Here is a 57,671-nt window from a genome sequence, read left to right as displayed (position 1 = left end):
CCTTAAAAGTACAGGTAAGTTTTACGGAAAACGAGGTGGAAGCGGTCTATTTACCGCCACCGATTTTAGTGAATTTACGATTGAGACAGAATGAAACCATTTATCTAAACGAAGAACAAATCCTACAAATAAAAGATGATGGAGGTTGCGCAACCTTATTTATTCACGGTTATAGTGTACCACTCGGTCATATGGGGCGCTTTGCCAGTGATGAAGAGTTAGGCGAGCAAATATCATATCCATATTCTTTGAACCCCGAGAATATTCAACGTCCTTTCTTACACCAGCACGAAAAATTGATAAACCAACTTTCGGCTGTGATTTCACAAAGCAGAGGGGAAGAAATAGAGATTAAAGACGGCAGACCTTATGCAAAATATCCCAAAAAAGTTTGGTAATCGGTCTATTTATGCCAAACAGGAATTAGCTAAACGTTATGACAAACTGGAAGACACCTACAATGGTTTCAAAGCTCTGGCTTGGCTACCCAATGTGGAATATTACTTAAATCTTGCGGCAGCGGGTAAAGATGAATTAAGTGACTTTGACTTATGGGACAAGTACAGTCGTATTGTGGGAGTAACGTGGTCGGGCAGTGTTGATCCGGATATAAATTTCTTCCGTGCGGAAATGTACGCCAATGAATCGGGCAGAAAGTTAGCCGGCGTATTGAAACAGTTGATAGATGAAAATATACGAATCAACATTATTACCCATTCTTTAGGGGCGAGGGTTGCGCTTTCGGCAATGAATATCTTGGGGGATTTTGACGGAAAATACGATGATAAAATCGATAATCTGATTATGTGGGAAGCAGCGGTGGCAGATAATGCGATAACAAATCTGGATAATTACGAAGCCAAAAAGGCCTATAATCCGGTAGCAATGGAAATTTTTCCTTATGCCCATAAAGTGCCGAAACATATCACCGTGTTATATTCACAAGAAGATGGGGTGCTTGATGGTGATGATAGCTGGCGAGATGATGAGTTCTTAGGATTGCTAGGTGGTGCTTATCCCAAAAAATATTGGGCGATAGGTGGAGCTAAATGGGCATTTAGAGATTATTACCAAGGAACAGAGATTGAAGAATTTAGAGAGAGTTTTCATCCCATTAGCCCACCTTACTCGACAGATTATGGATTTAGAAAAACCGAGCGTAAATCGGTGATGTCACGAGCTTATTATCGACAAGCGATTCGGAAATTACTAGAGCAAGAAGCCAAGCAGGTTGCTGTGCAAGGTGGTATTGCCGAACTGAACTATCTTAAGCCTTGGAGCCATTTCAGACGATTTCCGGAAGAAGTGTTAGAACATATTATTGAGGTACTGACGGACAATATGCTGTCGAATTGGAACGGCAAGGGCTCGGAAGTGAGAGGCGCTTTAGGGCATTGTGGGAACAGACGAACGACTGAGGGGCAGGATAAATGGGGGAACCCCGTCTCTGAAAAAGAAGCGAAACGTTGGCATGATAAATTTATCGCTGATCTTCCGATAGAAAAACTCGAATTCTTCGGGCAGTTTGAAATTCGAAGAGGTGAAAATTTTTACTACTTTATTTCCCACTCGGCTATGCGCGAATGGGAATATCAACCAATTGATATTCATCAGGTTTTCCCGTTGATTTATAAATATAGCTATAAGCGGGAAATTATGGATAAAAAAATAAAACTATATTCAAAATTTGGGCGGTATTAACCATGAAGAAGAAACTCTTTATTACGGGCGTATTTGCATTAATTTGCTATGCAATATTTTATGTGTTTACTAACTGGCAAGATTTAATTTCAGAGACTGGAGAAGTTCAAACATTAGGCATCTCCAGTGATGGGAAATATGTCATTAGCGCTCATCGTTGGAAAAATGATAAAAAGAAAGATAAGACTAAGCTGGTTTTATGGAATATCGACAAAAAGGAAAAAAAAGTTATCGCTGAGGATGTGAATACAGATAGTGCTTATTTTATTCCCGACAGTCATGATTTTATGTGGCAGGGATTGGATAATGTCGTGCATATTCAAAATGTGAACGGAAAAGAGCTGGAAAGTTTTAAACATTTTGATTTAACAAGGCACATTATGAGTGCCGACAGAACTTTTTATGCCAGTGCCAACCAAACCGGCAAAATTTTTAAAGGGCACAGCGAGAATATGGTGCCGATTTACACCAATATACCGATTTGATTCATTATAATTTCGACTTGTCTGATAAATATTTTTTAACGGCTTCAAATGGTGGCACACCAGAAAATGCCGGAGTGGTTCAATTAAATCCAACAGCTGATCCCGTACAGCCCAGTGTTTATAAAAAAAGTAGCTATGATGGTGTAACTTTATGGGACAGAAAAACCTTAAAACCGGTAGCACGTCTTTGGGGATTTGGCGGACGCTCTGATGCTTTATTCAGCCCTGATGGAAAATGGATTGTCAGTGGCGGAGAAAATATACGTCACTATATGTGGGAAACCACAAATTTAACAAATCGATTAAGACTGGCTGACCCTGATCGAGGAATTGGAAATCCTGAAGGATATGATGATAGTCAACTTCTACGAGTCCCTGGCGTAGAGATCGACTTAAATAATCCGGTGACTTATGCCTTTGTGACAGATACGGAATTTATTGAATTAAGAATGGCGCCACCAAGAGATGGTAAAGGGGAAAAACATAGCCCGCTTTTTACCGTGGGTGATCCCTGGATAAAAGCCTTTGTGGAAATTGGTGACACTCCCGCAATTTCAACAGACGCTTATGAAAAATCAAATAGCATAGCCTCTGCCCCCAAAGCCCATATCCTCGTTACCGGGCAGGCTCATCACGGCGGCATTAATGTTTACCGCTATCACCCCGATAAAATGGAGTTAGAAAAAATCTGGGTGGCGTATTAGTCTAAAAAGTGCGGTTGATTTTTTACTGATTTTTTATTCAGAATATCATTTTAATTTAATACACAAATATTTTCCTAAATTTTAGGAAAAGCTATATTTTATTTATAACAGGTAAAAACATGAGAACTAACTTTATTACCATATTTATTATTTTACTTATTTACTTTTTTATCTCCTTACATTCAGGCTCTACAGATATGATTGTTTCATCATATCTTATCCTATATTATTTCATTATTTTATTCATTTATTCTGTTTTACATTTTATTACATTAAGATTATCTAAACATAAAATAAAAGGACCAATAAAATTTCTTCTATTTATAGCTTCTTTTGCTATTTTTTTTGGTTATTTTGCCTTGAGAAATTATATCGATGAAACAATCTATCGGAAAAGGATAAAAGAATCCACAAGTATATTTCTTGAGGTATTACAAAATGTGCCAAACAATACAGAGATCTGGGCTGATTATGATAGATTTTATGCTTCAACCGATAATTTAAAAGATGAAAAAGGAAAACAACCTACTTTTAAATGGGGAAATTTCGAGTTGACTTCATTAGATTCCCGTTACAGCACTGAAGAAGTTAAAGCAGTCAGTCTGACTCAACCAAAAGAACTTCCAAAGGGAATGCAATGTGGTATGGAATTATATTTTTCCTCGAAAAAATCAAAAAAAGACGAAGAAGGCGAAGAATATTATTTTAAGCCTGAATCCTTCCAATTTTCTCATTGCAATGTAAGGGAATTAGCCCTAAGTTTACATAAACAGAAAATCCAACTGAACAATGCAATATTGTATTATAGCGATGGCATAGAAAAAAGCTATGGGGCTTGGCGAGAATCAGTCAAACAGGCAGCCTCACAATTAGGCCTAAATGAATATTGGTTTGTGCGTTTGGAAGGACAGGTCAGAATTGAAAAAGAGTGGGTCGCTAACGATGATGATATTGGCGTGCTATTTGACATATCTGCGAACCCAATCGCTTTGGTTGTTAGTGCTGAGCATCAGACCGGTTTGGATAATATGAAGCTGAAACAATGTTTCATTAAATCTAACTCATCTACAATGATTTTAACAAACCTACAAGATGAAAAACCTACTTTGCTTACTAATGACTTAGTGGACAATAGCCAATCTCCTAATTGTCCAACGCTAATCAAAGTTACATTAGATTACCATCCAAATATATTTGAAGAGTTGTCTAATAAAAAAGAATTATTACTAAAAAATTTTTCTCATTTAGATAATAATATAAATGTAAACTGGAACGATAAATATCCTCGTTTGTATTCCTTGTGGACAGATTCTAATGAACATTCATTCTTTTGGGATAAATTAAATATCAAAGGATTTAATATTGAATCAATGTATGGAAGGAAAGAAGTAAGGGTTGAGCTTACAAATGATTCTTCAATAAAACTGGGAAATTTCATCTGTCGTCAAAAAGCTACTTTTTGGCATCATGATAAACCATTGGATAACTCTTTAGCATATGAGAATTTTACATTAATACGATGTAATATTGATGACGGGATATTACTAATTAAAAATCATCCCGTAAAAATTAATAAAGGTAAGTTAGCTTATTTTTATCCTAATGAACAATATTCTGAGATAGTAGATTTTGATGAAATAAAAAGCGTAAAAAAATCGCAGTTCAAATCAGAATATCTAGAACTTGACTTGATAGAACCTTATCCGATTTTGAATATAGCTAACAGTCAGTTTTATTTAGAGCAAGCTGTGGTTAATACAAAAAATGAAATAATTGCTTTACTAGGAGAAATTAAAGAAATAGCACCGATGGAGGGAGTAACTTTAGGGAAATGCAAATATGAAAATCCCTCACTTACATTGATTTTAAAAAATTTCACAGATAATGATGTGGAAGTTTCACTATCTACTCGTAAGCACTATCCACTAATTTTAAAAAATACTGAAAACGCATATTCATGCCGTGATATTCAGAAACAGCCATATTATATTTTGTCTGTAAATTCAAGGGATGGATATCGTAATAACTTTATAAAGAATTAAATAGTGTTGGTTCTGCCCTGAAATTTCATATTTTTGTTACCGAATAAACTCATCACGGAGATATTAATGTTTATTACTATTACCCAGATAAAATGAAGCAGGAAAAATCTGGGTGGAATATTCGTGATAAAGTGCGGTTAAAATTCTTGATATTTTCAACTGCACTTTTTTAAATTTAAATTCCAACCAATTTCCCCTTCTTCATTTCTAATTGGTATATTTTTGAGAACAATTCTCATTATATCACTTTGATTTTAATCATCTTTTGACTTGGTTTTATCTCCCTCTTTTTTATTATGTGATCCAGCTCAAACTTTCCTTTTCCCAAAAATGTTTTAATCAAACCTCTTTAATGATTACTCAGCAGCACAGTGGGGGAAGGATATTATGAGTAATGCCAATCAAATTAGCCGCCGAAATTTTATTAAGGCATCATCGGTAGGGGCTGCAGTTGCCGTATCCAATCTCAGTTTGCCGTTTAGTGCCGTGGCGGCAGAAACATCAACAACGCCCAAAGATGGCGAAGAAAAAATCGTATGGAGTGCCTGTACGGTAAACTGCGGCAGTCGTTGCCCTTTGCGTATGCACGTGAAAGATAACCGCATTACCTATGTTGAAACGGATAATACCGGCACAGAAACCTATAATCTCGATCATCAAGTGCGTGCCTGTTTACGTGGGCGTTCAATGCGCCGCCGTGTGTATAATCCCGACCGCTTAAAATACCCAATGAAACGGGTAGGAAAACGTGGTGAAGGAAAATTTAAACGGATTAGTTGGGATGAAGCCTTAACGGAAATTGCGAGAGCCTTAAAACGAAATATCGAAAAATATGGCAATGAATCGATTTATTTAAACTATGGCACCGGCACGCTTGGCGGCACAATGACCAAATCTTGGCCGCCTGCCTCCACAATGGTTGCCCGTTTTATGAATTGCATTGGCGGCTATTTGAATCACTACGGGGATTACAGTACCGCACAAATTGCCGTTGGGTTGGACTACACCTATGGTGGTGGTTGGGCGATGGGGAATGGTATGGCAGATATTGAAAACACCAAACTCATCGTACTGTTCGGCAATAATCCGGCAGAAACCCGTATGAGTGGTGGCGGTTTAACCTATTGTATTGAGCAAGCCAAAGCACGTTCTAATGCGAAAATGATCATTATCGACCCTCGTTATAACGATACGGCGGCAGGGCGTGAAGATGAATGGATTCCGATTCGTCCCGGTACGGACGCGGCGTTGGTTTCCGCATTAGCTTATGTGATGATTAGCGAGAATCTGGTGGATCAACCTTTCCTTGATAAATATTGTGTCGGCTATGATGAAAAAACCTTGCCAAAAGATGCCCCCAAAAATGGTCATTACAAAGCCTATATTTTAGGAATGGGAGAAGACGGCATTGCCAAAACGCCGGAATGGGCGGCAAAAATTACCGGTATTCCGGCTGATCGTATTATTAAACTCGCACGAGAAATCGGCAGCACAAAACCGGCATTTATTGCGCAGGGTTGGGGGCCGCAACGCCGAAGTAATGGCGAACTCATTTCCCGCGCGATTGCAATGTTGCCAATTTTGACCGGTAACGTAGGTATTCACGGCGGTAATACCGGCGCGCGTGAAAGTGCATACAGCATTCCTTTTGTGCGTATGCCAACCCTAGAAAATCCGGTGCAAGCCAGTATTCCGATGTTTATGTGGACAGATGCCATTATTCGCGGCTCGGAAATGACCGCACTGACCGATGGTATCCGTGGTGTGGATAAACTTTCCTCCCCGATTAAAGTGATCTGGAACTATGCGAGCAATTGCTTGATTAATCAACACGCACAAATCAATCGCACCCACGAAATTTTGCAAGACGAAAGCCAATGCGAAATGATCATCACCATTGATAATCATATGACCTCCACCGCAAAATATAGTGATATTCTGCTGCCCGATTGCACCGCTTCCGAGCAAATGGACTTCGCCCTTGATGCCTATGTGGCAAATATGAACTACGTGATTTTCGCCGACCAAGTGATTAAGCCGTCTTTTGAATGTCGCAATATCTATGATATGTTGAGCGATTTAGCCGAAAAAATGGGCGTGAAAGAGAAATTCACCGAAGGCCGTACGCAAGAACAATGGCTACGCCATATTTATGAACAATCTCGTGAACAACTGCCGGAATTGCCGACCTTTGATGAATTTAGACAACAAGGCATTTTCAAAAAAGTCGATCCGAACGGTTTTTATGTGGCGTACAAAGATTTTCGTGAAGATCCTGAAAAAAATCCTCTTCAAACCCCATCAGGCAAAATTGAAATTTATTCTTCCCGTTTGGCGGAAATCGCCAAAACGTGGAAATTGGCGGAAGATGAAGTTATTCATCCACTGCCGATTCACGCCCAAAGTTTCGAGCATTATGGCGATCCATTAATGGAAAAATATCCGCTCCAACTAAGCGGTTTCCACTACAAAGCCCGTACCCACTCCACCTATGGCAATGTGGATGTGTTAAAAGCGGCAAATCCGCAAGAAGTGTGGATGAACCCGATTGATGCCCAACCGCGTGGCATTAAAAATGGCGAGATGATTCGTATCTTTAACGATCGAGGGGAAGTGCGTATTAATGTGAAGGTTACCCCTCGTATTATGCCGGGCGTAGTGGCATTAAGCGAAGGGGCGTGGTATGCACCGGATAAAGATCGCATTGATCATTCCGGTTGTATCAACGTATTAACGACCCAACGCCCTTCACCGTTGGCAAAAGGGAATCCGCAACATTCTAATTTAGTTCAAGTGGAACGCTTGTAAGGAAAGCATTATGGAACAGTATGGTTTTTATTTTGATTCTGAACGCTGTACAGGCTGCAAAACTTGTGAATTAGCCTGTAAAGATTATAAAGATTTAGGCACAGAGGTGAATTTCCGCCGCATTTATGAATATACAGGCGGCAACTGGACACAACAACCGGACGGCTGTTGGCACCAAGATGTATTCGCCTATTATATGTCGATTTCCTGCAATCATTGTGCCGATCCTGCTTGTACTAAGGTTTGCCCAACCGGTGCAATGCACAAAAACGAAGACGGTTTTGTCATCGTCAATGAAGAAATTTGTATCGGTTGCCGCTATTGCCATATGGCTTGCCCTTATGACGCACCGCAATATGATGCACAAAAAGGGCATATGACAAAATGTGATGGCTGTTATTCCCGTGTGAAAGCAGGGCAAAAACCGATTTGTGTGGAGGCTTGTCCGTTGCGTGCGTTAGATTTTGCTCCGATTGATGAACTCCGTGCCAAATATGGCGAACAGGCTTCCATTGCACCACTCCCCCCAGCGGAGATTACACAACCGAATTTAGTCGTAAAACCCAACAAAAATGCCCGTCCAAGCGGTGATATAGACGGCTTTTTAGGCAATCCAAGAGAGGTATAAAATGAACGCAGGATTACACGAACTTCCATTAGTCTTTTTTACCGTATTGGCACAAAGTGCGGTTGGCTCGTGGCTTGTTTTTTCACTGGTATTAGCCGGTACGACAAATGAAAAAAGCCGAAATTATATCCATAAAGCAATGTTTGTGATTTTAGCATTTTTGGGCTTGGGCTTTATCGCCTCGGCAATGCACTTAGGTTCGCCAATGCGTGCATTTAACGCCCTTAATCGGATTGGTGAATCAATGATCAGTAACGAGATTGCCACCGGTGCAATTTTCTTCGCCCTTGCAGGCTTCTATTGGCTCATCGCCATAATGGGAAAAATGCCTGCCACACTTGGCAATTTGTGGCGAATATTGACCGCACTTTTCGGCATTGTATTTATGTATGTGATGGATCAGGTTTATCACCTTGAAAGCGTTCCCACTTGGAATACCGCTTTCACCTCTTGGTCGTTTTATCTCACCGTTGTATTGGGGGGATTATCCTTAGCCTATGCCTTGCTAATCCCAAACAAACAACGTGAATATTCACTCTCTTTCGTGCCGACTTTATTCACCCTCGCATTGCTGTGTGTCGCAATCCTTGCGGTGTATCAGGCATTCGGCTTGCACAATATTCATAGTGCTATTCAAAACGCCGCCGCACTCGTACCGGACTATGCCGTGATGACCGCCATTCGCCTCTGTTTATTGGCGATTGCCGCATTTATCCTTTTTCGCACCAAAAATGTGGGATTGCTTGGTCTTGCCGTGATTTTCACATTACTCGCTGAAGGCATTGGGCGTGTGTTGTTCTATGGTTTACATATGACATTGGGTATGGCGATTGGGGCTTAAATAGGCGAAAAGTGCGGTTAATTTTACGGAGAATTTATGCAAGATCTTTTTGAACAAATTTCCCTTTACGGGCGTTTACTCGGGGCGGCTTTTTATTATGAACCGAATGATCCCCGCCTTGAGGGAATTTTAAACTTCTTTCGTCAACGGAATTGGACGCAGGATTGGGAAATAACGTTTGATGAAAAAACACGTGAAAAAATGACCGCACTTATTGAACAGGGCTTAAATCAAGATCTCGGCGAACAATATCAACGTTTATTTATTGGGCCAAATGCACTCCCCACACCGCCTTGGGGATCGGTTTATCTTGATCCTGAATCTGTGATTTTTGGCAATTCGTTACTTGCTTTGCGTGATTTTCTTCATCGACATCAAATTGCGTTTCAATCACAACAAGACGAGCCGGAAGATCACATCGGTTTAATGCTGCTGCTCGCCGCTTATCTTGCGGAAAATCGACCGCACTTGGTGGTGGAATTTCTGCGTGAACATTTTTTAACTTGGGCGTTGCATTTTCTAACCTTGCTAACCGAAGTTGAAAATGCCCCTTTCTATCAAGGATTGGCGATACTCACCGAACAAGTGTTGGAATACTGGAAAAGTACATTGCATATTGATGTGCCGAAAATGAAGTTTTACCGATAATGAAAAACGAGGCTTACTATCAGGCTTATTTAAGTCATCATCAAATCTCCCGCCGCGGTTTATTTCGCAGTTTGTTCGCTGCGGGGGAATTGGTTGAGGATAAATTTCATCGAACGCTTCCCCCTTTTGCCGCACGGAAAGATTTATTTGATGTCGCCTGTAATGGCTGCGGTGAATGTGTTTCTGCCTGTCCCAATGGATTAATTCGATTAGCACAACATCAAGCCGTGCTTGAAATTGATTATGCCTCTTGTGATTTCTGCGGAAAATGTGCCAAAGCCTGCCCAACAAAAGCATTACACCCAAGTTTTGCGGCAGATACCTTTCTCCGCCCACAATTTTCTTCTGATTGTTTAATCAAACAACACCAACCCTGCACCGACTGTCAAACTTCCTGCCCACAACAAGCCATTTCGCCAACATTAACGGTGAATAGTGAAGTATGCAATGGTTGTGGGGAATGCAAAATAGCCTGTTTTGCTAATGCCATCACATTAAAATGAAATATTGAAGCTCTTAAATATTAAGGACGCCAAACTTGACGCCCTTACGAATCACGTTATTCTGATTTTGTGGTGTTATTTTATATAAAAAATACGATAAATTTTGACCGCACTTGAAACACCATTATGGACAAGGCTTGCTCACCATAATTTCAATCACTTGGCGATCAATGTGCTGCATACTTTTTGAGGCAATGGAACAGAGGTTGTCAATGGTGCGGTCGAGGTCGTGTTCAACAATGCCTTCGTTGCCGGTAACGTGGGTTTCGTCCATTGCCATCAGCACGGATTTATAACCACTGGCGACACTGGTGGAGACTTTCATTGCGCAACTGTTTGCCGCGCCATCGCAAATAATGCCGCTAATATCGCCGATCATACTGCAAATTCCCATACTGACGGTTTCAAACTTGCCGGTAAGCAAATAGGCAACGCCGGCACAACTTCCCATTGCGGCGGTGGTCACGGCACAAAGGGCAGATAATTTGGGTAATTTGCTGTGAATATAAATTGCCACTAAATGGGATAAAAATAAGGCACGCAGGCGTTTTTCTTCATCAACCTTTAAGAAATCCGCCACCACGACCACCGGCATTGTTGCCGCAATGCCTTGGTTGCCCGAGCCGGAATTGCTCATTGCAGGCAAGGTTGCACCGCCCATTCGGGCATCGGAAGCGGCGGTGGTTTCAATCATAATTTTGCTCAGTAAATCATCAGAAATTAAACCGCTGCCAACCTGTTTACGCAAGGTTCTGCCAATATGTAAGCCATAATCGGTACGTAGCCCTTCATTAGAAAGTGCGCGGTTGAGTTCTGCCGCCTGCCCAATAAAACGAATTTTGTCTAATGCTACTTGGCAGGAAAAATCGAAAATCTCGCGTGCGGTAACTTGTTTGAAAATATCATAGGGATCGCCATCAACACATTCATTCTGCGCTTTCTCAAATAATATTTCGCCGTTTTTTTCAATCAAAATGACATTGGTATGTTGATCTTGAATAATGACTTTCACCCAATCATTCTCGGCAAAAAGTATGGCTTCAGAATACAAAATATGCTCCGTTGGATGAATATCCACAAAAACCAATTTGTTCTCCAACATTGCTTTTGCATTGGCGACTTGTTCCAGCGTGATATGTTTCAATACTTCCAAGCCCCCCTCAGGATCACCTCCCAATGCCCCCACCGCGGCAGCAATGGGTAGCCCGACCATTCCCGTCCCCGGCACGGCGACACCCAAGCCGTTTTTCATTAAATTGGGAGAGACTTTGGCTTTAATTTTTGTTGGAATTTTGCCTAAATATTTTGCGGCGGTTGCGGAAGCAAGGGCAAGAGAGATAGGTTCGGTGCAGCCTAATGCCGGTACGACATCACGTTTAACGATGGCAATTAATGGGTTTTCAATGTGTTCCAATCTGTTTTCAATCATAAAAATGGTCTCAAATTATGGTTGTTTTTCTTGTAAAGTGCGGTTGAAATTTTCAATATTTTTTAACCGCACTTTTTGTCTTTATAGGTTAAACACTGCCCGCCTTTTCAATCACTAAAATTCGTGCTTCGCCCTGTGGGTGAGCAATATGTTCGGTGCCGATGCCTGCGTAGAAAATGTCGCCGGTTTCCAATAACACGCTTTTGGTTTCACCCTGTTCTTTATAGTGCATTTCCACCTTGCCGTTCATCACGACAAACACTTCCTCGCCGTCATTAATGTGCCATTTGTAAGGTGCGTTCGTCCAATGCAAACGTACGCTGATACCGTTCATTTCGGTGATATCTAAAGCGCCCCATGCACGGGCTGCGGTGAAATCTGCACTGCGAATGATTTTGTGTGTCATATTATTTCCTTAACCTTAATGCGCCTCGTCCCAATTTTTTCCTACGCCCACTTCCACGATTAATGGCACGACAAGATTTGCGGCGGCTTCCATATATTGTTTGATCTGTGAGCGATAAAACTCAACTTTTTCCGACCGCACTTCAAACACCAATTCATCGTGAACCTGCATAATCATTTCAATATCGGGATCGTTGCGTACCAATTCATCTAATTTAATCATCGCACGTTTAATAATATCGGCAGCCGTCCCTTGCATTGGTGCGTTGATTGCCACACGTTCCGCCCCTTTACGGCGCATTGCATTGCTTGAGTTAATGTCCGGCAAATACAAGCGGCGACCAAATAAGGTTTCCACATAGCCCTGTGCTTTGGCTTTTTCACGAATATTGCTCATAAAGGTTTGTACACCGGGGTAGCGTTGGAAATATAAATCCATATATTTTTGCGCGTCAGGGCGGGGAATACCCAGTTGGCGTGAAAGCCCGAAAGCGGACATTCCATAAATTAAACCGAAGTTAATGGCTTTGGCATTGCGGCGTTGCTCGCTTGTTACTTCATCGGGCGGTACGCCAAAAATTTCTGCCGCAGTTGCACGGTGAATATCCTGTCCTTGCGTGAAGGCATTAATTAAGCCCTGATCTTCCGACAAATGCGCCATAATGCGGAGTTCGATTTGAGAGTAGTCCGCCGCAACGATGGAATAGCCCTCACGTGCAATAAAAGCTTGGCGGATACGGCGACCTTCGTCGTGACGAATCGGAATATTCTGCAAATTTGGATCGCTGGAAGATAAACGCCCCGTGGCAGTCACGGCTTGATGATATGAGGTATGCACCCGCCCTGTTTCGGCATTGACCATTTGTGGCAGCTTATCGGTGTAGGTGGATTTCAGCTTGCTCAATCCACGGTGTTCCACCAATACTTTGGGTAATGCGTGGCTATAAGCCAGTTCTTCTAATACTTCTTCATTGGTGGAAGGTGCGCCTTTCGGTGTTTTTTGCAGCACCGGCAAGCCGAGTTTATCAAATAAAATCTCTTGTAATTGTTTTGTTGAGGCAAGGTTGAAAGTTTGCCCTGCCAATTCGTAGGCTTGCTGTTCAAGTGCGGTCAATCTGGCGGCAATTTCGTTTGATTGTAGAAAGAGTGCATCACTGTCAATCAATACGCCGGTGCGTTCCATTCGGGAAAGTACGCTTAACAAGGGTAATTCCATTTCTTCAAAAAGTGTTGCAAGGCTTGGTGTTTCTTGCAATTTTGCCCATAAGGTTTGCTGCAATTTCATCGTGACATCGGCATCTTCCGCCGCATATTCGGCAGCCTGTTCCAATGGAATTTGATTGAAGGTGAGTTGATTTTTGCCTTTACCGGCGATGTCTTCAAAGCTGATGGTTTGATGTCCTAAATAGCGTTTGGCAAGGTCATCCATATTATGGCGACCGGTGCTATTTAATACATAAGATTCAAGCATTGTATCAAAGGCGACACCCTGCACCTCAATACCGTGGCGTGCCAAAATGGTGAGATCATATTTGATATTTTGTCCCACTTTTTTGATATTGGCATTTTCTAAAATCGGTTTTAAGGCTGAAAGTGCGGTCGTTTTTTCTAAGGTTTTTGGCGCACCGAGATAATCTAATTGCAGCGGAAGGTAGGCGGCTTCACCATTTTCTAAAGCAAAAGAAAGTCCGACTAAATTTGCCGCCATATAATCCAGATTGTCGGTTTCTGTATCCAAGGCGAATAATGGAGCTTGCGAAAGTTTTTCAATCCAACGTTGGAGATCCGTTTCGGTCAATAAGGTTTCGTATTGACTGCGATCAATGTGAATTTCAGGGGGATTTTCAACCGCACTTGTGTTGCTCGGTGTTGCCTGATAACCACTCATTTTTACCGCTTGTTCGGTGGTTTGCGTGATGGAATCCGCACCGTTCATCACCTCATTTAACCAACGTTTAAATTCATAACGCCCAAAATATTCGGTGAGCCGATCATTTTGGCTTTCACCGAGTAATAATTCTTCCGGCGTAATGCTGAGTGCGACATCCGTTTTAATGGTGGCAAGGGCATAGGACAAATCCGCCATTGGTTTTTCCGCAAGCAATTTATCGCCCAATTTTTTTGCCCCCCGAATCGGCAATTCCGCCACTTTTTCAAGGTTGGCATAAATTTCCGCCATACTGCCGATACCTTGTAAAAGCCCTAAAGCCGTTTTTTCGCCCACGCCTGCCACACCGGGAATGTTATCGGCACTGTCGCCCATTAAGGCAAGGTAATCAATAATGAGTTCCGGCGGAATGCCGTATTTTTCAATCACCCCTTCACGATCTAACAAGGTATTATTCATTGTGTTGATAAGCATAATGTTGTCATCAACCAACTGTGCCATATCCTTATCACCGGTGCTGATCAGCACTTTTTTACCCGCTCGGGAAGCCTGTACGGCGAGTGTGCCAATCACATCGTCCGCTTCCACACCTTCTACCGATAAAAGCGGAATACCGAGCGCACGAATAATATCGTGTAGCGGTTGAATTTGTTTACGTAGATCATCCGGCATTGGGGGGCGATGAGATTTATATTGCTCAAACATTTCATCGCGGAAGGTTTTCCCTTTGGCATCAAATACCACGGCAATATGGCTGGGTTGTACCTGTGAAATCAGGCTTTTAAGCATATTCAACACGCCGTACATTGCACCGGTAGGTTCGCCTGCGGAATTGGTTAAAGGGGGAAAAGCGTGAAATGCGCGATATAAATAAGAAGAACCGTCCACTAACACCAGTGGATTTGCTGCAATTTGTGCCATATAAATCTCGTTTGAAGGGAAAAATTGCCGCATTATAGCGTAAATTAGAAAGGGGTGCGAACGGATAAAAGCTCGCCAATTAACCCTAAAGTATATGACGAAAAAACTTGGCTATGGCATAATGCCGCCCATTCAAAATGGAAATACAAAGGAAATACAATGTCATTAAAATCGGTTGAAATTGTCGTATTAGGGCAAGTCTTACGTTTAAATGTGCCTCAAGAACAAGAGGAGGCGTTGCGTCAGGCGGCTCGAAATTTAGATGCGTTGGTTTCCGAAATGAAAGAAAAAACCGGTTTGATTCAGCTTGATCGTGTGCTTTCCATCGTTGCCTTGAATTTAAGTTTTGAATTAACCCAAGAAAAAAACAAAAATGCCCAAATTGAAGATGTGCTGAAAACCAGAATTCAGCAGTTGGATCATTCGTTGGAGAGTATTCGACAAGCAAAAGGATAAGCTAATTAAAAAGTGCGGCTGATTTTTCAGCCGTTTTTTTTATTTTGATATTACCGACTTAATTGTCACTCAATTTTATTTTGTATATACTTTTAATATGTATTTATTGAAAGGGTAAGAAATGGAAGTCGCTATCGCAAAACTTTTTTGGACCGGCAACTCACAAGCATTACGTTTACCAAAAGAATTTCGTTTTGTGGGGAAAGAAGTTCGTTTAACAAAACAAGGCAATAAAGTCGTGATTGAATCCATTCCCGATGATTGGTCTTGGCTGGATGAATTGGGCGATCCGGATCCTAGTTTAGAAAAAGCGGTAAATGAACTACGCACCGAGCAAAATCAAACGCGTGATTGGGCGGTATTTAAATGAAATACTTATTGGATACAAATGCAGTCATCGCTTTATTGAATCATCACCCAAATTTTATTGCCCGTTTAAAACAACATTCACCGAATGATTTTGTGGTTTCAAGTATTGTGATGTTTGAGCTGTATTACGGTGCAAATAAAAGCCAAAAGGTAAAGGAAAATCTGGCTAAATTAGATAAATTGATTTTTGAAGAAATTCCTTTTGATCACCTTTCGGCAATGGAAGCTGGGAAAATTCGTGCGCATTTATCTAAGGTGGGGTTACCCATCGGCCCTTACGACACGATGATTGCAGGGCAAGCCATTGCACACGATTTCATTTTAATTACACATAATGTGAAAGAATTTGAAAGAGTACCCGATTTAAAATTTGAAGATTGGTTATAAATCTTGCTAAAAAGTCGTTAATAAAATATCTAAAATAAAGACTGGTCAAAGCGAGTCAATTCCGCTAGTATAGCCACCATAAAAATTTCCTGGGGTGTTCGCCAGTGGGTTATGTCCCTGAGCCGATACTTAAAATCTTATAAATCGGTTTCCCGTCATTGGTGTGTAGGCTTTGCCTTTATTGTTCTTATGAAAAATAAAGGAATTAAGAAACCTAAAAATGACCTTATCGATTTCCTTGAACCATCGGGTTCAAGGACTACCACCCGCAACGGCACTCCGGGTCCCTTCTTCGCTCATTTCTATGAATATTCAGCAACAACGCCAACAAATTCGTCAGCAAGTTCGCAAAACACGGGCAAATTTGACCGCACTTCAGCAACAGCAAGCGGAACAATCCATCACCATTCAAGCCTTAAATCTAATCGAACAATATCAAGCACAAAATATTGCTTTATATTTTTCCTTTGACGGTGAAATTTCTACAGGTGCATTAATAAAAGCCCTTTGGCAACAAAATAAGAATGTGTTTTTGCCGGTATTACACCCTTTTGCAAAACATCATTTGTTGTTTCTGCGTTATTTGCCGGATACACCGTTGGTACAAAATCGGTTTGGTATTTGGCAGCCCAAGCTCAATGTGCAAAATGTGTTGCCGCTAAATAAATTGGATATTCTATTCACGCCTTTGGTTGCGTTTGATAAACAGGGCAACCGTCTTGGTATGGGCGGGGGTTTTTATGATCGCACGTTGCAAAATTGGCAGGAAAAATCCTTCATTCCTATCGGGCTAGCCCACGCTTGCCAACAGCTTGAAAACTTGCCGATTGAACACTGGGATGTCCCCTTATTTGACATTTTGATTGGGTAAAACCTATCATCTGACAAAATTTGATAGATAAAATCAAAATATTTCATTTTTCCTCTTGAAATCCCTCCAAATGATCTTACTTACTTACTTACTTGGCGTGAACGGCAAAAGCCATAACGAATAACAAAGTAAGGAAAAGCAATGAATATAGAAAAATTTACCACAAAATTTCAACAAGCTTTGAGCGAAGCCCAATCCCTCGCCCTTGGCAAAGATAATCAATTTATTGAACCGGTGCATTTATTGACCGCACTTTTAAATCAACAAGACGGCTCAATCGCCCCAATTTTAACTGCCGGTGGAGTAAATGTTGCGCTGTTGCGTAATGAATTAAACAATGAACTGAACAAATTACCACAGGTTTCCGGCAATGGCGGCGATGTGCAACTTTCCCGTCAGTTGGTTAACTTATTGAACTTATGCGATAAACTCGCCCAACAAAAACAAGATAAATTTATTTCAAGCGAATTATTTTTGCTTGCGGCATTGGAAGAACGTGGCACGTTAAACGATGTGTTAACCAAATGCGGTGCGAAAAAAGCACAAATTGAGCAGGCAATTCAACATATTCGAGGAGGACAAAACGTGAACGATCAAAATGCAGAAGAAAGCAGACAAGCCCTTGAAAAATATACCATTGATTTAACCGCGCGCGCCGAAAATGGAAAACTTGATCCGGTTATCGGACGTGATGAAGAAATCCGCCGAGCCATTCAGGTTTTACAACGCCGTACGAAAAACAATCCGGTGCTGATTGGTGAACCGGGTGTCGGGAAAACCGCCATTGTGGAAGGTTTGGCTCAACGTATTGTAAATGGCGAAGTGCCGGAAGGATTGAAAAATAAACGGGTGCTTTCTTTGGATATGGGGGCATTAATTGCCGGTGCAAAATATCGTGGTGAATTTGAAGAACGCTTGAAAGCGGTATTAAATGAACTGGCGAAAGAAGAAGGTCGTGTGATTTTATTCATTGATGAAATTCACACAATGGTAGGCGCAGGCAAAACCGATGGTGCAATGGATGCCGGCAATTTATTAAAACCAAGTTTGGCACGTGGTGAATTGCACTGCGTGGGGGCAACCACGCTTGATGAATATCGTCAATATATTGAAAAAGACGCCGCACTTGAACGCCGTTTCCAAAAAGTCTTTGTGGATGAACCAAGCGTGGAAGATACCATTGCGATTTTGCGTGGTTTAAAAGAGCGTTATGAAATTCATCACCACGTTGATATTACCGATCCGGCGATTGTGGCGGCTGCAACGCTTTCCCATCGTTATATTTCCGATCGTCAATTACCGGATAAAGCAATTGACTTAATTGATGAGGCTGCGTCCAGCATTCGGATGGAAATTGATTCCAAACCAGAGCCGCTCGATCGTCTTGAACGCCGTATTATCCAATTAAAATTGGAACAACAGGCACTCAAAAAAGAAGAAGACGAAGCAAGCCGCAAACGTTTGGAAATGTTAGAAAAAGAGCTTTCCGACAAAGAACGGGAATATGCGGAATTAGAAGAAGTATGGAAATCGGAAAAAGCCGCCCTTTCCGGCTCGCAACATATTAAACAGGAACTGGATGCGGCGAAAACCGAAATGGAACAAGCCCGCAGAGCCGGTGATTTGAATAAAATGTCTGAATTGCAATACGGTCGCATTCCTGAATTGGAAAAACAACTTGCCCAAGCGGAAACCAGTGAAGGCAAAGAAATGACCTTATTGCGCTATCGTGTAACCGATGAAGAAATTGCCGAAGTACTTTCTAAAGCCACGGGCATTCCGGTTTCCAAAATGATGGAAGGCGAAAAAGAAAAATTGTTACGAATGGAAGAAGAATTGCACAAACGTGTGATTGGTCAGAATGAAGCGGTTGATGCGGTAGCAAATGCCATTCGCCGTAGTCGTGCAGGGCTTTCCGATCCAAACCGTCCGATTGGTTCTTTCTTATTCCTTGGGCCAACCGGTGTGGGGAAAACAGAATTGTGCAAAACTTTGGCGAAATTCTTGTTCGACAGTGAAGATGCAATGGTGCGTATTGATATGTCGGAATTTATGGAAAAACACAGCGTTTCCCGTCTTGTGGGTGCGCCTCCGGGCTATGTGGGCTATGAAGAAGGGGGATATTTAACCGAAGCCGTTCGCCGCCGACCTTATTCCGTCATTTTGCTAGATGAAGTGGAAAAAGCCCACGCCGATGTGTTCAATATTTTATTACAAGTATTGGATGACGGTCGTTTGACGGATGGTCAAGGCAGAACCGTGGATTTCCGCAATACCGTGGTGATTATGACCTCTAACTTGGGTTCACATTTAATCCAAGAACATCAAAGCAACAGTTATGATGAAATGAAAGAAATGGTGATGTCGGTAGTAAGCCAACATTTCCGCCCGGAATTTATCAACCGTATTGATGAAACCGTGGTATTCCATCCACTCGCCAAAGAAAATATTCGCGCCATTGCAAGCATTCAACTGGCTCGCTTGGCAAAACGTATGGAAACCCGTGGTTATGAAATCGTATTCAGCGAAGCCTTAATCGATTTCATCGGCGAAGTCGGCTATGACCCAATTTATGGCGCACGTCCGTTAAAACGGACAATTCAACAGGAAATCGAAAATCCGTTGGCACAACAAATTCTTTCCGGAAAATTACTGCCAAGCAGTGTGGTAACGGTAGATTATGTGGAAGGAAATGTGATTGCCAAACAATAGATTGGCTTAACATTTAAAGAAGAAAGTGCGGTTAAATTTAACCGCACTTTTTTATAGCCGAATATTGCGATTACGCATTTTTATCATCAATTAATACGCTTTCTAAGGCAATTTCAATCATTTCATTAAAGGTTAATTGACGTTCTTCCGGACTGGTTTGTTCGTGGGTGCGAATATGGTCGGAAACGGTACAGATCGTCAAGGCACGTGCGCCAAATTCAGCGGCAACGCCATAAATACCGGCGGCTTCCATTTCCACGCCAAGAATGCCGTATTTTTCCATTACATCAAACATTTCTACATCCGGAGTGTAGAATAAATCGGCAGAGAAAAGGTTACCCACTTTTACGTTGATACCTTTTTGTTTTGCCGCTTCAACCGCTGCACCGGTTAATCCAAAATCAGCGATTGCGGCAAAATCGTTGTCTTTAAAACGAATGCGGTTTACTTTGGAATCGGTACAAGCACCTAAGCCGATCACCACATCACGCAGTTTTACGTCCATTCTCACCGCACCGCAAGAACCCACGCGGATAATTTTTTTCACGCCATATTCAGTGATTAATTCTTTGGTATAAATTGAGCAAGACGGAATCCCCATTCCGTGTCCCATTACTGAGATTTTACGTCCTTTGTAAGTACCGGTGAAACCAAGCATATTACGTACATTAGTCACTTCTTTCACATCTTCCAAGAAGGTTTCGGCGATATATTTTGCGCGAAGCGGATCACCCGGCATTAATACGGTATCGGCAAATGCACCTTCAGGCGCGTTAATATGTGGAGTCATTATATTTACCTCTTTTGATTGATTTAAAATAAACGCACCACGTGTAACCGTGGTGCAAAAATAGCTTGGAAATTGACCGCACTTTTAAAGCACTGCGCCACTTAATCCAATGAAAAGACCGGCAATCGTTGCACTCATCAAATTGGCAAGTGTGCCTGCCACTATGGCTCGCAAACCTAAACGGGCAATATCGCTGCGGCGATTTGGTGCCATACCGCCTAAACCGCCAATTAAGATAGCGATAGAGCTGAAATTGGCGAAACCGCAAAGTGCGAAGGTAATAATCGCTTTGGTTTTTTCGGTTAACACAACAGCGGAATCCGGTTGCAGATATTTAGCAAATTCAAGATAACCAACAAACTCGTTTACCGCCAATTTCATCCCAATCATTTGACCTGCAATACCAGATTCTTCCCAAGAAACACCGATTAAATAAGCAAGCGGTTTGAAAACCCAACCAAAGATAGATTGCAAGGTTAAATCACTATAATCAAACCAACCACCGATACCGCCTAAAATACCGTTAATTAATGCGATTAATGCCACAAAGGCAATAAGCATTGCGCCCACGTTTAATGCCAATTGCATACCGGAACTTGCACCGGTTGCCATCGCTTCTAATACATTAGAAGGTTTTTCGGCATCATCGGCTTCAGGTTGGCTATCAATGAATTGTTGTGTTTGAGGATAAAGAATTTTGGCAAATAATAAGCCTGCCGGTGCCGCCATAAATGAGGCGGCAATTAAGTAAGTCAATGGCACACCCATTCCGGCATAGCCTGCCATTACAGAGCCTGCAATCGATGCCGTACCGCCCACCATAATGGCGAAAAGTTCGGATTCCGTCATACGGCTCACGTAAGGTTTTACCACCAAGGGGGCTTCTGTTTGTCCCACGAAAATATTTGCCGCCGCAGACATCGATTCGGCTTTTGATGTGCCTAATACTTTTTGCAATGCGCCACCAATGATTCTAATCACCACTTGCATAATGCCTAAATAGTAAAGCACTGAAATCAAACCAGAGAAGAAAACGATGATAGGAAGGACTTTTACCGCAAAAATAAAACCGGCATTGCTCGGATCGGCAAGTCCACCGAAGACGAAATTAATCCCCTCGTTCCCGTAAGCGATGACATTTGCCACCGCATCAGCCGTTGCGCCTAATGCTTTTTGTCCTGTCGGTACATATAAAATAAGGGCGGCAAATCCAATTTGGATTGCAAACGCCCCTAATACGGTTCGCCAGTTAATCGCACGGCGATTATTTGACAGTAAAAATGCAATGGCAATCAGCACTGCCATACCCAAAATGCTCATTAAAACACCCATATCATTACACCTCAACATCGTTAAAGATAAAAATCGGCGTCATTCTACTGGTTTTTTATGAAATTGTGTGAACTTTTTCTTAAAAAAGTAATACAACGGTCGAATAAATTATCAATATGTGATCTAAACCACATTTTTTCTGGGGAATAAGCGAACAACGGCATAATATCGGGAAGGCTTATCAATTTTCCTTGTTTTATGGGGAGATCATTTCAACGAAAGTGCGGTCAGTTTTTCCTTTGTTTTAACTAAGGGGAAAGACGTTCACGAATCCACTTATTATTTTCAACTCGATAACGAATACGATCGTGTAAACGACTTGGGCGACCTTGCCAAAATTCCACGCAATCTGGTATCACCACATAGCCTCCCCAATGTTCGGGACGTGGCACGTTGATTGGATGTTTGGCTGCGATCATTGCCGCTTTCGCCAATAAAGATTTATAGCCGGAAATGACCGCACTTTGTTCACTCGCCCAAGCACCAATACGGCTGGTATAAGGACGAGAGGCAAAATAGGCATCGGATTGCTCCGCCGGAATTTTTACGGCTTTGCCCTCAATTCGCACTTGACGTTCCAATTCTGCCCAAAAGAAGGTGAGGGCAACATAGGAATTGTTCTTAATGGCGCGCCCTTTGTGGCTGTGGTAATTGGTGAAAAATACAAAACCCTGTTCATTCACTTCCTTTAATAGCACCATTCGACTACTTGGTCTGCCGTTTTCATCGACAGTGGCGATATTCATTGCTGTCGGTTCATTTACTTGAGCGGTAATGGCTTCCTGCATCCATTGTTCAAATTGTGAAAGGGGATTTTCGTGACAGTCTTGCTGTGAGAGTACCCGCTTACGATATTCTTCCCGAATATTATGTAAATCCATTTTGCCTTCCTTTAAAAAATAAAAGCCCTTGATAAACAAGGGCTTGAATCGCATTAATTATTTTTCATCAACACTCACGCCATAAAAGGCATCATAACCGAATGGGCTTTGAACATAACCTTTCACGCGTGGGCTAAGTGGTGCAAAACCAACAGAATGGGCAACCGGAATCCACGGTGCTTGATCGTGTGCAATCACTTGAGCTTGTTTATAAAGTGCCGCACGTTCTTCTTTGTTGGTTAATCCCAAGGCTTTTTCTAATAACGCATCAAATTGTGGATTTTTGAAGCGGGCAAAATTAGAATTGCCGGCATTGGCACTTGCTAACAATGGAGAGAGGAAGTTATCCGGATCACCGTTATCGCCCGACCAGCCGAAAATCCCTGCAGTTAATTCCCCTGCTTTAGCCCGTTTTTGATAATCCGCCCATTCATAGGTAACCGGATTGGCTTTTACGCCCACTTTCGCCCAATCAGCCATCACAAGTTCAGCCATACGTTTTGGATTTGGATTGGAAGCACGTACAACCGGTTGAATCCAGAAATCCGTTTCAAAACCGTTCGGATAACCGGCTTCCGCTAAAAGCTGTTTCGCTTTTTCAGGATCATACGGATATTCTTGAATTTCATCGTTATAGCTCCAAATTGTTGGTGGCAATGGGTTTTTCGCCGGTGTGCCTGCTCCTTGGTAAACCGCCTCAATAATCGCTTTTTTATCTACTGCATAGTTCAATGCTTGGCGAACTTTCACATTATCAAATGGGGCTTTTTCCGTGTTAAAGGCGATGTATGCCACATTCAAGCCTTTTTGTTCTAAGAGTTGTACCTTCGGATCAGTTTTCATTTTGGCAAGATCCGCCACATTCGGGAACAGGATTAAATCACAGGTGCCTGCTTGTAATTTGGCATAACGGGTGGTGGCATCCGGCACAATGCTGATGACTAAACGATCAAGCGGTGTGCGACCTTTCCAGTAATTTTCATTCGCCACATATTGAGCGGCTTGGTCGGTTTTGTAATCCACAAAAATGAAAGGCCCTGTTCCCACCGGACGATTATCAATGGTTTCCGGTTTGCCGGCTTTTAACATTGCATCGGCATATTCGGCAGAATAGATAGAAATAAAGTCCATACCAAGGCTTGCTAAAAATGTTGCGTCTTTGCGGTTTAAGGTAATGCGGACGGTGTTGTCATCCACTTTTTCCACCGATTTTAATAAATCAGGGAATTTCATCGCTTTGAAATACGGATAGGTTCCTTTTGAAACATTGTGATAAGGATGATTCGGATCTAACTGACGTTGGAATGAGAATAAAACATCATCCGCATTAAAATCACGGCTTGGGGTAAATTCTTTGGTGGTATGGAATTTTACGCCTTTACGCAAATGGAAAGTATAAGTTAAGCCATCATCGCTAATATCCCAGCTTTCTGCCAACGCAGGCTCAATATCGGTAGAGCCTTTTTTAAATTCAACCAAACGGTTATACACCTGTTGAGAGCTGGCATTATAAGAGGTGCCTTCCATCACAAGGGCAGGGCTAAAACCTAAAGGGGCTTTTGCCGTGCAGTAAACGAAGGTTTTATTTGATGAGGATGAACCTGCCGCTTGGGTATTTTTATCGCCGGAAGCGGATTGATCGCAGGCGGCTAAAAATAATGTTGCTGCCGCAAGGGTTAGGGTGGTTTTTAATTTCATTTTTGCTCCTTATTACGTAAAAATAGGCTTAACCCATTAAGTTAGAAATGCTTTCTAAGATATAAGCAAATCCGTTTTTCCTAAAATAAAAAAATCGTCTTGATTATAACAAATTGATCTAAGATTTTTTCCGCAAATGATCACCATCGGTTTGGTGTAAATAGAAAAGTGACCAAATCAACGCTATCGCAAACAATGATGAAGTTAAAAAGGTATAACTAAATGCCTGCTGTAACAAGGCTTCATCATTGCCTAAATATTGACGATATAAATTCAAAATAATGGAAGACACCGCAATCCCAAAGCCAATTCCCACTTGTTGGATAATGCTTAATACGGTTGCACCCGCTCCGGCTTGCTGTTGGGACAGATCGCCCACCGTGAGCGTATTCACGGCGGTAAAAATCATCGACATACAAGCACCATACCACATCAAATTACACACAATCCAAGCGATAGCGGTTTGCCGATTTAACCACGCCATCGAAATAATCGCCCCCACCATTAATAATGAAGAAAAAATCAAGGTTTGTTTATAGCCGAATTTATTCAGGATTTTCCCAATAAAGGTTTTGAAAATAAGCGACATAAATGCGATGGGTGCTAATAACCAACCGGACATTTCCGCACTAAAGCCAAAGGAAAGCTGAAACATCAACGGCAATAAAAATGGAATGCCGGAGCTGGATAAACGAATAAATAAGTTAGCAATCATCCCTAAACGAAAGGTTCGCGTGTGGAATAAGGAAAGGGGTAAAATCGCACGTTTATTCCCTTTGGCATAGAAGCAATATACGATTAACAAGGCGATACCGGTCGCGATTGAACCATAGGTGAGCGGTGCATTAGGTTGATTTTCACTGAGTAAATCAAGCCCAAGCGTGACTCCGACCAAACCAAGGGCAAAAAGTAAAAAACCGATCCAATCAAGTTTTTCCGCTTTGCCTTTGATATTGTTCATCACAATACCTGCTGCCCAAATGCCTAACATTCCAATGGGAATATTAATTAAAAAAATCCAATGCCAACTGGTGTGTATCACTAACCAACCGCCAAGAATTGGCCCAAGAATCGGGCCGATTAAGCCTGCTGTTGCCATTAAATTCCAAGCATTGAGCAATTGATTTTTAGGGACAGATTGAATAATGGCAAGGCGTGCCACCGGCATCATAAATGCACCGCCGATTCCTTGTAAAATACGAGCCAGAATTAAACTTTCTAAATTAGGTGAAACAGCACAAGCAACCGAGCCTAATACAAAAGTAAACACCGAAGTACGAAAAACCGTTAATGTGCCAAATTTTGCCGCCGCCCACGCCGTAAGCGGAATAAATAACGCCACGGCTAAAGAATAAGCAATAATCGCCATTTCCATTTCAAACGCCGGCTTGTGTAAATCTACGGAAATTGCCGGTAAGGCGGTATTTAAAATCGTTGAATCAAGCCCTTGCATAAAAAATGCCATTGCGGCAACCCAAGCCAAACCTTGATAATTTCGGTTTTCGGTCATTTTGTTTTGATTGTGTTGTGCCATTTCAATAAAAATTGTTCAATAAAATCGGCAATTTGCGGAATATGATTAATATCCAACAAAGTGCGGTCGGTTTCAAGGGAATAATTGGTTGCGATTGCCAAGACATTTTCATCAATTTCCGGCAATGGCTTTGGCATTTCTTGACGATGTAAAAGAATTTTAGGGATCGGTTCCTGTTTAAATCCCTCCACCAACACCAAATCCGTTAATTGAGGATCAAACTGCTGCGCCAAATAATTCAGTGAGGTAGGCTCAAGGGTTTCAGTCATCATCGCCCAGCGATCATCGCAGGCTAAAATCACTTGTGCCGAACCGGCTTCTTTCATCCGCCAGCTATCTTTACCTGCTTTATCCACCTGCGTATTATGATGGCTATGTTTGATCACCGAAATCCGAATCCCGCGTGAAATAAGCTCAGGAAGCAATTTTTCCAGCAGTGTTGTTTTGCCGCTACCGCTATAACCGGTAATGCCAAGTAAAGGAACTGGCGTGTTCATAAAAATCACCTTAAATTGACCGCACTTTTTATGTTTGAAAAAGTAAAACCCCCGAAAACTCGGGGGCTATGTTTAATTTATTAAGAATTTTTTGCTGCATAATTTGCAAAAATAAGACCAGCAATGCCAATTGCCGCAATCAAACCAAGACCAATCGTAAACCACATATTATTTATCCTCAGCTAACTAACTAAAAATACGCACCATTACTAAATTAAGAATTTTTTGCCGCATAGTTGGCAAAAATAAAAGCGGCAATGGAAAGAACAGCTACAATGCCAAGACCAATTGTAAGCCACATATTATTTTTTCTCCGATAGTTGACGAAAGATACGCCCCATAGCTAAAAAGACATAAACAATAACAAGTAAAGCACCAATATTTAAGACTTTAAAAGAAGGAAATTGCTCGCCGTAGAGTATCACAGGCATTCCCGGAATAGCAACTTTTGCCACATAGCCTAGAGTTTAGGATAACACTCGCAATAACACCGGTTGAAATTCGGTTTGTTGGTCTAATTTTTGTGTATAGTTTTTTACGAAAAAGAAAGAAAAGAGCGTTAACAAAAAAATTAAGGTTGCCCGAATGATTTCATTTTGACTGATATAATCGGAAATCAATGTTGAGATCAGGAGTGTCATTAACGGCACAATATACATCAATAAAGCGGAAAGGAGCATTGATTTTTCTTTTAAACCAATTTCAACGATTTGACCTTCACGCAACGGCATTAGGCTTTCCACCTTGAAAATATGTTCTCCCCGTTTGCCGTTGAGTTCTGACAGAGAGGAAGTCCCACAGCTATTTTTTGCCGCGCATTGCCCGCAAGCACTTTGCGATTGGCATTTTACTTTTGCAATACCGTTTTCATAACCGATAACGACCGCACTTTCTTTTAACATTCGGCTTCTCCCCGATAAATATCAAAGCGATGATTTTTGGTTTCCCGACTAAAGTGCGGTTGTTTTTGGCAAAGAAATTCCGCATAGTCGGGGCGTTTTACCACCACTCGTTTAGCTGCCAGTTGCAAGGCGGGAGCAAGCAATTCATCGGCATCCAAATCCGCCCCAACCAAATGTTGAAATACCCGCATTTCCTTTTTCACTAAGGCGGATTTTTGCTTATGGGGATACATCGGATCAAGATACACCACATCCGCAAAGTCTGTTTTAGGGTTCAATTCATTAATATGATTTACCGCGAGTAAACGCAAATTTTGTTGCAACATTGCACCAATTTCTTCATCCAAATAGGCACGATGTAAACCGTCCTGTAATAACAGGCGAACAACGGGATGACGTTCCACCAAACAAACCCGACAACCAATGCTTGCCAGCACAAAGGCATCACGCCCCAATCCTGCGGTTGCATCAATCACGCGGGGCAGTTCGTTGCCTTTTACGCCTACCGCCTTGGCGATCGCCTCCCCCCGACCACCACCAAATTTACGGCGATGAGCCATTGCGCCACCGACAAAATCCACATACACCGCCCCTAGTTTGGGTTCATCAAGTTTACGCAATTCTAAACGATCGTCCGTTTGCACTAAGGCAAGGGGGCTTTCCGCACAATGCACAATGCCAAGGGGTTCACAAAGTGCGCTCAAATCTGTCCACGTTTTTTGTGAAGATTCGGAAATCAGGCAGATTTTTACTTGCGAATCAGCCATACGCCGCTTTCCATATGATCTGTGTAAGGGAATTGATCGAACAATGCCGCTTTTTCAATACGATGGGTTTTCGTAAGAGCGATCAAGTTATCGCACAATGTATGAGGATTGCAGGAAATATACAAAATGCGATCATAATTTTGCACCAATTTCACCGTATCGGGATCAAGCCCTGCACGAGGCGGATCAACAAAAATGGTATTGCATTGGTAAGATGTTAAATCAATGCCTTTCAAACGATTAAATTCACGCACGCCATTCATTGCTTGAGTAAATTCTTCCGCCGACATTCGGATAATTTGTAAATTATCCACCCCATTTTCGGCGATATTAAATTGCGCCGCCGCCACGGAAGGTTTGGCAATTTCGGTTGCCAACACTTTACGGAAATTTTGTGCCAAGGCGATCGAAAAATTGCCGTTGCCACAATAGAGTTCCAATAAATCCCCTACGCTGTTTTTGGTGCAATCCACCGCCCATTCCAACATTTTACAATTCACCTCCGCATTCGGCTGAGTGAAGCTATTTTCCACTTGGCGATATACATAATCACGCCCTGCCACGGGCAGGATTTCATCCACATAATCTTGATCCAAACAGATCTTTTGTTTGCTCGCCCGACCAATCAGTTGCACGTCAAAGCCTTGTTCAATCAGTTGATTTTTTAAGGCTTGCGCCGCACTTTGCCATTCTGCCGAAAGGGCTTTGTGATAGAGCAGGCTCACAATAATTTTGTTGCTTAATGTGCTGAGATAATCGATTTGAAATAATTTCTTGTGCAAAATGTCTTGTTCTTTTAGTAAAGGCAACAAGACTTTCATCATTCGATTTATCAGTTCGCTTGCGATAGGAAATTCATCGACACGGTAGCGTTGGCGTGTCTTTTGATCGAACATAATATGATAAAAATCGCCTTGCTCGTGCCAAATACGAAATTCCGCCCGCATACGATAATGGGCGGTTGGCGAATCAAAAACCTGAATGTCCGGTGCATTAAAGGGACGCAAAAGTGCGGTCAATTTTTCCTGTTTTTTTTGTAAAAGTTCGCAGTATTGGGAAATGGGTAATCGCATTTGCACTGTATTTGAATTGTCAATATTGGTTATTTTTTCCCTTCATTTTGCAGAAATAGGCATTGCAAGCAGAGGGAAGGAAGATAAAACAAAAGGCAGACTTCCGCCTGCCTTGATGATGGGGTCTTATTCGCCGGAATAATCTTCACCGCCGGAGGCTGCCTCGGTTACATCACCCGATAAGGTGTAAACACGTTTGGTGGTGTTGATACGGGTACGATATTTATTCCACGTTTTTTCAAAAAAAGTCTCCGGTGTTCTTTCTCCACGACAGAATGCAACAAATTCTTTTTCTTCCTTTGTTACCGGTTTACGTTCGCCCAAATCTAAGGCTTTGAACGCTTGACCATATTGTTCAAGCACTTGTGATTCTTTAATGGTGTAATCACCGTGACGTGAAAATCCGCGCGGATAGTTTTTGTCGTCAAAAAAACGACGGGTAACACTGAAACTTGCAGCCATAATCATCTCTCTTTTTTCATTTAGTAAAAACGGCGGGCATTAAACCAATTTTTCGTTATTTTTGCAATAAACCTTTTACGGTTTCCACATAATCCTTCACGAAATCATCGTAATTCAAGCCTTCCGGATTCACACGGAATTTGCCATTGACATAAAAATCCGGCACGCCACGCACATTGAATTGATCGGCAGCATTCACTTGTTTTTTCACCAAGCCATTCACGGCAAAGCTATTAATGCCACCGTCAAATTGTTCGGCGGTAATGCCGTTTTCTAAGAAAATCGCACGAATATCATCCATTGATTTCAAACTATTTTTTTGTGCGGCTTCAAATAATGGGGCTTTGACTTTGCTTTCCGCACCTAATGCCATTGCCAATGCCCAAGCACGGGTTAAATTTTCTGATTGACCGCCTAAGAAATTGACGTGATATTGTTTAAACGAAACCTCTTTAGGTAAACTTTCTTCCACCTGTTGTGGAATTTTGTATTCCATTTCAAAGGCATAACAATGCGGACAATAGAAAGAGAAAAATTCAATCACTTCTTGTTGCGGCACTGCCTGTTGGCTCACTTGGATATATTGTTTACCTTCTTGCAAATCTACGGCAAAAGCGTTGACAGAAATGAAAGCCCCTAATGCCAATAAAAATTTTTTCATTTGATCTCCTTATTTGATAATGCCACGCGCTTTTAAGATCGCTGTTTTAAAATCGTCTTCGTAGTCTTTTTTGATCCCCGGAATCGGTTCGTGCTTATCCGTACCATCCATTTTTAACTGATAAATAATCACTTCATCGGTTAATTCCGTTAAAGGCTTGTCGAAGCCGGATTCCTCCGCAATTTTTTGTAAAATTTGCATTAGACTCAAATCGGGTGCTTTAGACCAATAGGGTTGTAAAAGTTCCAATACTTCGTTTAAACGCTTGCATTTCATTGCTATTTCCTTTTCTATGTAGAAAAATAAGGCTGGATCATACTTGAAATAGAGAGAGAAGAAAATATGACAATCACAATAAGTGCGGTTATTTTAGCCGGTGGAAAAGCACGCCGAATGGAAGGACGGGACAAAGGTTTGCAAGTTTTAAACGGAAAGCCTTTGATTCAGTATGTGATTGAAAATTTACAAGGGCAAATTCAGGCGATTTCCATTAATGCCAACCGACATCATAATGACTATGCCAAATTCGGTTTTCCCGTGTTTGCCGATGAATTGCCTGATTTTCAAGGGCCATTAAGCGGAATGTTGACAGCGTTGGAACGGGCGAATTCCGATTTTGTCCTATTTGTGCCTTGTGATAGTCCTTTCTTTCCTCAAAATCTGCTCGAAAAACTCAAAAACCCTCTGAAAAATGACCGCACTTTAATTGCCTATGCGGTGGATGAACAACGTGAACATCCGACTTTTTGTTTAATGTCGGTATCATTAAAGGATAAATTGCGGCGTTACCTTGCCGGTGGAGAACGCCGACTACTGCAATTTATGCGGGAAAATGGCGGAATTGCCGTAAAATTTAATCAAAATGAAGGACAATTTTTAAATTTTAATACCTTGGCAGAGTTGCAATCGCATTACCTTAATCAAACCAAATAACACTTGCCATTCTGCCTGTTTTCCCTTCTCGGCGATAAGAAAAAAACAACGCTTTTTCATTAAAGGTGCAATGTTCTCCCCCAAAAATATGGGTGATACCCAGTTTATTGAGACGTTGCGTGGCGAGTTGATAAAGATTGCCAAGGTATTTTTTCTCTTGTGAAGGATCGGCGTTAAACGCCGTTTCGGCGAGCGGATCAAACGCCATAAATTGTTCAACAACTTCTTTCCCCACTTGAAAGGCATTAGGGCCGATTGCAGGTCCTAACCACACCCAAATATCTTGTGGATTGGCTTGAAAGCATTTCACGGTTTCTTCCAAAATGCCATCGCACAATCCACGCCAACCTGCGTGCGCGGCGGCAACTTCATCGCCTTGTTTGGTGGTGAAAAGCACCGGCAAACAATCGGCGGTCATCACGGCACACACTTGATTTCGTTGATTAGCGTAAACCGCATCCGCTTCAATATTATTTCCACCATAAGGCAAGCGAATAACGCGTGTGCTATGCGTTTGGTTCAAAAATAAAGGGGATTGTGGCAGATTGAATTTTTCCACCAATAAAGTGCGGTTGGTTTTGACCGCACTTTTTTCATCGCCCACGTGATCGCCTAAATTAAAACTATCAAAAGGGGCAAGGCTTACACCACCTGTGCGGGTGGTGGTGAAGGCGTGGATATTTGCCGCAACCGGCCAGTGAGGGAAGATCGCATTCATTTTAGTAGTCCAATTCCTCTTTGTGTTCAATATAGTCGGCTTTTAAAGCTTCAAGTAATTGGACAAAATCATCCGGCAGGGGCGCATACCATTCCATCATTTCCCCCGTGATGGGATGTGCCAAGCGTAACATCACCGCGTGCAAGGCTTGGCGTTTGAAATTGCGTAGCACTGCCATAAAGTTTTCACTTGCATTTTTAGGTGGGCGGGGACGACCGCCGTAGGTTTGATCGCCCAATAGCGGATGGGCAATATGTGCCATATGAACACGAATTTGGTGCGTTCTCCCGGTTTCTAAACGCAAACGTAGGCGGGTGTAATTGCGATAATTTTCCATAATGCGGTAGTGCGTTACGGCAGGTTTTCCCATTGGGTGTACCGCCATTAGCGTGCGTTTCGTTGCGTGGCGTGCCATTGGCTGATCCACTGTGCCGCCTTTTGTCATAATGCCGGAAGCAACGGCTTCATATTCCCGTGTAATTTTACGTTTTTGCAAATCCCGCACCAATTTGGTTTGAGCCGGAATGGTTTTGGCAACCACCATTAATCCGGTGGTGTCTTTATCCAAACGATGAACAATACCGGCACGGGGAACTTCCGCAATGGGTGGGTAATGATAAAGCAACGCATTAAGCACGGTGCCGTTAGGATTGCCTGCGCCGGGGTGAACCACGAGATCTTTAGGTTTATTAATCACAATAATATGGTCGTCTTCATACACAATATTGAGTGGGATATTCTCCGCTTCAAAACGGGTTTCATCTTCGACTTCCACCACAATCTCAATTTGCTCCCCCCCCAGCACTTTTTCACGCGGAATATTGGCAAGACGATCATTCATTTTCACCCGATCTGCTTCAATCCAAGTTTTTAGGCGGGAACGGGAATATTCAGGGAACAACTCGGCGAGGGTTTGGTCTAAACGCTGTCCCATTTGGCTGGGCAGAACTTCAGCGGAAAGGGTAATTTGCGGCATAAAAAATTTATCTCAATAGGTTTAAAAAGTTGGCTTATTCAGCAATGTTCTATAAAATGTGGGCTAATTGTATCTTATTTATTGGTTTTCGTAAAAATTAAGGAAAAAACAATGCGTAAAATGAAATCATTGGTATTGCTTGCATTGACGGCATTTGCAGTCGGTTGTTCAAGCGGTAATAAGGCGGTGGAGCAAGCCTCTGTTGATGAACTTTATAATAAAGGGGCTACTTCATTGCAAGAAGGCGGCTATGCCGATGCCATTCGTTATCTAACAGCGGCAACCGAACGTTTTCCGGGGAGTGTTTATCAAGAACAGGCAATGTTGGATTTAATCTATGCGTATTATAAATCGCAAGATTATACGGCAGTGTTGGTAACGGTAGATAGCTTTTTAAATCAGTTCCCACAAAGTACGAATCGTGATTACGCCGTGTATATGGCAGGTTTAACCAATGCGGCAACGGCAGACAATGCGATTCAAGATTTCTTTGGTATTGATCGTGCAACCCGTGAAACCAAATCCTTAAAAACCGCTTTCTCTAACTTCCAAAGTTTAGTACGTGCCTTCCCAAATAGCCCTTATTCTCAAGATGCTTTGGCACGTATGGCGTATATTAAAGATTCTTTAGCCCGCCACGAATTAGACATTGTAAAATTCTACGCAAAACGCAATGCAGATGTGGCAGTTGCCAACCGTGTAGTGGGAATGTTGCAGTTATACCCTGATACGAAACCAACTTACGAAGCCCTTTTCTTTATGCGTGATGCTTATCAAAAAATGGGCTTAGAAACACTGGTAAATCAAACGCAACAAATCATTGATGCGAATAAAGACAAAAAATTTGCCGATGTGAAAAAACCGGAAGATTCAGAATTAATTCTACCGACCGCAAAATAAGAAGTTACGAAGAAAAACCCCGATATTAATCGGGGTTTTGTTTTATGTTTAAACTAACAGCAAATTTCTTGTACAACAAATTGCATTGCGTGGCGTTCAAATTGTTTTTGTTTGCGATGTTTTAATCGTCTTAAACGTAAGTTACGTGAAGCGGAAATATCTCGTGATTTTACTTTCTTTAAAAAGGTTTTGCGTTTTAACATTTTCATTTTCTCCTATTCTTGATTATTTTTGACCGCACTTTCAAGCTCATTGTTGTTTTGATTTTCCTGCACACGGTGATAATTCACAATGCTGTTCATATAACGGCGGATATTTTCAACATATTGATAGGCTTCATAACCCCGCGCGTAGCCATATTTCAGATTGTTATAATGACGCTTTTCCGCCAACAAGGGCAGGTTATTTTTTACATCAAGCCAATTATCGGGATTGCCGCCTAAACGTTTGGTTAAACGGCGTACATCTACCACGTGTCCCAATCCCATATTATAGGCGGCAAGGGCGTACCAAATACGGTCTTCTTGCGGAATACTGTCCGGCATTTGTGCAATCAACCAGTGTAAATATTCCGAACCGGCTTTGATACTTTGCTCGGGATCGGTTCGATTGCTAATTTTCATTCTTTCTGCCGTATCTTTGGTGAGCATCATCATTCCACGCACACCTGTCGGTGAAGTTGCATCGGGATTCCAATGGGATTCTTGATATGCCACGGCGGCTAGCAATCGCCAGTCCAATTCGCCTTTGTGTTTTTCAAAGAGCGGTTGATATTGCGGAAGAATTTTCTCGATCGCCTCTAAATAAGCACGGCTGTCCACATAATCAAATTGTGCAATATGGCGAAAATATTTTTCCTCAATCCGATCAATTAACCCACTATCCAAGGCATTATTCATAAAATCCAATAAGGCAGCCTGTAATTCATTGTAAGAATTGTTGGCAAGATACCAATGCATACTGGCTTCATCCGTCAAATCAAAGGCGATGGCAAGACTTGGGCGAATTTGTTGCGCTGTTGCCACATCAATAGAATTTGCAATGGTATAGGGAATTTTCCCTTCCGCTACCTGTATTAATAACTCCTCTTGGGTGAGCTGTTTATTGGTTTTCCACGTTAAGTTGGGATATTTTTTCTGAAATTGTGTTAATAACTGATCCAGTTCTTCCCCACCGGAAATGATGATTTCTTTTTGTACTTGGCTTAAATCGCGGGGGCGATTTTCCCCTTTTTGATAAACCAACTGCCAAGAGGCAGAAGTATAGGCAGGGCCGATTTGAAATTGCTCGACCCATTTGGGATGAAAAAGCAAATTTGCCGCCGCAAAATCAATTTGGTTTGTTTCAAGCGCGTGAAAAAGTGCGTCCGTATTTTCAAGGGTTTTGATTTCCAGTTTTACGCCTAAATAATCGGCAAAACTTTTCGCCAATTCGTATTCCAAACCGGATTCCCCCTCAGCACCGATAAAATAATAAATCGGATTATTGATGGTGCCGACAATCAAGCTGCCACGGGATTGAATGGCAGCATAATGATTTTCTTCCGATTGCATTATTTTTTGCCAAGGGAAAACCATATCAATTGCCCAAAGTAATAAGGCAAAAGCGGCAATGATGCGTAAAAATAAGCCTTTCAAATCATCTTATCCTGTTTTGTAAATGAGGGGGGGATTGTAGCGGGAATTTTACGGATAGACAATAAAAAGCCCCTTGAGCAGATACTCAAGAGGCTTGTGATGATGGATGTGCTGTTTTAACTACGGCGATCCCGGCGGGATTTTTCGCTAAAAGTGCGGTTGTTTTTTTCGTTAAATTTACGCTCACCACGCTCATTGCGACCACGACCGCCGCGGCGTTTGCCGCCAAAATCATCTCCACCACGGTGATTATCGGATTTCACCGCACCAAGAAATGACATTTGCATTTGTTTATTCAACACTCGGGTTTTGCCAAATTGTTGAAGTAATTCTTTTGGCATTCCTTGTGGAAGTTCTACGGTGGAATGATCATCATAAAGTTTGATATGACCAATATAACGGCTATTAATATCGCCTTCGTTTGCAATCGCCCCCACGATATGACGCACTTCTACCCCATCCATTCTACCTACTTCAATACGATATAAATCCATTGGTTGTGGATTGCCATAGCCTTTGCGTTCGCCACGGCGTTCTGCAGAACGTGGATTTTCACGGCGATCACGTTCATTACGGCGGCGTTTTTCCATTGGAGGATCCGGCGGAAGGATAAGTTTTTGTTTGCCTTGCAGTAACATCAACATTGCTGCCGCAATATCTTCTTGATCTTGATCAGCTGTGAACAAATCCTCTAACAAGCTGCGATATTGTTCCAAATCGTGATGCTCAAGTTGTTTGGTTATTTTCGCCACAAATTTCTTACGGCGACATTCTTGCAACACTAAATGATTCGGCAACTCCACTTCATTGATTGGTTTTTTCATTAAACGTTCAATGTTGCCGAGTAAACGGCGTTCACGCGGTTCAACAAACAATAATGCACGACCGGAACGACCGGCACGACCGGTACGGCCAATACGGTGAATGTAAGATTCCGCATCAAGGGTAATATCATAATTGACCACTAAGCTGATACGTTCAATATCAATTCCGCGTGCCGCCACATCTGTTGCCACCACAATATCAAGACTGCCGTTACGTAGACGATCGAGGGTTTGTTCCCGTAATTGTTGGGTCATATCCCCGTTGAGTGCGGCTGAACGGAAACCGTTTTTCTCAAGTAATTCGGTAATATCCAATGTTGCGGTTTTGGTGCGGGCAAAGATAATCGCCGCATCAAAATCTTCCACTTCCAAGAAGCGAAGTAGGGCTTCATTTTTTCGTACGCCGTGTACATACCAACAACTTTGTTCAATATCCGGTGCATTTTCATTGCTAACCTTGATCTTCACCTCTTTCGGATCGTTCATAAAACGTTTTGTAATGCGGCGGATTGGCTCAGGCATTGTGGCGGAGAAAAGTGCGGTTTGGTGATCTTCCGGTAATTCCGCCATCACCGTTTCCACATCATCAATAAAGCCCATACGTAACATTTCATCGGCTTCATCAAGGACGATAAAACGAAGTTCGGATAAATCTAACGTGCCACGGCGGATATGATCGAGAATACGTCCCGGTGTTCCCACCACCACTTGCGCACCTTGTTTTAATGCACGCAGTTGAATGTCATAACGTTGACCGCCGTAAAGCGTTACAATGCGTGTGCCGTGTGCGTGTTTTACAAATTGTTCACAAGCATCCGCCACTTGAATGGCAAGCTCACGGGTGGGTGCCATCACCAACATTTGCGGGTGTTTTTTTGCCGTATCAATTTGCGCCAAAAGAGGCAAAGCGAATGCCGCGGTTTTTCCGCTACCGGTTTGTGCCATACCCAATACATCATTGCCGTTTAGCAAATGTGGGATACAGGCTTGTTGAATTGGAGAAGGGGTTTCAAAACCTAAGTCTGAAACGGCTTTTAAGATAAACTCAGGCAAGCCTAAGTCATTAAAAGTGATTTTGTCAGTCATTAAAATACTCGAATATAAATAAGGAAAACTCAGTGGCTTTCGGGTTATTAGTCTGTGCGTGATGAATGGTTCATCTGTTCACATAAAGTGCGGTTGATTTTGGGTAGAAAGGCAGGATGCCGGTGTGGCGTTCCTACTCTCATATTGCAATATTTATAAAATCAGCATTTTTATGACCGCACTTTTATCTTTTTTCATTTTCCGTTTGAACCGGTTTTAATTTCATCAGCTCAAAAGAAGAAAAACGATATTCAACAAAATTATAAACCTGATTCGCCATTGCCAGTTTGAATAATGCCGCAGCCTCATCCACCAGCCCTTGACTGAGTTTTTGTTTTGCCAGATAAAAATAGGTTTCCGTTAAAATTTCTGCATATTGTTGGGCGTTTTCAGCAAATTCGCCGGCACGTTGTTGCAGTTCTTCTAAAGAAATATGTCCTAAGTAATATTGAACGATGTTTGTACCCCAGAAGTCCTTTGATAGCCCTTTTGCTCGTTCAACAAGGTTTATACGGGCTTCTTGTGGTTTTAATTTTTGTTCGTTCAGATACAGCCATAAGACACGGTAAGGATCTTTTGTATCGGCTTGGTAGAACTGTAAGAAATCTTGCTCGGCAAGGTTATAACGTCCTACATAATAAAAATTTAAACCACGATTAAGGTGGGTATAGTCATAGCCTGAATCCAATTCAAACACCACATTAAAGGTTTCTAATGCACTGTCGTAGTCTTCTTCAAGCAATAAGTAAAGCCCTAAATAGTTATACACGGAAGCCATTTTCGGCTGCAATGCGAGGGCTTGGGTAAAATCGTAGCGTGCAAGTCCCCACAATCCGAGGGAATCGTACAGTACGCCACGTTCAAAATGTAATGAAGCACGTTCTTCATTACTCATTTTTCCAACCAGCAATACTTGGCTAATCCGCACAATCATCACTTCTTGCTCAAAGTGAGCGTTGGGATTTTGTTCGGCAAGTATCACCCGATTTTTAGACACAAAAACATTTCCGGACTGAACACAGCCTGCAAGAAATAACACCGCACATAAGCTAAATAAATAAACTAAAGAATGGTGAAAAAATCGAAAACACTGCATTTGCTTTCTTTTTGTGCCAATGGTTTGTTGGAAAGAACAAAACTTGATGGCTCAGCCACCAAGTTTTGATGAGGTTTACCAAGATTATTCTTGCTCCGGTGCAGAATTTTCTTGATGAATTTCGCTTTCTTGTTTTGGCGCTAAGTCTTTCATTGTTAAGCGAATACGACCTTGGCGATCGATTTCTACCACTTTCACATTGACTTCTTGACCAAGTTGAAGGTAATCACTCACTTTTTCTACACGCTCTTCTGCGATTTGTGAAATGTGAACCAAACCTTCTTTGTTGCCCACGATAGCCACAAACGCACCAAAATCCGCAAGGCGGGTGACTTTACCTTTGTAGATCGCACCGGCTTCAACTTCTGCCACGATTTCTTCAATGCGAGCCATTACATTTTTCGCTGCATTGTTATCCACAGCGGCAATTTTCACTGTGCCGTCATCATCAATATCAATGGAAGTACCGGTTTCTTCGGTTAATGCACGGATTGTTGCACCACCTTTACCGATCACATCTTTGATTTTCTTCGGATCGATTTTCATTGTGTGGATACGCGGTGCGTAGTCGGAAATTTCTGCTCTTGGTGCCGGAATGGCTTGTTCCATCACGCCAAGAATATGCATACGCGCACTTTTCGCTTGGTTTAAGGCGATTTGCATAATTTCAGGGGTAATTCCCTCAATTTTGATGTCCATTTGAAGTGCGGTAACCCCTTCACGCGTACCGGCAACTTTAAAGTCCATATCACCTAAGTGATCTTCATCACCGAGAATATCGGAAAGTACCACGAATTTATCTTCTTCTTTCACCAAGCCCATTGCAATACCGGCAACTGCCGCTTTAATTGGCACACCGGCATCCATTAACGCAAGGGAAGCACCACACACGGATGCCATTGAAGAAGAACCGTTAGATTCTGTAATTTCAGATACCACACGTACCACATAAGGGAACTCTGCAAGGCTTGGCATTACCGCCGCAACACCACGTTTTGCCAAACGACCATGACCGATTTCACGGCGTTTTGGTGAACCGATCATACCGGTTTCACCCACAGAATACGGTGGGAAGTTGTAGTGGAATAAGAAGTGATCGGAACGTTCGCCGGTCAATTCATCAATAATTTGTGCATCACGCTCGGTACCTAAAGTCGCTACCGCCAATGCTTGAGTTTCACCGCGGGTAAAAATCGCCGAACCGTGAGTACGTGGCAACACACCAGTGCAAATATCCAATGCGCGCACTGTATCTACGGTACGGCCGTCAATGCGTGGTTCACCTGCAATAATACGACCACGCACGATTTGGCTTTCAAGTGCGGTGAAAATATCAACAATTTTACCTTCGCTGATTTCTTCATCTTCTGCGGTAATTTGCGCAATCACATCGGCTTTAATCGCATCAATTTGTTCATAACGGGTTTGTTTTTCAGTGATACGATAAGCATCGTCTAAACGGGCTTCTGCAATGGCTTTCACTTTGTTGATTAAATCGGTATTTGGCTCAGGGGCAACCCAATCCCAACGCGGTTTACCGGCTTCCGCCACTAATTCTTTAATGGCTTCAATCACCACTTGTTGCTGTTGATGACCGAACACCACGGCAGATAACATTTGTTCTTCCGTTAAAATATCCGCTTCCGATTCCACCATTAACACGGCTTTATCTGTCCCTGCCACGACTAAATCCAAACGACTTTGTTTTTGCTCCGCCATCGTTGGGTTTAACACAAATTGATTGTTGATAAAACCAACACGGGCAGCACCGATAGGGCCGTTAAATGGCACGCCTGATAATGAAAGGGCGGCAGACGCACCAATCATTGCCACTAAATCCGGGCTGATTTGTGGATTTACCGAAACCACCGTTGCCACTACTTGAATTTCATTGAAGAAACCTTCAGGGAATAATGGACGAATTGGACGGTCAATCAAACGGGCGATTAAGGTTTCACCTTCAGACGGACGACCCTCACGTTTAAAGAAGCCACCCGGAATACGGCCTGCGGCGTAAGTACGTTCTTGGTAGTTCACCGTTAATGGGAAGAAATCTTGCCCTTCTTTTACCTCTTTTTTGGCAACCACGGTCACAAACACGGTGGTGTCGTCCATACTCGCCATTACCGCAGCGGTGGCTTGACGCGCAATCGCACCGGTTTCTAATGTTACGGTATGTTGACCGTATTTAAACTGTTTAACAATTGGATTCACAATGTTTTCCTTCTATATTTACAAACAATGCTCTATTTTCCAGATTGCGACTAACAAAAGAAATCTTTGAAAAAATTGACCGCACTTTTGTCAACGAAAATTTCTTTTGATAGCCGCACGCTAATACAGAAAATAAAGCGGGGCGTATTATACAGATGTTTTAATGGGATTGGTAACTTTATTTCATTCTGTCAACTTGCTATGATGAACCGATTTTATTCACCGATTCTCATAAGGAAAAAATATGATTATTAGTAGCTTAACCAACCCAAATTTTAAAGTGGGTTTACCAAAAGTAATCGCGGAAGTTTGTGATTACCTCAATACACTGAATTTAAGCGAACTTGAAAATGGTCGCCACGACATCAACGATCAAATTTATATGAACGTAATGGAACCGGAAACCGCCGAACCGAGCAGTAAAAAAGCGGAATTACACCACGATTATTTGGATATTCAGGTATTAATTCGCGGCACTGAAAATATTGAAGTGGGGGCAACCTATCCGAATTTGGTTCATTACGAAGAATATAACGAAGCCGATGATTATCAGCTCACCCCACAAGAGATCGAAAATAAATTTACCCTCACCCTCACCCCAAAAATGTTTGCTGTATTCTACCCTTACGAACCTCATAAACCTTGCTGTGTCGTCAACGGTAAATCGGAAAAAATTAAGAAATTAGTGGTGAAAATGCCGGTTGCGTTAATTTAAATTTATGGTTTTTCAAAAAGTGCGGTCAAAAATCTTTGTGTTTTCCGACCGCACTTTAACTTATCGCTTTATTTCACCACCGTGATCGTCCATTTTGCCTCGCCAATTTGTTCAAAATTGGTGACTTCATACCCTTCTTCCGCCGCCCAAGCCGGAATGGCTTCGGTGGCTTGAGTGCAATCAAATTCAATTTCTAAACCGTCACCTTTATTGAGTTTTGCCATGGCTTCTTTGGCTTCAACCAGTGGAAAAGGGCAAACTAAACCGAGTGTGGGTAATTTAACAATCATTTTTCTCTCCTTAATTAGATGTTGCGGATTTTAATCGTTGTGGACGGATAATGGCGAAGTAGGCGGCGACCCAAGTACCAAGCACCATTAAAGGAAGGGATACCCAACCTTGCCACGAAAAGTAAGCAGTGGCGACAAGTCCGTTGCCGATAGAACAACCGCCGGCGAAGCTCGCCCCAACTCCCATCAGTGTACCGCCAAATGCACTGCGAACCATTGTTTGAATATCGGGCAGGCGTAGGCGGAATTCGTTACTTCCCTTGGCGGCAATAAATGAGCCGATGAAAATCCCTAACACTAAAAATACGCCCCAGTTAATGAATTTTGTCTCAGCCGTAACTAGATACTGCATAATATTTGCCGATGGCGTGGTAATCCCCAAACCGCCAATTCGCCCGGTTGCCACGCTCAACGGCCAAGCAGCGAAGGCAATGAATCCAATTAACACGGCAGAAACAAAAGGGTGCCAGCGTTTTTCAAACAGAATATGTGCAATTCCCGTTTTTTTCGGTTTGAGTGTTGCCATTTTTACTTTAGGCTTGGCGAGATGTTGATAAACATAGTAACCGGTAACCGCCGCCAATAACGCCACCAACCACCAAGCTGAAATTCCCAAAGTATCATAAATATTGCGTTCTTCTATTTTGACATTTCGCACTGCACGATTGACTTCACCAAGCGGCCCGGTACGCATCATTGCGCTAAATAGCATATACATAAATAACGCCACCCAACTGCCAATTAAGCCCTCCGCCGCACGATACCACGTCCCTGTGGCACAACCGCCGGCGTAAATAATCCCCACACCAAACAGGAATGAACCGATAATCACCGCCAGATATTCAAAATTTTTGGCGGGTTCAATATTCAACCAACCGATTTCTTTTAGAATAAAAAAGCCGATAGATTGCACACTAATTGCAATAAGCAAAGCGACAAACATTTTGTTGTTTTTAGTTACATACAAATCACGAAATGCCCCCGTGATACAAAAACGTCCACGCTGCATAACAAACCCAAGCAAAATGCCGCAAAGTAATCCCGTTAAAATCATTGAACCTCCTCGATTTCATCAAAAACGATAGAGATAGTTTTAATTCATCCGGTTATAACGTGCCAATAATTTTTGGTTCATTGATATGTGATTTTGGAATAAAAAAGTGCGGTCAAAAATGACAAAGATTTTGACCGCACTTTGCTTTTGATTGAAAGGGTTGAAAACAAGGTACAGAAATTTGGCAGACCCAATATGAAGAAATGAAGTCTGCCGTTTTGACGCTAAAGGTTGAATTTATTTCTGATCTTGTTTTTTCGCAACATAGTTATAAACAACAAGCACCGTAAAAATACCGATCATAGAAACGGTGATCATTTCTTTAGAGAAATATTGTGCCATATACCCCAATAAGATTCCTACACCACCAAAGTCTGCGTCTGAGAAAGTCGTATTCGCAAAACCTAATGATCCCAATACAGGAAGTAAGAATACCGGTAAAAAGGTAATCAACAAACCGTGGGCGAATGCACCTAAAACCGCACCACGCCGCCCGCCCGTTGCATTTCCAAATACCCCTGCGGTTGCTCCACAGAAAAAGTGAGGAACAACACCCGGTAGAATCAAGACCCAATTTAATTGATTTAACAAGGCAAGCCCTACAATGCCGCCAACAAAACTTGAAAGGAAACCGATCAATACGGCATTCGGTGCATAAGGAAACACAATCGGACAATCTAACGCCGGTTTGGCATTCGGTACCAATTTTTCAGAAATACCGGTAAACGCCGGTACGATTTCTGCCAAAATTAATCGTACACCTTGCAAAATGATAAACACACCTGCCGCAAAAGTTATCGCCTGAATAGCAGCGTAAACAAGGTAATGTTGTTCGTGACTATAATGCGTGCTGACATAATCACTGCCGGAAGCAATGGCGAGGATAAAATAAATCACCATCATTGTGAGAGAAATGGAAATCGAACTATCCCGTAAAAAACTGAGATTTTTCGGCAAATCCATTTCTTCGGTAGATTGAGAACCTTTCCCCACTGCCTGACCAATTGCCCCCGAAAGCACATATCCCAATGTGCCAAAATGACCAAAACCGACATCATCGCTTTCCGTGATTTTCTTCATATAAAAATGGGCAATCGCGGGGAAGAACGCCATAATCAAGCCAAGTGTGAGTGCGCCGGTAAAAATTAATTCCACGCCCTCTAAGCCTGCCACCGTAAGAATAACCGCAATCATACACGCCATATAAAATGTGTGATGACCGGTTAAGAAAATAAATTTCAGGCGGGTGAAACGCGCTACAATAATATTAGCCACCATTCCAAATGCCATAATCAGCGCGGTTGCCGTGCCATATTTTTCAATCGCCATAGAGACAATGGCTTCGTTATTTGGAATGATGCCTTGGACATTAAAAGCATATTCAAACATTCCGCCTAATGGGGAAAGTGAGCCGACTAAAACGCCAGCCCCACCACCTAATACTATAAATCCCAAAATGGTTTTAACCGTGCCTTTGATAACATCGGGAAAGGATTTTTTCTGCATAAGCAAGCCGATAAGGGCAATTAATCCCACTAAAATTGAGGGTACTTTGAGAATATCGAGAATAAAGAAAAGAATAGAATCCATATTACGCTCCTTCTTAATAACAGAACAAGATTAGCGATTAAAATACGCCCCAAGTTTCTCCTCAAATTCAGCCACGCTAACAATGTTTTTTACCACAATCACGCGTTCAGCCGGAATTGAACTACTTTGAGCAATATCGCGAGCCATAACAAAAATATCCGCATCATCGATGGTTACCGAAGCCAAATCCGTATGATTTACTTCTGCCTCAACATCCAATTTTTTCAATGCTTTTTTAATGTTCATTTCCATCATAAAGCTGCTGCCAATGCCGTGTCCGCAAACTGCCATAATTTTCATATTTTTCTCCTGTTAAGATACGAAAGAATCAAATTACTTCTGAAACGAGTTTCTGTTTCAGAGGCTCTAATAATCGCTATTAAGTCTATGACTGAATGGGGCGCTTATCAATGTGCAATACGCCAAGATGTGATCCACTTAACATTTTTTCGTAAAGGCGTGATAAAGCGGATGAAGATTGGTTTTTATCATTAAAGTGCGGTTAAAAATTGTAAAGATTTTTGACCGCACTTTCTTTATTTGACACGCCTCTTTCATCTGCCTATTATCACCGACAATTATTCCTTTTCAGAAACGTAAATTATGCAAACAAACACCTTAAACCAACTCCAAAAAGCCCTTAACGAACGCATTTTAATTCTCGATGGTGCTATGGGGACGATGATTCAGCAATATAAACTCACCGAAGCGGATTTCCGTGGCGAGCGTTTTAAGCAAAGTGCGGTGGATTTGCGGGGCAATAATGATTTGCTCACCCTTACTCAGCCGTTGTTAATTTCCGCCATTCACGAAAAATACCTTGAGGCAGGGGCGGATATTATTGAAACAAATACCTTTAGTTCCACCACCATCGCACAGGCAGATTACGATTTACAAGCAGTCGCTTATGAGCTGAATTTTGCAGGGGCGAAGCTGGCACGCCTTACAGCGGATAAATATTCCACGCCGGAAAAACCACGTTTTGTGGCAGGGATTTTAGGCCCGACTAACCGCACCGCCTCGATTTCCCCTGATGTGAACGATCCCGGCTTTCGTAACGTTACCTTTATGGAATTGGTGGAAGCCTATGCAGAAGCCACCAAAGGCTTGATTGAAGGCGGTGCGGATCTGATTATGATTGAAACCATTTTTGATACCCTCAACGCCAAAGCTGCCATATTTGCCATTGAAAGCGTGTTTGAAGAATTAGGCGTGAAATTGCCGATTATGATTTCCGGCACAATTACAGACGCTTCAGGGCGTACCCTGTCAGGGCAAACCACCGAGGCGTTCTACAATTCCCTCCGCCACGCTAAACCGCTCAGTTTTGGCTTGAACTGTGCCTTAGGGCCGAAAGAACTACGCCCTTATGTGGAAGTGATGTCCAAAATTTGCGAAAGCTATGTTTCCGTTCACCCCAATGCCGGCTTGCCGAATGCCTTTGGCGGTTACGACTTAGGTGCGGTGGAAATGGCGGCACATTTGAAAGAATGGGCAGAAAGCGGTTTTGTTAATATTATCGGTGGCTGTTGCGGCACCACGCCAGACCATATCAAAGCCTTTGCCGAAGCCGTGGCAGGCATTGCCCCACGCCCTTTACCTGAAATTAAAACCGCAATGCGGCTATCAGGGCTTGAGCCACTCAATATCGATGACCACAGCCTGTTTGTGAACGTGGGCGAACGCAATAATGTAACAGGTTCGGTAAAATTCAAGCGGTTGATTAAAGAAGAAAAATACGCCGAAGCAATGGAAATTGCCATTGATCAGGTGGAAAACGGTGCGCAAGTGATTGATGTGAATATGGACGAAGCCTTGCTGGATTCACAAAAATGTATGACCCGTTTCCTTAATATTATGGCAACCGAGCCTGATGCTGCCAAAGTCCCCGTGATGATTGACTCGTCAAAATGGGAAGTGATTGAAGCCGGGCTGCAATCTATTCAAGGTAAGGGCATTGTTAATTCCATTTCCTTAAAAGAGGGCGAGGAAAAATTTATTCAGCAAGCGAAACTGGTTCGCCGTTATGGGGCGGCGGTGGTCGTGATGGCGTTTGATGAAGTGGGGCAGGCGGACACTGAAGATCGCAAAGTGGAAATTTGTACCCGTGCCTACCGCATTTTGGTGGATCAGGTCGGCTTTCCACCTGAAGATATTATTTTTGACCCCAATATTTTCGCCATCGGCACCGGGATTGAAGAGCATAACAATTACGGTGTGGATTTTATCAACGCCACAGGGCGGATTAAGCAGAGCTTGCCTTTTGCCAAAATTTCAGGCGGTGTGTCAAATGTGTCGTTCTCATTCCGTGGCAATAATCCAATGCGAGAGGCAATCCACGCCGTTTTCCTTTACCACGCGATTAAACAGGGAATGGATATGGGGATCGTCAATGCAGGGCAGTTAGCGATTTATGACGATCTTGATCCTGAACTGCGGGAAACAGTGGAAGATGCCGTACTCAACCGCCGTGCCGATGCCACCGAACGCTTGTTGGATATTGCAGAAAAATATCGCAACCAAGACAACGAAAGTGCGGTGGATTCTGTCGCCGAATGGCGAACTTGGTCGGTGGAAGAGCGGTTAAAACACGCCCTTGTGAAAGGCATTACCACCCATATTGTGGAAGACACCGAAGAGGCACGCCAACAATTCAGCTCACCACTTGAGGTGATCGAAGGGCCGCTAATGGCGGGAATGGACGTGGTCGGCGATTTATTCGGCGATGGCAAAATGTTTCTGCCGCAAGTGGTGAAATCGGCAAGGGTAATGAAACAATCGGTGGCGTATTTAGAACCCTTCATCAACGCCACCAAACAAAAAGGCTCATCAAACGGTAAAGTGGTGATCGCTACCGTGAAAGGCGATGTACACGATATTGGCAAAAATATCGTCAGCGTGGTGTTGCAATGTAATAATTTTGAGGTGATCGATCTCGGCGTAATGGTGCCCGCGGAGAAAATTATTCAAACGGCGATTGACGAAAAAGCAGATATTATCGGCTTAAGCGGTTTGATTACCCCTTCATTAGACGAAATGGAATATTTTCTCGGCGAAATGAACCGCTTGAAGTTGAATATTCCTGTGCTAATTGGCGGTGCGACAACTTCCAAAGAACATACCGCAATTAAACTTTACCCGAAATATGATTATGAAGTGATTTATACCACCAATGCTTCTCGGGCCGTAACCGTTTGTGCCGCCTTGATGAATCCTGAAACCAAAGCAGAACTCTGGGAAAGAACCCAAAAAGAGTACGAACAAATTCAACGCAGTTTTGCCAATCGCAAGCCGTTACGCAAACAACTTAGCCTTGAACAAGCCCGCGCCAATCGTTTTGACGGCTTCAGCGGCGAATGGGCGGATTATCAAGTGCCACAGCCGAAACAAGCCGGCATTACCGAATTTAAAAATGTGCCGATTGCCACCCTACGCCAATTTATTGACTGGTCGCCGTTCTTCCGTGTTTGGGGCTTAATGGGCGGCTATCCTGATGCCTTTGATTACCCAGAAGGCGGCGAAGAAGCACGCAAAGTGTGGAATGATGCCCAAAAAATGCTGGACGATTTTGAACAAAACGGCAAACTCAACCCAAGCGGCATTCTCGGCATTTTCCCGGCACAACGAGAAGGGGACGACATCAAAATCTTCCACGATAATGACCGCACTTTGATCGCTGGCACGTCCTACCATTTACGCCAGCAAAGCGAACGTGGCAAAAACAGCAAAAGCCCCTATAACTTCTGCTTGAGCGATTTTATCGCCGACAAAGCCAGCGGACAGCAAGATTGGTTGGGAATGTTCGCCGTCTGTGCCGGCATTGAAGAACACGATCTCGTGGACGGCTACAAAGCCCAAGGAGACGACTACAACGCCATTCTGCTGCAAGCCATCGGCGACCGTCTCGCCGAAGCGATGGCGGAATACCTCCACTTTGAACTTCGCACCAAAATTTGGGGATATAGCAACGAAACCTTAGAAAACGACCGATTGATCCGAGAAGATTACATCGGCATCCGCCCAGCCCCCGGCTACCCAAGCTGCCCCGAACACACCGAAAAACAACTGATTTGGGACTTACTGGAAGTGGAACAACGAATCGGAATGAAACTCACCGAAAGCTACGCAATGTGGCCAGCGGCCAGTGTCTGCGGTTGGTATTTCTCACACCCAGCTTCTAACTACTTCACCTTAGGCAGAATTGACCAAGACCAAGCAGAAGATTATGCGAAAAGGAAAGGGTGGGGGGAAGAAGAGGTTAGGAAGTGGTTGGGGGAGTGATGAAGTAGGAAACACGATATTCTATTTATAGAAAATTAAAGTTAGTAACATGAGGTGAAATATGAAAATTAGTAATATAAGAATTCAAAATTTTAGAAAACTGAAATCGTGCTCTATAAATCTTTCTGATCAAAAAACTTTATTTGTGGGAGCCAATAATAGTGGAAAAACATCAGCAATGCATGCATTAATGTTTTTCCTTAGCAATAATCATAAAAAATTCAGAATTACAGATTTTTCTGTAGATTATTGGGATGAATTAGATCGTATAGGAGAATCTTGGTTAAAAGATGACATAAGTGATCATAAAGGAAATACTCTAGAAGAATGGAGAAATTATTGCCCTAGCTTATATATAACTCTCTCTAATATTACAAATAGTGATTTACCCAAAATTAAACATCTAATACCCGAACTATCTTGGGATGAAGAGTCAGACTTAAATGTTTATCTTATTTATGAGCCGAAAGATATTGAACAATTAAAATCAGATTTTGTGAAATATGTAAAAAAAATAGAAGATTTAAAAGAAGATAATAATATAGATGAGCTTCCATTACCTAGTTCAATGCAGAGCTTTTTAACTGAAAGGCTAACATCTTATTTTAGTATTCAATATTATTTAGCTAATTCATCAAGTTATGATAATTTATATCCATTAGATAATTTTCCTTTTGAGGGAGTTTTTAAATTAAGTTTAATACCTGCACAAAGAAAATTTGCTGATTTTACAGACGTTGATTCAAAAAGCAATAATTTGTCTAATGAGTTAAGTCTTTTCTATAAAAAACATTTAGACCCTAAAGAATCCCTATCCGAAGGAGATATTACTGCTTTAAAAAACATTAATGAATTGCAAAGCACATTAACATCCCAACTAAATGATAGTTTTAAAGAGCATTTAGAATTCCTGAAATCACTAGGTTATCCTAGTGCAAATTACGATCCTGAAATTAGATTAGAAAGTTTTATAGATAGCTCGAAAATCCTTGAGCAAAATACTAAAGTAAAATTTGGTAGTTCGGATAAGTTATCTTTACCTGAAGCATTAAATGGTTTGGGCTATCGAAACTTAATTTATATTTTCTTCAAATTATTAGCTTTCAGATCTGAATGGCAAAGGATAGGAAATCTTAAATCAAAAGATGAAACACCTATTGAACCTATTCATTTAGTTTTAATTGAAGAACCTGAAGCTCATCTACATTCTCAAGTGCAACAAGTGTTTGTTAAAAAGGCTTACGAGGTATTAACTAAAGATCTACAGCCACCTCTTACAACACAGTTAATAATAAGCACACATTCTAGCTACATTATTCATGAAGTAGGATTTGACAACTTACACTATTTTAAAAGAATGAAAGATAATGATAGTTTTTATTCTGAGGCTATTGATTTATCTAATGTTTTTAATAATAAATCTCTTGAAAATAAAAAATTTGTTTCAAGATACCTAAGAACTGTTCACTGTGATTTATTTTTTGCAAATGCAATAATATTAGTTGAAGGTTCAGCTGAAAGAATGCTATTGCCTTATTTTATTCAAAATAATTTTCCTAAATTAAACTCTAGCTATATTTCTATTCTTGAAATAAATGGTGCTCACGCACATAGATTTAAGCCTCTTATTGAAGCATTAGACGTTCCTAGTTTAGTGCTTGCTGATCTAGATTCTGTGGATGAGGAAGGTAAAAAAACACCCCCTAAGAGAGGTTGTTCTCAAAAATCTAATTGTGATAATTTAAATAAATGGCTAAATCTAGAAAGCCAAAGTTTAGAATATGTTTTAGATCTAGCAGATGAGAATAAAAAAATAAAAAATTCTTTTATTTCTTATCAAAAAGAGATAGAAATAGATTGGAAGGGAAATCCTATAAAGGTTATTCCATATACATTTGAAGATTCTATATTCTTTACTAATTTTGAATTATTTAAAAATTCTGAAAAGATGAAAAAAACAACCGGAATGCTAAAGAAAATGCATGAGGCCATTCAAGATAAAGAAAATATAGATAAGATGTATGAAAAGGTTTTTAAAGCATTGAATAATGGCGGAAAAGCACAAATGGCTTTAGATATTTTATATTTATTTGACCCAGATATAAAGGAAGAAAAATTTAAAATACCAAATTATATTCAAATAGGTCTTGACTGGCTTACAAAAGAATTAGAATAAAGGAGATTAAAATATGAGTAATACCGATAATGAAATTTTTTCCTATGTAACCCAAGACCCGCCTAAAAGTTTTCTTTTATTTGCTGGAGCTGGTTCAGGAAAAACAAGAACTCTTGTCAGTGTATTAGAAAAAATAAAAAATGAGTATAAAACTAACCTAATTAAACAAAGTAAACAAGTAAAAGTCATTACTTTTACAAATGCAGCTTGTGATGAAATTAAACATCGACTTCGATATGATTCTACATTTAGTGTATCAACTATTCATAGTTTTGCTTGGGATTTCATAAAGCCATTTACAAAAAATATAAAAGACTATTTAGAAGAAAAAATTAATGGCGACATTATTGATTTAACGGTAAAAATATCAAAAGCAAAATCTGAAAATTCACAAGAAAACTATAAAAAAGATTTAAGAAAAAAACAAGATAGATTAAATAATCTACAATATATAGATAGATTTATTTATAGCCCAATAGAAATTCTTGTTGGTAAAGGTACCCTTAATCATTCCGAAGTCATCTCAATATTTGCGAAATTTTTAAGAGAATACCCACTAATGAAAAATATTTTAATTAGCCAGCATCCTATTCTTTTTATTGATGAATGCCAAGATACACAAAAAGAATTATTAATCGCTTTAATTGAAACACAAAAAGCTCATTCAGAAGAATTTTGTTTAGGATTATTTGGAGATCTAACACAACAAATTTATTCAAGTGGTTATCCTGAATTAGTTAAAAATTTACCTGAGGATTGGAAAAAACCTAGTAAAGAATACAACTATCGATGTCCAACTAGAATAGTAGATCTAATTAATAAGATTGGTCATATTAATAATACCTTTATACCCCAAACGGCAAAACAAACGGAAGAAGGGCTATTAAGGTTATTTATCCTTAAGGAATGTAGTGAGAAAAAATTAGAAAAAGAGCAATTTATTAGAGAAAGAATGTCTTCCATTTCTTCTGATTCCGATTGGATTAATATAGAGAAAGTAAAAACATTAGTTTTAGAACATTCAATGGCAGCTAAACGAGGTGGATTTGAAGATTTTTTCTTACCTTTGTCAAAAAATAACATCATAAAAGATAATTTACTTCAAAATACAGGATCTCATATACAATTCCTTTTACAGCAATTTTTACCTTTAATTGATAGTATTCAAGAAAACAAGCAATTTAATTTAATGAGGATTTTAGAAAAATACTCTCCAAGAATGGTAGAGGATAAAATTGAAAATAATTTTGTCTCTCTTAAAGATGATATAAAAAATTTTTATCCTTTAGTAAAAGATGATAGTACATTAAATGACATACTATCATATGTCTATGATAAAGAAATATTAGAAATACCGGACGATATTAAAAATGGACTCAATTTTGATAAACAAGAATATGAAAAAGATGATAAAGATTTTTTGTGGAATCAAGCACTAAAATCTACTTTATCTCAATTGAAAAAATATAGTTTATACGCAAAAGGAGAATTGGGGTTTGATACTCATCAAGGAGTGAAAGGCTTAGAGTTTCCTAGAGTGATGGCTATATTAGACGATAGTGATTCTAATGGATTTTTATTTAAATATAATAAGTTAATTGGGGTAGAATTACTTAGCGATACAGATAAAAAAAATATTACAAGTGGTAAAGATAACGTTTTAACCAGAACTGCAAGGTTATTTTATGTTATTTGCAGTAGAGCCCAAAAATCCCTAGCTGTAGTGGTATATACGAGTAATCCAGAAGACCTAAAACAAAAAGCTATAAATTTAGAATGGTTTACAGAAAATGAAATTGAAATCATTGAATAAAAATATGCTGTAGCTTTCTCAGGATATAAGATTTGGAGAAAACTATGGCAAAATCTCAGTTCATGACGGTACTGAAAGAAGCCGAAATAGGTATGAAGATTAAAGATGTTTACCGCAAAGCTAGCATATGACATGCCAGATATAGTGAGGGGTCTACGAAGAAGATACTGATAACCTAAATAAATCCTGTTATATATTAAAAACATAAATTCGTATATATAAAAATAAAGAGATAATGATTTTATCATTATCTCTTAAACATACTACTTTACGAATCCCTCAAACTTACTCACTACACCATAATGCACTTTTTTATACTATTAATTTTTTGTGTAATTAGAAACTGCTTTTCAATTTTTTTACAGCAAAAATCTCTTGACTTTCCAAATCAATCTCTACTTTTGTCTTAACCCCCTGCAATATTTTCTTGATTCAGCACCGCTTGTGTTTTGCCGTAGGCAATAATACTGCCTGATGCAACAAAATAATCTCATCGCAGAAACGGTAGATAAAGAGTTTCTCTACCCGAAATGCATTGGAAGAAATACTCAGCAGAAAACTCTGTCTAAATATCACTAATTTTCAACCGCACTTTTTGCTATAATCTTCCCATAAAAAAGGCTTATCAGAAGGAAGTTTATGTTTAGTCCAGCAGAAAAACGTGCGATGTCAGAAACGGATATTCGTTCTAAATTTATTACGCCTGCAATTCGCAATGCAGGGTGGGACGATCGGCAAATTCGGGAAGAATTTTCTTTTAAGGCAGATAAGCAGTTTACTGATGGGCGGATGTTAATTGATCCGAAAACGAAAAAAGCCAGCCGCAAAGAAGGGAAGCGGGCGGATTATTTACTTTACCAATCGGCTAACCATAAAATCGCCGTTGTTGAGGCGAAAGATAATAAACACACCGCCCGAGATGGTTTGCAACAAGCGATGGACTACGCATTGTTGCTGGACATTCCTTTTGCTTATAGTTCTAACGGTGATGAATTTGTTGAACACGATTTTATTACCGGTAAACAACGCACTCTGCCAATGACACAATTTCCTACGCCACAAGAGTTAGAACAACGTTGGAAACTACAATATACGGCTGATGAGTTAAAAATTATTCAACAACCTTATTACACCAGTGCCGCCAGCCAATTTAAAGAACCTCGCTATTATCAGGAAATTGCCATTAATCGCACGGTGGAAGCGGTGGCAAAAGGGCAAAATCGGATTTTATTGGTGATGGCAACGGGAACAGGCAAAACCTATACCGCCTTTCAGATTATTCATCGTTTACGCACCAGTGGGGCTAAACGCAAAGTGTTGTTTCTCGCCGACCGAAATGTGTTGGTCGATCAACCGATGACGCAAGATTTCAAGCCCTTTAAAGACAGAATGGTAAAGGTCAGCAATAAAAAACTGGATAGTGCTTATGAAGTTTATCTTGCTCTTTATCAACAGCTTGACGGCGAAACAGACAATCAACTGTTTAAACAATTCCAACCTTCTTTTTTTGACTTGATTATTATTGATGAATGCCATCGTGGTAGTGCGAAAGAAAATTCAAACTGGCGAGCCATTTTGGATTATTTCAGCTCTGCCACCCATATTGGTATGACGGCAACCCCAAAAGAAACGGCGGAAGCGAGTAACATCAGTTATTTTGGTGATCCCATTTATACTTACAGCTTAAAACAAGGCATTGATGACGGATTTCTTGCCCCTTACCGTGTAATGCGTGTGGATTTGGATTGCGATTTAAAAGGCTGGCGACCTACCAAAGGGCTAAAAGATAAAAATGGAGAATTGGTGGAAGACCGACTTTATACCGTTAAAGATTTTGATTACAACATTGTTTTAGATGACCGCACTCGCCTTGTGGCTGAACGCATCAGCGAATTTTTAAAGAAAACCGACCGATTGCATAAAACCATTGTGTTCTGTGCAAACATCAATCACGCACAGCGAATGGTTGCCGCCTTGTCTGACCTCAATGCAGATATGCTGGCAAAAAATCCTAAATATATCCGCCAAATTACAGGGGATCAAACGGGCAAAAATACCGATTTAGAAGAATTTTGTGATGTGAACAATGAAGGGAATAGCTATCCTGTCATCGCCGTAACTTCTAAGTTAATGACCACAGGCGTGGACAGTAAAACCTGCAAATTGGTGGTGTTGGATGCCAATATCCAATCAATGACTGAATTTAAGCAGATTATCGGACGAGGCACCCGACTGCGTCCCGATGCAGGTAAAGAATTTTTTACGATTATGGATTTTCGTGGGGTAACAGATTTATTCGCCGATCCTGATTTTGACGGTGATCCGATAGTGATTTTTGATCCCGACGAAGAGACTTCCAAAGGAAAAGATTCTGATAAAGCTAATGACAATGTTGTCAAAGAACCCGAACCCTCTTATAAACCAACGATAGTAATTGAAGCCGGTAAATTACGATTACGCATCATTGATGAAAAAGTACAATACCTCAATGAGCAAGGAGAATTAGTTTCCGAAGAGATTGATGTTTACTCCAAACGCCATATTCGTCAAGATTTTACTTCTTATGAATATTTAAGAGATAGTTGGCTTTCACGTGGTGAAATTTTCTCAAAATTTTACACCAATGATAAATGGCTTAACTTACTTCGTAAAAAACATAAATGGGGTATCAATGTAGATGATCTTGATATTCTTCGCAATGTAGCTTTTGATAAGCCAGTAATGACTAAAAGCGAACGGGTTGCCAAAGTGAAAGAAAGTGGTTATGTAGAGCAATATGCACCGGAAAATCAACAGGTTTTAGGCTTAATTTTAGATGAATATACCAAATCAGGTATAAAAGATCTGAGCAAACCTGAACTATTAAAAAATAGCCAATTTGAACCTTTCGGCGGCTTAATTTCCATCGTAAAAAGTTTTGGTGGCAAAGCACTCTATCAAAAAGCGGTGAAAGGGTTAGAAAGCATACTTTACAGTGATTAAATAATAACTAGGAAAAACAACAATGAGCCTAAACAACCTCGTGAAACGCCTGCAAGATGTGATGAGAAATGATGCAGGGATAAACGGCGATGCACAACGTATTGAGCAAATCGTCTGGATTTTATTTCTCAAAATTTATGATGCCAAAGAGCAAGAATGGGAACTGATTAACGACAATTACCAATCTATTTTGCCAGATGCTTTACGTTGGTCAAATTGGGCGGCTGATAACAAAGATGGCAAAGCAATGACAGGCGATGAATTATTGAATTTCGTCAATAATGACTTATTTCCTGCCTTAAAAAACCTACCCATTTCCGCGCACACGCCGATGAACCAAAAAATCATCCGTGCGGCATTTGAAGACAATAATAACTATATGAAAAATGGCGTATTGTTGCGTCAAGTCATTAATATTATTGATGAAATTAACTTTGAACAATATCAAGAACGCCACGCATTCGGCGATATTTACGAAAACATTCTTAAAAGCCTACAAAGTGCGGGCAATGCAGGGGAGTTTTATACACCGCGTGCCGTTACCGACTTTATGGTACAAATGATTGCGCCAAAACTCGGTGAGAAAATCGCCGATTTTGCCTGTGGCACAGGCGGATTTTTAACTTCCGCCCTCAAAATATTGGAAAAACAAATTCAATCCGTTTCCGACCGCACTTTATTTAACAATGCGGTTTATGGCATTGAGAAAAAAGCGTTGCCGCATTTACTTTGCGTAACCAATCTGTTGCTACACGATATTGATAACCCCAATGTTCATCACGACAATGCCCTTGAAAAAAATGTGAAAGATTACACCGAAGAGGAAAAATTTGATGTAATTTTAATGAACCCACCTTACGGTGGCAGCGAAATTGAGCAAATCAAAATGAATTTCCCCTCCGCACTACGCAGCAGCGAAACGGCGGATTTGTTTATGTCGGTGATTATGTACCGCTTGAAGAAAAACGGGCGTGTGGCGATTGTCCTGCCAGACGGTTTCTTATTTGGCACAGACAACGCCAAAATCGCCATCAAACAAAAATTGATGACCGAAATGAATTTGCACACCGTTATCCGCCTACCCCATAGCGTTTTTGCCCCTTACACCTCAATCACCACCAATATTCTCTTTTTTGACAACACCCAACCCACAACAGAAACGTGGTTTTATCGTCTTGATATGCCAGAAGGCTACAAAAACTTCTCCAAAACCAAACCAATGAAATTGGAACACTTCAATGAAGCGATAGAATGGTGGCACAACCGCCAAGCGATTGAAATTGAAGGCTTTGACAAAGCGAAAAAATACCGTTACCAAGAAATCGCCGACCGCCAATTTAATATTGATTTATGCGGTTTTCCACACGAGGAAGAAGTGATTCTTCCCCCTGATGAACTCATTGCAAATTATCAGCAAAAACGCACCGCTTTAAATGCCAATATTGACCAAATTTTAGGGGAGATTACAGCGATTTTAGGTATCAAAATATAGGTGAAAAATGTCCGATCTGATTATTTACAACACCGAAGATGGCAAAAGCAAAGTCTCACTTTTTGTGCAAGGCAATGAAGTTTGGCTAACACAAAATCAACTGGCAGAACTTTTTGACACCTCTGCTCAAAATATAGGCATTCATATCAAAAATATCATAGAAGACAAAGAGTTAGATGAAATTTCAGTTATAACGGATTTCTTTATAATTGCCACCGATGGCAAAAATTATCAAGTAAAACATTATCCTTTAAAAGGATTTTAGACGATTTAGCTATTATTGAAACATTGGGAAAACAGGTTAAAAATAAAAAATGAAAGCACAACAATTAAAAAACGCCATTTTACAACTGGCGATTCAAGGAAAACTTGTACCGCAAGATCCAAACGATGAGCCAGCATCAGTACTTTTAGAAAAAATCCAACAAGAAAAAGCAAAATTAATGGCAGAAGGCAAAATTAAAAAAAGCAAAAAATCTGCCGATAAACTTCCTTTTAC

Annotated in this window: 49 protein-coding genes, 1 other RNA gene and 3 pseudogenes (1 of these 53 running past the window's edge); 26 read left to right on the top strand and 27 right to left on the bottom strand. The window is 41.2% G+C overall.

The annotated features are described in order from the left end of the window. The 10 genes and pseudogenes from BKL49_RS12530 to napF all read left to right on the top strand — a co-directional run. On the top strand, positions 1–398 hold the 3' portion of the coding sequence (locus BKL49_RS12530; protein WP_244151920.1) for a hypothetical protein. The gene continues 127 nt to the left of window position 1, outside the view; only the last 398 of its 525 coding nucleotides appear in the window; the start codon falls outside the window, past its left edge; its stop codon occupies positions 396–398. 61 nt (positions 399–459) lie between these two features. Next, a pseudogene (locus BKL49_RS12525) lies at positions 460–1,701 on the top strand (alpha/beta hydrolase); the annotation flags it as partial. A 2-nt stretch (positions 1,702–1,703) separates the two neighbouring features. Beyond that, positions 1,704–2,186 (top strand): hypothetical protein, encoded by a 483-nt coding sequence (locus BKL49_RS12520; RefSeq protein ID WP_244151918.1) that lies wholly within the window; start codon positions 1,704–1,706, stop codon positions 2,184–2,186. Positions 2,187–2,203: 17 nt separating this feature from the next. After that, entirely contained in the window at positions 2,204–2,890 is a 687-nt protein-coding gene (locus BKL49_RS12515; protein ID WP_244151917.1) for a hypothetical protein, read from the top strand. 197 nt (positions 2,891–3,087) lie between these two features. Then, positions 3,088–4,932, top strand: a complete 1,845-nt coding sequence (locus BKL49_RS00235; RefSeq protein WP_143530780.1) for a hypothetical protein — start codon at positions 3,088–3,090, stop codon at positions 4,930–4,932. Positions 4,933–5,319: 387 nt separating this feature from the next. Beyond that, on the top strand, positions 5,320–7,740 hold the full coding sequence (locus BKL49_RS00230; RefSeq protein ID WP_077422643.1) for a DMSO/selenate family reductase complex A subunit: 2,421 nt from the start codon (positions 5,320–5,322) through the stop codon (positions 7,738–7,740). Between the two features lie 10 nt (positions 7,741–7,750). Continuing rightward, on the top strand, positions 7,751–8,368 hold the full coding sequence (locus BKL49_RS00225; protein WP_077422642.1) for a DMSO/selenate family reductase complex B subunit: 618 nt from the start codon (positions 7,751–7,753) through the stop codon (positions 8,366–8,368). A 1-nt stretch (position 8,369) separates the two neighbouring features. Next, on the top strand, positions 8,370–9,209 hold the full coding sequence (locus tag BKL49_RS00220) for a dimethyl sulfoxide reductase anchor subunit family protein (protein WP_077422641.1): 840 nt from the start codon (positions 8,370–8,372) through the stop codon (positions 9,207–9,209). 36 nt (positions 9,210–9,245) lie between these two features. Continuing rightward, entirely contained in the window at positions 9,246–9,857 is a 612-nt protein-coding gene (gene dmsD / locus BKL49_RS00215) for a Tat proofreading chaperone DmsD (RefSeq protein ID WP_077422640.1), read from the top strand. Then, on the top strand, positions 9,857–10,360 hold the full coding sequence (gene napF / locus BKL49_RS00210; RefSeq protein ID WP_077422639.1) for a ferredoxin-type protein NapF: 504 nt from the start codon (positions 9,857–9,859) through the stop codon (positions 10,358–10,360). Before dmsD ends, napF begins: the two co-directional genes overlap by 1 nt. Positions 10,361–10,484: 124 nt before the next feature. On the opposite strand, the gene BKL49_RS00205 is transcribed toward napF, so the two are convergent. The 3 genes from BKL49_RS00205 to polA form a co-directional block, all read right to left on the bottom strand. Then, positions 10,485–11,789, bottom strand: coding sequence for an L-cysteine desulfidase family protein (locus BKL49_RS00205; protein ID WP_077422638.1), 1,305 nt, complete (start codon positions 11,787–11,789; stop codon positions 10,485–10,487). A gap of 88 nt (positions 11,790–11,877) precedes the next feature. After that, entirely contained in the window at positions 11,878–12,195 is a 318-nt protein-coding gene (locus BKL49_RS00200; RefSeq protein ID WP_077422637.1) for a cupin domain-containing protein, read from the bottom strand. A gap of 15 nt (positions 12,196–12,210) precedes the next feature. Next, positions 12,211–15,003 (bottom strand): DNA polymerase I, encoded by a 2,793-nt coding sequence (polA, locus tag BKL49_RS00195; RefSeq protein ID WP_077422636.1) that lies wholly within the window; start codon positions 15,001–15,003, stop codon positions 12,211–12,213. A gap of 159 nt (positions 15,004–15,162) precedes the next feature. Here polA and BKL49_RS00190 point away from each other — a divergent pair, with 159 nt between their 5' ends. The 6 genes from BKL49_RS00190 (at position 15,163) to clpB (ending at position 19,798) form a co-directional block, all read left to right on the top strand. Further along, on the top strand, positions 15,163–15,459 hold the full coding sequence (locus BKL49_RS00190) for a cell division protein ZapA (protein ID WP_077422635.1): 297 nt from the start codon (positions 15,163–15,165) through the stop codon (positions 15,457–15,459). Between the two features lie 121 nt (positions 15,460–15,580). After that, positions 15,581–15,829 carry an antitoxin gene (locus tag BKL49_RS00185; protein ID WP_077422634.1) on the top strand — a complete coding sequence of 83 codons (249 nt, stop codon included), beginning with the start codon at positions 15,581–15,583 and terminating at the stop codon, positions 15,827–15,829. Next, entirely contained in the window at positions 15,826–16,215 is a 390-nt protein-coding gene (locus tag BKL49_RS00180) for a type II toxin-antitoxin system VapC family toxin (RefSeq protein WP_077422633.1), read from the top strand. The genes BKL49_RS00185 and BKL49_RS00180 overlap by 4 nt, the downstream gene beginning before the upstream one ends. An 83-nt stretch (positions 16,216–16,298) precedes the next feature. Beyond that, a non-coding RNA gene (gene ssrS, locus BKL49_RS00175) (6S RNA) lies at positions 16,299–16,505 on the top strand. 14 nt (positions 16,506–16,519) lie between these two features. Then, entirely contained in the window at positions 16,520–17,086 is a 567-nt protein-coding gene (locus BKL49_RS00170; protein WP_077422632.1) for a 5-formyltetrahydrofolate cyclo-ligase, read from the top strand. Between the two features lie 141 nt (positions 17,087–17,227). Then, entirely contained in the window at positions 17,228–19,798 is a 2,571-nt protein-coding gene (clpB, locus tag BKL49_RS00165; RefSeq protein WP_077422631.1) for an ATP-dependent chaperone ClpB, read from the top strand. Positions 19,799–19,868: 70 nt separating this feature from the next. Here the strand turns inward: clpB and deoD are convergent, their stop codons facing one another. The 13 genes from deoD to BKL49_RS00105 all read right to left on the bottom strand — a co-directional run bounded on the left by deoD (position 19,869) and on the right by BKL49_RS00105 (position 30,671). Continuing rightward, positions 19,869–20,588, bottom strand: coding sequence for a purine-nucleoside phosphorylase (gene deoD / locus BKL49_RS00160; RefSeq protein WP_077422630.1), 720 nt, complete (start codon positions 20,586–20,588; stop codon positions 19,869–19,871). 84 nt (positions 20,589–20,672) lie between these two features. Beyond that, positions 20,673–21,920, bottom strand: a complete 1,248-nt coding sequence (locus BKL49_RS00155; protein ID WP_077422629.1) for a NupC/NupG family nucleoside CNT transporter — start codon at positions 21,918–21,920, stop codon at positions 20,673–20,675. Positions 21,921–22,168: 248 nt separating this feature from the next. Further along, entirely contained in the window at positions 22,169–22,801 is a 633-nt protein-coding gene (gene pdxH / locus BKL49_RS00150; protein WP_077422628.1) for a pyridoxamine 5'-phosphate oxidase, read from the bottom strand. Positions 22,802–22,858: 57 nt separating this feature from the next. After that, positions 22,859–24,499, bottom strand: a complete 1,641-nt coding sequence (locus BKL49_RS00145; RefSeq protein ID WP_077422627.1) for an ABC transporter substrate-binding protein — start codon at positions 24,497–24,499, stop codon at positions 22,859–22,861. 118 nt (positions 24,500–24,617) lie between these two features. Further along, positions 24,618–26,009, bottom strand: a complete 1,392-nt coding sequence (locus tag BKL49_RS00140) for an MDR family MFS transporter (protein ID WP_077422765.1) — start codon at positions 26,007–26,009, stop codon at positions 24,618–24,620. Beyond that, positions 26,006–26,530 carry a molybdopterin-guanine dinucleotide biosynthesis protein B gene (gene mobB, locus BKL49_RS00135; RefSeq protein ID WP_077422626.1) on the bottom strand — a complete coding sequence of 175 codons (525 nt, stop codon included), beginning with the start codon at positions 26,528–26,530 and terminating at the stop codon, positions 26,006–26,008. Before mobB ends, BKL49_RS00140 begins: the two co-directional genes overlap by 4 nt. Positions 26,531–26,832: 302 nt before the next feature. Next, positions 26,833–26,985, bottom strand: a complete 153-nt coding sequence (locus BKL49_RS12405) for a hypothetical protein (protein WP_208607790.1) — start codon at positions 26,983–26,985, stop codon at positions 26,833–26,835. Between the two features lie 12 nt (positions 26,986–26,997). Beyond that, a complete protein-coding gene (locus BKL49_RS00130; protein WP_077422625.1) occupies positions 26,998–27,432 on the bottom strand; it encodes a SoxR reducing system RseC family protein in 435 nt (144 codons plus the stop codon). Then, positions 27,426–28,199 (bottom strand): class I SAM-dependent methyltransferase, encoded by a 774-nt coding sequence (locus BKL49_RS00125; RefSeq protein ID WP_077422624.1) that lies wholly within the window; start codon positions 28,197–28,199, stop codon positions 27,426–27,428. Before BKL49_RS00125 ends, BKL49_RS00130 begins: the two co-directional genes overlap by 7 nt. Further along, positions 28,181–29,272: a tRNA (uridine(54)-C5)-methyltransferase TrmA gene (gene trmA, locus BKL49_RS00120; protein ID WP_077422764.1), complete on the bottom strand. Its 1,092-nt coding sequence runs from the start codon at positions 29,270–29,272 to the stop codon at positions 28,181–28,183. Before trmA ends, BKL49_RS00125 begins: the two co-directional genes overlap by 19 nt. A 126-nt stretch (positions 29,273–29,398) precedes the next feature. Next, positions 29,399–29,734: a MaoP family protein gene (locus BKL49_RS00115; RefSeq protein WP_077422623.1), complete on the bottom strand. Its 336-nt coding sequence runs from the start codon at positions 29,732–29,734 to the stop codon at positions 29,399–29,401. A 55-nt stretch (positions 29,735–29,789) separates the two neighbouring features. Further along, the gene (gene dsbA / locus BKL49_RS00110) at positions 29,790–30,395 is read right to left on the bottom strand and encodes a thiol:disulfide interchange protein DsbA (protein ID WP_077422622.1); all 606 of its coding nucleotides are present in this window, start codon (positions 30,393–30,395) and stop codon (positions 29,790–29,792) included. Between the two features lie 9 nt (positions 30,396–30,404). Next, positions 30,405–30,671, bottom strand: a complete 267-nt coding sequence (locus tag BKL49_RS00105; RefSeq protein WP_077422621.1) for a YihD family protein — start codon at positions 30,669–30,671, stop codon at positions 30,405–30,407. Between the two features lie 66 nt (positions 30,672–30,737). Here BKL49_RS00105 and mobA point away from each other — a divergent pair, with 66 nt between their 5' ends. Next, a complete protein-coding gene (gene mobA / locus BKL49_RS00100; protein ID WP_077422620.1) occupies positions 30,738–31,328 on the top strand; it encodes a molybdenum cofactor guanylyltransferase MobA in 591 nt (196 codons plus the stop codon). On the opposite strand, the gene pgeF is transcribed toward mobA, so the two are convergent. After that, positions 31,312–32,046 carry a peptidoglycan editing factor PgeF gene (pgeF, locus tag BKL49_RS00095; RefSeq protein ID WP_077422619.1) on the bottom strand — a complete coding sequence of 245 codons (735 nt, stop codon included), beginning with the start codon at positions 32,044–32,046 and terminating at the stop codon, positions 31,312–31,314. The genes mobA and pgeF overlap by 17 nt on opposite strands. Before the next feature lies 1 nt (position 32,047). Beyond that, positions 32,048–33,022, bottom strand: coding sequence for a 23S rRNA pseudouridine(1911/1915/1917) synthase RluD (rluD, locus tag BKL49_RS00090; protein WP_077422618.1), 975 nt, complete (start codon positions 33,020–33,022; stop codon positions 32,048–32,050). A gap of 111 nt (positions 33,023–33,133) precedes the next feature. On the opposite strand from rluD, the gene BKL49_RS00085 reads away from it, so the two are divergent. After that, the gene (locus BKL49_RS00085) at positions 33,134–33,922 is read left to right on the top strand and encodes an outer membrane protein assembly factor BamD (protein WP_077422617.1); all 789 of its coding nucleotides are present in this window, start codon (positions 33,134–33,136) and stop codon (positions 33,920–33,922) included. A 53-nt stretch (positions 33,923–33,975) separates the two neighbouring features. Here the strand turns inward: BKL49_RS00085 and BKL49_RS12285 are convergent, their stop codons facing one another. The 5 genes from BKL49_RS12285 to pnp form a co-directional block, all read right to left on the bottom strand. Beyond that, positions 33,976–34,131, bottom strand: a complete 156-nt coding sequence (locus tag BKL49_RS12285; protein WP_158074778.1) for a hypothetical protein — start codon at positions 34,129–34,131, stop codon at positions 33,976–33,978. 6 nt (positions 34,132–34,137) lie between these two features. Beyond that, the gene (mltF, locus tag BKL49_RS00080) at positions 34,138–35,559 is read right to left on the bottom strand and encodes a membrane-bound lytic murein transglycosylase MltF (protein WP_077422616.1); all 1,422 of its coding nucleotides are present in this window, start codon (positions 35,557–35,559) and stop codon (positions 34,138–34,140) included. 116 nt (positions 35,560–35,675) lie between these two features. Then, the gene (locus BKL49_RS00075) at positions 35,676–37,469 is read right to left on the bottom strand and encodes a DEAD/DEAH box helicase (protein WP_077422615.1); all 1,794 of its coding nucleotides are present in this window, start codon (positions 37,467–37,469) and stop codon (positions 35,676–35,678) included. Positions 37,470–37,653: 184 nt separating this feature from the next. After that, positions 37,654–38,565 (bottom strand): lipoprotein NlpI, encoded by a 912-nt coding sequence (gene nlpI, locus BKL49_RS00070; protein WP_077422614.1) that lies wholly within the window; start codon positions 38,563–38,565, stop codon positions 37,654–37,656. Between the two features lie 84 nt (positions 38,566–38,649). Further along, positions 38,650–40,779 (bottom strand): polyribonucleotide nucleotidyltransferase, encoded by a 2,130-nt coding sequence (gene pnp, locus BKL49_RS00065; protein ID WP_077422613.1) that lies wholly within the window; start codon positions 40,777–40,779, stop codon positions 38,650–38,652. Between the two features lie 244 nt (positions 40,780–41,023). Here pnp and nanQ point away from each other — a divergent pair, with 244 nt between their 5' ends. Continuing rightward, positions 41,024–41,494, top strand: coding sequence for an N-acetylneuraminate anomerase (gene nanQ, locus BKL49_RS00060; protein ID WP_077422612.1), 471 nt, complete (start codon positions 41,024–41,026; stop codon positions 41,492–41,494). Positions 41,495–41,562: 68 nt separating this feature from the next. On the opposite strand, the gene BKL49_RS00055 is transcribed toward nanQ, so the two are convergent. From BKL49_RS00055 to BKL49_RS00040, 4 genes are all read right to left on the bottom strand, one after another. Beyond that, positions 41,563–41,784, bottom strand: coding sequence for a sulfurtransferase TusA family protein (locus BKL49_RS00055; protein WP_077422611.1), 222 nt, complete (start codon positions 41,782–41,784; stop codon positions 41,563–41,565). A gap of 10 nt (positions 41,785–41,794) precedes the next feature. Further along, positions 41,795–42,838: a YeeE/YedE family protein gene (locus tag BKL49_RS00050; RefSeq protein WP_077422610.1), complete on the bottom strand. Its 1,044-nt coding sequence runs from the start codon at positions 42,836–42,838 to the stop codon at positions 41,795–41,797. Between the two features lie 237 nt (positions 42,839–43,075). Next, positions 43,076–44,428 carry a PTS ascorbate transporter subunit IIC gene (locus tag BKL49_RS00045; protein ID WP_077422609.1) on the bottom strand — a complete coding sequence of 451 codons (1,353 nt, stop codon included), beginning with the start codon at positions 44,426–44,428 and terminating at the stop codon, positions 43,076–43,078. A gap of 30 nt (positions 44,429–44,458) precedes the next feature. Further along, complete coding sequence (locus tag BKL49_RS00040) at positions 44,459–44,728, bottom strand: PTS sugar transporter subunit IIB (RefSeq protein ID WP_077422608.1); 270 nt, start codon at positions 44,726–44,728, stop codon at positions 44,459–44,461. A 303-nt stretch (positions 44,729–45,031) separates the two neighbouring features. On the opposite strand from BKL49_RS00040, the gene metH reads away from it, so the two are divergent. From metH to BKL49_RS00005, 7 genes and pseudogenes are all read left to right on the top strand, one after another. Further along, positions 45,032–48,709: a methionine synthase gene (gene metH, locus BKL49_RS00035; RefSeq protein WP_077422607.1), complete on the top strand. Its 3,678-nt coding sequence runs from the start codon at positions 45,032–45,034 to the stop codon at positions 48,707–48,709. Positions 48,710–48,770: 61 nt separating this feature from the next. Beyond that, positions 48,771–50,885 carry an ATP-dependent nuclease gene (locus BKL49_RS00030; protein ID WP_077422606.1) on the top strand — a complete coding sequence of 705 codons (2,115 nt, stop codon included), beginning with the start codon at positions 48,771–48,773 and terminating at the stop codon, positions 50,883–50,885. A gap of 13 nt (positions 50,886–50,898) precedes the next feature. Continuing rightward, on the top strand, positions 50,899–52,698 hold the full coding sequence (locus BKL49_RS00025; protein WP_077422605.1) for a UvrD-helicase domain-containing protein: 1,800 nt from the start codon (positions 50,899–50,901) through the stop codon (positions 52,696–52,698). Positions 52,699–53,337: 639 nt separating this feature from the next. Beyond that, on the top strand, positions 53,338–55,680 hold the full coding sequence (gene hsdR / locus BKL49_RS00020; protein WP_077422604.1) for an EcoAI/FtnUII family type I restriction enzme subunit R: 2,343 nt from the start codon (positions 53,338–53,340) through the stop codon (positions 55,678–55,680). A gap of 22 nt (positions 55,681–55,702) precedes the next feature. Next, complete coding sequence (locus BKL49_RS00015) at positions 55,703–57,172, top strand: class I SAM-dependent DNA methyltransferase (RefSeq protein ID WP_077422603.1); 1,470 nt, start codon at positions 55,703–55,705, stop codon at positions 57,170–57,172. Positions 57,173–57,179: 7 nt separating this feature from the next. Then, positions 57,180–57,425 (top strand): annotated as a pseudogene (locus BKL49_RS00010) (virulence RhuM family protein); the annotation flags it as partial. A 61-nt stretch (positions 57,426–57,486) separates the two neighbouring features. After that, a pseudogene (locus BKL49_RS00005) lies at positions 57,487–57,671 on the top strand (restriction endonuclease subunit S); the annotation flags it as partial.

The sequence above is a fragment of the Rodentibacter myodis genome, from assembly GCF_001999305.1.
GTDB classification, from domain to species: Bacteria; Pseudomonadota; Gammaproteobacteria; order Enterobacterales; family Pasteurellaceae; genus Rodentibacter; species Rodentibacter myodis.
This window is presented reverse-complemented; position numbering and strand designations above follow the sequence as displayed.

What these genes read in the sequence shown, in the direction of transcription:
- BKL49_RS12520 (WP_244151918.1), top strand. Translation starts at nt 1,704, where the DNA reads ATGAAGAAGAAACTCTTTATTACGGGCGTATTTGCATTAATTTGCTAT.
- BKL49_RS00235 (WP_143530780.1), top strand. Translation starts at nt 3,088, where the DNA reads ATGATTGTTTCATCATATCTTATCCTATATTATTTCATTATTTTATTC.
- BKL49_RS00230 (WP_077422643.1), top strand. Translation starts at nt 5,320, where the DNA reads ATGAGTAATGCCAATCAAATTAGCCGCCGAAATTTTATTAAGGCATCA.
- BKL49_RS00225 (WP_077422642.1), top strand. Translation starts at nt 7,751, where the DNA reads ATGGAACAGTATGGTTTTTATTTTGATTCTGAACGCTGTACAGGCTGC.
- BKL49_RS00220 (WP_077422641.1), top strand. Translation starts at nt 8,370, where the DNA reads ATGAACGCAGGATTACACGAACTTCCATTAGTCTTTTTTACCGTATTG.
- dmsD (WP_077422640.1), top strand. Translation starts at nt 9,246, where the DNA reads ATGCAAGATCTTTTTGAACAAATTTCCCTTTACGGGCGTTTACTCGGG.
- napF (WP_077422639.1), top strand. Translation starts at nt 9,857, where the DNA reads ATGAAAAACGAGGCTTACTATCAGGCTTATTTAAGTCATCATCAAATC.
- BKL49_RS00205 (WP_077422638.1), bottom strand. Translation starts at nt 11,789, where the DNA reads ATGATTGAAAACAGATTGGAACACATTGAAAACCCATTAATTGCCATC.
- BKL49_RS00200 (WP_077422637.1), bottom strand. Translation starts at nt 12,195, where the DNA reads ATGACACACAAAATCATTCGCAGTGCAGATTTCACCGCAGCCCGTGCA.
- polA (WP_077422636.1), bottom strand. Translation starts at nt 15,003, where the DNA reads ATGGCACAAATTGCAGCAAATCCACTGGTGTTAGTGGACGGTTCTTCT.
- BKL49_RS00190 (WP_077422635.1), top strand. Translation starts at nt 15,163, where the DNA reads ATGTCATTAAAATCGGTTGAAATTGTCGTATTAGGGCAAGTCTTACGT.
- BKL49_RS00185 (WP_077422634.1), top strand. Translation starts at nt 15,581, where the DNA reads ATGGAAGTCGCTATCGCAAAACTTTTTTGGACCGGCAACTCACAAGCA.
- BKL49_RS00180 (WP_077422633.1), top strand. Translation starts at nt 15,826, where the DNA reads ATGAAATACTTATTGGATACAAATGCAGTCATCGCTTTATTGAATCAT.
- BKL49_RS00170 (WP_077422632.1), top strand. Translation starts at nt 16,520, where the DNA reads ATGAATATTCAGCAACAACGCCAACAAATTCGTCAGCAAGTTCGCAAA.
- clpB (WP_077422631.1), top strand. Translation starts at nt 17,228, where the DNA reads ATGAATATAGAAAAATTTACCACAAAATTTCAACAAGCTTTGAGCGAA.
- deoD (WP_077422630.1), bottom strand. Translation starts at nt 20,588, where the DNA reads ATGACTCCACATATTAACGCGCCTGAAGGTGCATTTGCCGATACCGTA.
- BKL49_RS00155 (WP_077422629.1), bottom strand. Translation starts at nt 21,920, where the DNA reads ATGGGTGTTTTAATGAGCATTTTGGGTATGGCAGTGCTGATTGCCATT.
- pdxH (WP_077422628.1), bottom strand. Translation starts at nt 22,801, where the DNA reads ATGGATTTACATAATATTCGGGAAGAATATCGTAAGCGGGTACTCTCA.
- BKL49_RS00145 (WP_077422627.1), bottom strand. Translation starts at nt 24,499, where the DNA reads ATGAAATTAAAAACCACCCTAACCCTTGCGGCAGCAACATTATTTTTA.
- BKL49_RS00140 (WP_077422765.1), bottom strand. Translation starts at nt 26,009, where the DNA reads ATGACCGAAAACCGAAATTATCAAGGTTTGGCTTGGGTTGCCGCAATG.
- mobB (WP_077422626.1), bottom strand. Translation starts at nt 26,530, where the DNA reads ATGAACACGCCAGTTCCTTTACTTGGCATTACCGGTTATAGCGGTAGC.
- BKL49_RS00130 (WP_077422625.1), bottom strand. Translation starts at nt 27,432, where the DNA reads ATGTTAAAAGAAAGTGCGGTCGTTATCGGTTATGAAAACGGTATTGCA.
- BKL49_RS00125 (WP_077422624.1), bottom strand. Translation starts at nt 28,199, where the DNA reads ATGGCTGATTCGCAAGTAAAAATCTGCCTGATTTCCGAATCTTCACAA.
- trmA (WP_077422764.1), bottom strand. Translation starts at nt 29,272, where the DNA reads ATGCGATTACCCATTTCCCAATACTGCGAACTTTTACAAAAAAAACAG.
- BKL49_RS00115 (WP_077422623.1), bottom strand. Translation starts at nt 29,734, where the DNA reads ATGGCTGCAAGTTTCAGTGTTACCCGTCGTTTTTTTGACGACAAAAAC.
- dsbA (WP_077422622.1), bottom strand. Translation starts at nt 30,395, where the DNA reads ATGAAAAAATTTTTATTGGCATTAGGGGCTTTCATTTCTGTCAACGCT.
- BKL49_RS00105 (WP_077422621.1), bottom strand. Translation starts at nt 30,671, where the DNA reads ATGAAATGCAAGCGTTTAAACGAAGTATTGGAACTTTTACAACCCTAT.
- mobA (WP_077422620.1), top strand. Translation starts at nt 30,738, where the DNA reads ATGACAATCACAATAAGTGCGGTTATTTTAGCCGGTGGAAAAGCACGC.
- pgeF (WP_077422619.1), bottom strand. Translation starts at nt 32,046, where the DNA reads ATGAATGCGATCTTCCCTCACTGGCCGGTTGCGGCAAATATCCACGCC.
- rluD (WP_077422618.1), bottom strand. Translation starts at nt 33,022, where the DNA reads ATGCCGCAAATTACCCTTTCCGCTGAAGTTCTGCCCAGCCAAATGGGA.
- BKL49_RS00085 (WP_077422617.1), top strand. Translation starts at nt 33,134, where the DNA reads ATGCGTAAAATGAAATCATTGGTATTGCTTGCATTGACGGCATTTGCA.
- BKL49_RS12285 (WP_158074778.1), bottom strand. Translation starts at nt 34,131, where the DNA reads ATGAAAATGTTAAAACGCAAAACCTTTTTAAAGAAAGTAAAATCACGA.
- BKL49_RS00075 (WP_077422615.1), bottom strand. Translation starts at nt 37,469, where the DNA reads ATGACTGACAAAATCACTTTTAATGACTTAGGCTTGCCTGAGTTTATC.
- nlpI (WP_077422614.1), bottom strand. Translation starts at nt 38,565, where the DNA reads ATGCAGTGTTTTCGATTTTTTCACCATTCTTTAGTTTATTTATTTAGC.
- nanQ (WP_077422612.1), top strand. Translation starts at nt 41,024, where the DNA reads ATGATTATTAGTAGCTTAACCAACCCAAATTTTAAAGTGGGTTTACCA.
- BKL49_RS00055 (WP_077422611.1), bottom strand. Translation starts at nt 41,784, where the DNA reads ATGATTGTTAAATTACCCACACTCGGTTTAGTTTGCCCTTTTCCACTG.
- BKL49_RS00050 (WP_077422610.1), bottom strand. Translation starts at nt 42,838, where the DNA reads ATGATTTTAACGGGATTACTTTGCGGCATTTTGCTTGGGTTTGTTATG.
- BKL49_RS00045 (WP_077422609.1), bottom strand. Translation starts at nt 44,428, where the DNA reads ATGGATTCTATTCTTTTCTTTATTCTCGATATTCTCAAAGTACCCTCA.
- BKL49_RS00040 (WP_077422608.1), bottom strand. Translation starts at nt 44,728, where the DNA reads ATGAAAATTATGGCAGTTTGCGGACACGGCATTGGCAGCAGCTTTATG.
- metH (WP_077422607.1), top strand. Translation starts at nt 45,032, where the DNA reads ATGCAAACAAACACCTTAAACCAACTCCAAAAAGCCCTTAACGAACGC.
- BKL49_RS00030 (WP_077422606.1), top strand. Translation starts at nt 48,771, where the DNA reads ATGAAAATTAGTAATATAAGAATTCAAAATTTTAGAAAACTGAAATCG.
- BKL49_RS00025 (WP_077422605.1), top strand. Translation starts at nt 50,899, where the DNA reads ATGAGTAATACCGATAATGAAATTTTTTCCTATGTAACCCAAGACCCG.
- hsdR (WP_077422604.1), top strand. Translation starts at nt 53,338, where the DNA reads ATGTTTAGTCCAGCAGAAAAACGTGCGATGTCAGAAACGGATATTCGT.
- BKL49_RS00015 (WP_077422603.1), top strand. Translation starts at nt 55,703, where the DNA reads ATGAGCCTAAACAACCTCGTGAAACGCCTGCAAGATGTGATGAGAAAT.